The organism is Pradoshia sp. Z3_51, from assembly GCF_058215915.1.
In genome coordinates this window covers 576,715-634,385 of record NZ_JBZAJC010000002.1, presented here as the reverse complement: position 1 = coordinate 634,385, position 57,671 = coordinate 576,715, and the positions used below count along the sequence as shown (strand labels likewise).

Annotated in this window: 55 protein-coding genes, 3 pseudogenes and 1 riboswitch (2 of these 59 only partly in view); of the genes and pseudogenes, 14 read left to right on the top strand and 44 right to left on the bottom strand. The window is 35.7% G+C overall.

Features of this window, described 5'->3' with window-relative positions; translation table 11 throughout:
- The 7 genes from AC4BHA_RS06705 to AC4BHA_RS06675 form a co-directional block, all read right to left on the bottom strand.
- Positions 1–393: the 5' portion of a hypothetical protein gene (locus AC4BHA_RS06705; RefSeq protein WP_066099799.1), read on the bottom strand. It extends 135 nt beyond the left edge of the window; only the first 393 of its 528 coding nucleotides appear in the window; it begins with the start codon at positions 391–393; its stop codon lies beyond the left edge, outside the window.
- Positions 394–487: 94 nt separating this feature from the next.
- Positions 488–1,285, bottom strand: coding sequence for an ABC transporter ATP-binding protein (locus AC4BHA_RS06700; protein ID WP_490558333.1), 798 nt, complete (start codon positions 1,283–1,285; stop codon positions 488–490).
- Position 1,286: 1 nt separating this feature from the next.
- On the bottom strand, positions 1,287–2,318 hold the full coding sequence (locus AC4BHA_RS06695) for a FecCD family ABC transporter permease (protein WP_490558332.1): 1,032 nt from the start codon (positions 2,316–2,318) through the stop codon (positions 1,287–1,289).
- Position 2,319: 1 nt separating this feature from the next.
- A complete protein-coding gene (locus AC4BHA_RS06690) occupies positions 2,320–3,291 on the bottom strand; it encodes an ABC transporter substrate-binding protein (RefSeq protein WP_490558331.1) in 972 nt (323 codons plus the stop codon).
- 191 nt (positions 3,292–3,482) lie between these two features.
- Positions 3,483–3,662, bottom strand: a riboswitch (cobalamin riboswitch).
- Between the two features lie 144 nt (positions 3,663–3,806).
- A complete protein-coding gene (locus AC4BHA_RS06685) occupies positions 3,807–5,303 on the bottom strand; it encodes an amidase (protein WP_066099812.1) in 1,497 nt (498 codons plus the stop codon).
- Positions 5,304–5,397: 94 nt separating this feature from the next.
- On the bottom strand, positions 5,398–6,465 hold the full coding sequence (murG, locus tag AC4BHA_RS06680) for an undecaprenyldiphospho-muramoylpentapeptide beta-N-acetylglucosaminyltransferase (RefSeq protein ID WP_490558330.1): 1,068 nt from the start codon (positions 6,463–6,465) through the stop codon (positions 5,398–5,400).
- A 130-nt stretch (positions 6,466–6,595) separates the two neighbouring features.
- Positions 6,596–7,135, bottom strand: a complete 540-nt coding sequence (locus tag AC4BHA_RS06675) for a histidine phosphatase family protein (RefSeq protein ID WP_148629615.1) — start codon at positions 7,133–7,135, stop codon at positions 6,596–6,598.
- Between the two features lie 264 nt (positions 7,136–7,399).
- Here AC4BHA_RS06675 and AC4BHA_RS06670 point away from each other — a divergent pair, with 264 nt between their 5' ends.
- From AC4BHA_RS06670 to AC4BHA_RS06660, 3 genes are all read left to right on the top strand, one after another.
- A complete protein-coding gene (locus AC4BHA_RS06670; protein WP_066099827.1) occupies positions 7,400–7,666 on the top strand; it encodes an acylphosphatase in 267 nt (88 codons plus the stop codon).
- A gap of 145 nt (positions 7,667–7,811) precedes the next feature.
- Positions 7,812–8,588 (top strand): C40 family peptidase, encoded by a 777-nt coding sequence (locus tag AC4BHA_RS06665; RefSeq protein ID WP_066099829.1) that lies wholly within the window; start codon positions 7,812–7,814, stop codon positions 8,586–8,588.
- 170 nt (positions 8,589–8,758) lie between these two features.
- Positions 8,759–9,067, top strand: a complete 309-nt coding sequence (locus tag AC4BHA_RS06660; RefSeq protein WP_066099832.1) for a hypothetical protein — start codon at positions 8,759–8,761, stop codon at positions 9,065–9,067.
- Positions 9,068–9,095: 28 nt separating this feature from the next.
- Here the strand turns inward: AC4BHA_RS06660 and AC4BHA_RS06655 are convergent, their stop codons facing one another.
- The 3 genes from AC4BHA_RS06655 to AC4BHA_RS06645 form a co-directional block, all read right to left on the bottom strand.
- Positions 9,096–9,296 carry a ChaB family protein gene (locus AC4BHA_RS06655; RefSeq protein WP_066102205.1) on the bottom strand — a complete coding sequence of 67 codons (201 nt, stop codon included), beginning with the start codon at positions 9,294–9,296 and terminating at the stop codon, positions 9,096–9,098.
- 108 nt (positions 9,297–9,404) lie between these two features.
- Positions 9,405–10,124 carry a YebC/PmpR family DNA-binding transcriptional regulator gene (locus AC4BHA_RS06650; protein WP_490558329.1) on the bottom strand — a complete coding sequence of 240 codons (720 nt, stop codon included), beginning with the start codon at positions 10,122–10,124 and terminating at the stop codon, positions 9,405–9,407.
- A 669-nt stretch (positions 10,125–10,793) separates the two neighbouring features.
- Complete coding sequence (locus tag AC4BHA_RS06645; RefSeq protein WP_490558328.1) at positions 10,794–11,918, bottom strand: acyltransferase; 1,125 nt, start codon at positions 11,916–11,918, stop codon at positions 10,794–10,796.
- A gap of 229 nt (positions 11,919–12,147) precedes the next feature.
- Between AC4BHA_RS06645 and AC4BHA_RS06640 the strand changes: the two are divergent.
- A pseudogene (locus AC4BHA_RS06640) lies at positions 12,148–12,405 on the top strand (IS3 family transposase); the annotation flags it as partial.
- Between the two features lie 191 nt (positions 12,406–12,596).
- Here AC4BHA_RS06640 and AC4BHA_RS06635 read toward each other — a convergent pair.
- Positions 12,597–13,067, bottom strand: coding sequence for a hypothetical protein (locus tag AC4BHA_RS06635; protein ID WP_490558327.1), 471 nt, complete (start codon positions 13,065–13,067; stop codon positions 12,597–12,599).
- Between the two features lie 330 nt (positions 13,068–13,397).
- Positions 13,398–13,932: pseudogene (locus tag AC4BHA_RS06630) on the bottom strand (aminoglycoside phosphotransferase family protein); the annotation flags it as partial.
- Between the two features lie 564 nt (positions 13,933–14,496).
- On the opposite strand from AC4BHA_RS06630, the gene AC4BHA_RS06625 reads away from it, so the two are divergent.
- From AC4BHA_RS06625 to AC4BHA_RS06610, 4 genes are all read left to right on the top strand, one after another.
- Positions 14,497–14,931, top strand: coding sequence for a hypothetical protein (locus AC4BHA_RS06625; RefSeq protein WP_490558326.1), 435 nt, complete (start codon positions 14,497–14,499; stop codon positions 14,929–14,931).
- Between the two features lie 430 nt (positions 14,932–15,361).
- The gene (locus AC4BHA_RS06620; protein WP_139891144.1) at positions 15,362–15,586 is read left to right on the top strand and encodes a hypothetical protein; all 225 of its coding nucleotides are present in this window, start codon (positions 15,362–15,364) and stop codon (positions 15,584–15,586) included.
- Between the two features lie 360 nt (positions 15,587–15,946).
- Positions 15,947–16,984 carry a MerR family transcriptional regulator gene (locus AC4BHA_RS06615; protein ID WP_066099853.1) on the top strand — a complete coding sequence of 346 codons (1,038 nt, stop codon included), beginning with the start codon at positions 15,947–15,949 and terminating at the stop codon, positions 16,982–16,984.
- 21 nt (positions 16,985–17,005) lie between these two features.
- On the top strand, positions 17,006–17,482 hold the full coding sequence (locus tag AC4BHA_RS06610; RefSeq protein ID WP_066099855.1) for a MerR family transcriptional regulator: 477 nt from the start codon (positions 17,006–17,008) through the stop codon (positions 17,480–17,482).
- 108 nt (positions 17,483–17,590) lie between these two features.
- Here AC4BHA_RS06610 and AC4BHA_RS06605 read toward each other — a convergent pair whose 3' ends face one another.
- Positions 17,591–18,133 (bottom strand): GNAT family N-acetyltransferase, encoded by a 543-nt coding sequence (locus AC4BHA_RS06605; protein WP_066099858.1) that lies wholly within the window; start codon positions 18,131–18,133, stop codon positions 17,591–17,593.
- Between the two features lie 26 nt (positions 18,134–18,159).
- Complete coding sequence (locus AC4BHA_RS06600; RefSeq protein WP_490558325.1) at positions 18,160–18,642, bottom strand: GNAT family N-acetyltransferase; 483 nt, start codon at positions 18,640–18,642, stop codon at positions 18,160–18,162.
- Positions 18,643–18,848: 206 nt separating this feature from the next.
- Here AC4BHA_RS06600 and zupT point away from each other — a divergent pair, with 206 nt between their 5' ends.
- Positions 18,849–19,658: a zinc transporter ZupT gene (gene zupT, locus AC4BHA_RS06595; protein ID WP_066099864.1), complete on the top strand. Its 810-nt coding sequence runs from the start codon at positions 18,849–18,851 to the stop codon at positions 19,656–19,658.
- A gap of 64 nt (positions 19,659–19,722) precedes the next feature.
- Here the strand turns inward: zupT and AC4BHA_RS06590 are convergent, their stop codons facing one another.
- On the bottom strand, positions 19,723–20,544 hold the full coding sequence (locus AC4BHA_RS06590; protein WP_066099869.1) for an STAS domain-containing protein: 822 nt from the start codon (positions 20,542–20,544) through the stop codon (positions 19,723–19,725).
- A gap of 771 nt (positions 20,545–21,315) precedes the next feature.
- On the opposite strand from AC4BHA_RS06590, the gene AC4BHA_RS06585 reads away from it, so the two are divergent.
- Positions 21,316–21,579, top strand: a complete 264-nt coding sequence (locus tag AC4BHA_RS06585; RefSeq protein WP_490558324.1) for a hypothetical protein — start codon at positions 21,316–21,318, stop codon at positions 21,577–21,579.
- A 58-nt stretch (positions 21,580–21,637) separates the two neighbouring features.
- On the opposite strand, the gene AC4BHA_RS06580 is transcribed toward AC4BHA_RS06585, so the two are convergent.
- Entirely contained in the window at positions 21,638–22,147 is a 510-nt protein-coding gene (locus tag AC4BHA_RS06580; RefSeq protein ID WP_066102213.1) for an LURP-one-related family protein, read from the bottom strand.
- Positions 22,148–22,388: 241 nt separating this feature from the next.
- Between AC4BHA_RS06580 and AC4BHA_RS06575 the strand changes: the two genes are divergently transcribed.
- On the top strand, positions 22,389–22,679 hold the full coding sequence (locus AC4BHA_RS06575) for a hypothetical protein (protein ID WP_066099877.1): 291 nt from the start codon (positions 22,389–22,391) through the stop codon (positions 22,677–22,679).
- A 191-nt stretch (positions 22,680–22,870) separates the two neighbouring features.
- Here AC4BHA_RS06575 and AC4BHA_RS06570 read toward each other — a convergent pair whose 3' ends face one another.
- From AC4BHA_RS06570 to fosB, 4 genes are all read right to left on the bottom strand, one after another.
- Complete coding sequence (locus AC4BHA_RS06570; protein ID WP_490558323.1) at positions 22,871–23,833, bottom strand: S8 family peptidase; 963 nt, start codon at positions 23,831–23,833, stop codon at positions 22,871–22,873.
- Positions 23,834–24,212: 379 nt separating this feature from the next.
- A complete protein-coding gene (locus AC4BHA_RS06565) occupies positions 24,213–24,923 on the bottom strand; it encodes a 6-phosphogluconolactonase (protein WP_490558322.1) in 711 nt (236 codons plus the stop codon).
- Positions 24,924–25,298: 375 nt separating this feature from the next.
- On the bottom strand, positions 25,299–26,258 hold the full coding sequence (locus tag AC4BHA_RS06560; RefSeq protein ID WP_490558321.1) for a DMT family transporter: 960 nt from the start codon (positions 26,256–26,258) through the stop codon (positions 25,299–25,301).
- A 334-nt stretch (positions 26,259–26,592) separates the two neighbouring features.
- Complete coding sequence (gene fosB / locus AC4BHA_RS06555; protein WP_140461336.1) at positions 26,593–27,012, bottom strand: metallothiol transferase FosB; 420 nt, start codon at positions 27,010–27,012, stop codon at positions 26,593–26,595.
- Positions 27,013–27,190: 178 nt separating this feature from the next.
- Between fosB and AC4BHA_RS06550 the strand changes: the two genes are divergently transcribed.
- Positions 27,191–28,564, top strand: coding sequence for an MATE family efflux transporter (locus AC4BHA_RS06550; RefSeq protein WP_490558320.1), 1,374 nt, complete (start codon positions 27,191–27,193; stop codon positions 28,562–28,564).
- Between the two features lie 65 nt (positions 28,565–28,629).
- Here AC4BHA_RS06550 and AC4BHA_RS06545 read toward each other — a convergent pair whose 3' ends face one another.
- From AC4BHA_RS06545 to coaA, 9 genes and pseudogenes are all read right to left on the bottom strand, one after another.
- Positions 28,630–30,702 carry a catalase gene (locus AC4BHA_RS06545; RefSeq protein ID WP_490558374.1) on the bottom strand — a complete coding sequence of 691 codons (2,073 nt, stop codon included), beginning with the start codon at positions 30,700–30,702 and terminating at the stop codon, positions 28,630–28,632.
- A 320-nt stretch (positions 30,703–31,022) separates the two neighbouring features.
- Positions 31,023–31,172, bottom strand: coding sequence for a YvrJ family protein (locus AC4BHA_RS06540; RefSeq protein ID WP_066099896.1), 150 nt, complete (start codon positions 31,170–31,172; stop codon positions 31,023–31,025).
- 74 nt (positions 31,173–31,246) lie between these two features.
- Positions 31,247–31,465: a DUF2922 domain-containing protein gene (locus AC4BHA_RS06535; protein WP_490558319.1), complete on the bottom strand. Its 219-nt coding sequence runs from the start codon at positions 31,463–31,465 to the stop codon at positions 31,247–31,249.
- A 42-nt stretch (positions 31,466–31,507) separates the two neighbouring features.
- The gene (locus AC4BHA_RS06530; RefSeq protein ID WP_066099901.1) at positions 31,508–31,720 is read right to left on the bottom strand and encodes a DUF1659 domain-containing protein; all 213 of its coding nucleotides are present in this window, start codon (positions 31,718–31,720) and stop codon (positions 31,508–31,510) included.
- Positions 31,721–32,175: 455 nt separating this feature from the next.
- Positions 32,176–33,951: an ABC transporter ATP-binding protein gene (locus tag AC4BHA_RS06525; protein WP_490558373.1), complete on the bottom strand. Its 1,776-nt coding sequence runs from the start codon at positions 33,949–33,951 to the stop codon at positions 32,176–32,178.
- A gap of 32 nt (positions 33,952–33,983) precedes the next feature.
- Positions 33,984–35,723, bottom strand: a complete 1,740-nt coding sequence (locus AC4BHA_RS06520) for an ABC transporter ATP-binding protein (protein WP_140461333.1) — start codon at positions 35,721–35,723, stop codon at positions 33,984–33,986.
- Positions 35,724–36,093: 370 nt separating this feature from the next.
- A complete protein-coding gene (gene pssA, locus AC4BHA_RS06515) occupies positions 36,094–36,843 on the bottom strand; it encodes a CDP-diacylglycerol--serine O-phosphatidyltransferase (RefSeq protein WP_490558318.1) in 750 nt (249 codons plus the stop codon).
- A gap of 207 nt (positions 36,844–37,050) precedes the next feature.
- Positions 37,051–37,611 (bottom strand): annotated as a pseudogene (locus AC4BHA_RS06510) (maltose acetyltransferase domain-containing protein).
- 29 nt (positions 37,612–37,640) lie between these two features.
- Positions 37,641–38,576 (bottom strand): type I pantothenate kinase, encoded by a 936-nt coding sequence (coaA, locus tag AC4BHA_RS06505; protein ID WP_066099908.1) that lies wholly within the window; start codon positions 38,574–38,576, stop codon positions 37,641–37,643.
- A 162-nt stretch (positions 38,577–38,738) separates the two neighbouring features.
- Here coaA and AC4BHA_RS06500 point away from each other — a divergent pair, with 162 nt between their 5' ends.
- Positions 38,739–39,683, top strand: coding sequence for an ATP-grasp domain-containing protein (locus AC4BHA_RS06500; protein WP_490558317.1), 945 nt, complete (start codon positions 38,739–38,741; stop codon positions 39,681–39,683).
- Between the two features lie 226 nt (positions 39,684–39,909).
- On the opposite strand, the gene AC4BHA_RS06495 is transcribed toward AC4BHA_RS06500, so the two are convergent.
- The 3 genes from AC4BHA_RS06495 to AC4BHA_RS06485 form a co-directional block, all read right to left on the bottom strand.
- The gene (locus tag AC4BHA_RS06495; RefSeq protein WP_490558316.1) at positions 39,910–40,689 is read right to left on the bottom strand and encodes a hypothetical protein; all 780 of its coding nucleotides are present in this window, start codon (positions 40,687–40,689) and stop codon (positions 39,910–39,912) included.
- 174 nt (positions 40,690–40,863) lie between these two features.
- Positions 40,864–42,216, bottom strand: a complete 1,353-nt coding sequence (locus AC4BHA_RS06490; protein ID WP_490558315.1) for an SEL1-like repeat protein — start codon at positions 42,214–42,216, stop codon at positions 40,864–40,866.
- A gap of 37 nt (positions 42,217–42,253) precedes the next feature.
- Positions 42,254–44,005: an Hsp70 family protein gene (locus tag AC4BHA_RS06485; RefSeq protein ID WP_490558314.1), complete on the bottom strand. Its 1,752-nt coding sequence runs from the start codon at positions 44,003–44,005 to the stop codon at positions 42,254–42,256.
- Positions 44,006–44,393: 388 nt separating this feature from the next.
- Here AC4BHA_RS06485 and AC4BHA_RS06480 point away from each other — a divergent pair, with 388 nt between their 5' ends.
- On the top strand, positions 44,394–44,651 hold the full coding sequence (locus AC4BHA_RS06480; RefSeq protein WP_139891156.1) for a hypothetical protein: 258 nt from the start codon (positions 44,394–44,396) through the stop codon (positions 44,649–44,651).
- A gap of 113 nt (positions 44,652–44,764) precedes the next feature.
- Here the strand turns inward: AC4BHA_RS06480 and AC4BHA_RS06475 are convergent, their stop codons facing one another.
- The 12 genes from AC4BHA_RS06475 to AC4BHA_RS06420 all read right to left on the bottom strand — a co-directional run.
- On the bottom strand, positions 44,765–46,045 hold the full coding sequence (locus tag AC4BHA_RS06475; RefSeq protein WP_066099922.1) for an ADP-ribosylglycohydrolase family protein: 1,281 nt from the start codon (positions 46,043–46,045) through the stop codon (positions 44,765–44,767).
- A gap of 530 nt (positions 46,046–46,575) precedes the next feature.
- Positions 46,576–47,430: a malate synthase gene (locus tag AC4BHA_RS06470; protein WP_066099925.1), complete on the bottom strand. Its 855-nt coding sequence runs from the start codon at positions 47,428–47,430 to the stop codon at positions 46,576–46,578.
- Positions 47,431–48,184: 754 nt separating this feature from the next.
- A complete protein-coding gene (locus AC4BHA_RS06465) occupies positions 48,185–49,375 on the bottom strand; it encodes an NRAMP family divalent metal transporter (RefSeq protein ID WP_066099928.1) in 1,191 nt (396 codons plus the stop codon).
- A 77-nt stretch (positions 49,376–49,452) separates the two neighbouring features.
- Entirely contained in the window at positions 49,453–50,232 is a 780-nt protein-coding gene (locus AC4BHA_RS06460) for a LamB/YcsF family protein (RefSeq protein ID WP_066099931.1), read from the bottom strand.
- On the bottom strand, positions 50,225–51,202 hold the full coding sequence (locus tag AC4BHA_RS06455) for a 5-oxoprolinase subunit C family protein (protein WP_066099934.1): 978 nt from the start codon (positions 51,200–51,202) through the stop codon (positions 50,225–50,227). Before AC4BHA_RS06455 ends, AC4BHA_RS06460 begins: the two co-directional genes overlap by 8 nt.
- Positions 51,196–51,912: a 5-oxoprolinase subunit PxpB gene (gene pxpB, locus AC4BHA_RS06450; protein WP_140461327.1), complete on the bottom strand. Its 717-nt coding sequence runs from the start codon at positions 51,910–51,912 to the stop codon at positions 51,196–51,198. Before pxpB ends, AC4BHA_RS06455 begins: the two co-directional genes overlap by 7 nt.
- Positions 51,913–52,327: 415 nt before the next feature.
- Positions 52,328–52,972 carry a hypothetical protein gene (locus AC4BHA_RS06445; RefSeq protein WP_140461326.1) on the bottom strand — a complete coding sequence of 215 codons (645 nt, stop codon included), beginning with the start codon at positions 52,970–52,972 and terminating at the stop codon, positions 52,328–52,330.
- 415 nt (positions 52,973–53,387) lie between these two features.
- A complete protein-coding gene (locus tag AC4BHA_RS06440; protein ID WP_140461325.1) occupies positions 53,388–53,687 on the bottom strand; it encodes a DUF2087 domain-containing protein in 300 nt (99 codons plus the stop codon).
- Positions 53,688–53,706: 19 nt separating this feature from the next.
- Positions 53,707–54,156, bottom strand: a complete 450-nt coding sequence (locus AC4BHA_RS06435) for a nucleoside/nucleotide kinase family protein (protein ID WP_490558313.1) — start codon at positions 54,154–54,156, stop codon at positions 53,707–53,709.
- 454 nt (positions 54,157–54,610) lie between these two features.
- The gene (locus AC4BHA_RS06430; protein WP_066099951.1) at positions 54,611–55,171 is read right to left on the bottom strand and encodes a thioredoxin family protein; all 561 of its coding nucleotides are present in this window, start codon (positions 55,169–55,171) and stop codon (positions 54,611–54,613) included.
- A gap of 99 nt (positions 55,172–55,270) precedes the next feature.
- Entirely contained in the window at positions 55,271–56,662 is a 1,392-nt protein-coding gene (locus AC4BHA_RS06425; protein WP_139891162.1) for an FAD-binding oxidoreductase, read from the bottom strand.
- Between the two features lie 361 nt (positions 56,663–57,023).
- Positions 57,024–57,671 carry the 3' portion of an ABC transporter permease gene (locus AC4BHA_RS06420; RefSeq protein ID WP_066099955.1) on the bottom strand. It continues 207 nt past the right edge of the window, so 648 of the gene's 855 nt are visible here — the last part of the coding sequence; its start codon lies off the right edge, out of view; the stop codon is at positions 57,024–57,026.

Genomic DNA, 57,671 nt, shown 5'->3' with positions numbered 1-57,671 from the left:
TTCTCGCTCTTCACTAACTTTATGCAGGGCACGATAGGATTTCTTGGCCTCACTGCGTACGACATGAAGTGCGCATGCAGCGTTGCTTCCTTGCGGTAATACGAATTGTTTTACCTTTTCCCCTGTTTTCTCAACATAAAAATCATATCTATCACTCAACCACTGTAAATCTGCTTCAGTTATCGCCAATTTTCCGCGCACAGAACCGTTCACATGATAGCATAGCGCTTGAACCTTACGAAGGTCATCAATGACTGCTTGCTCTTTCTCAGTCAATAACGGGAAAACAGCTCCAAGCCTTGTGGTTAAACTATCAGTGCGAATCTCATAATCAACTAAACAGCTTTTTTCTCTCATGAATGGATAACTGGAGTAACGCCAGTCTTTTTTCAAGGTTCATTCCCCCTTATTTAAAACTTAGGTTTTAGTATGAAATAATGGTAACTCCGCGACGCCTTCACATAGAAGGCCATCGCACATGAATTCTTCATGCCTCCCCTTTTATATCTATGGCATAAGGAATCATCTGCCTTTTTCCAAAATAGGAATCATTGTATGTATACGTATGAGTTTTAAAAATACGCATCAAGTTAAGATCCGTAATGACTTGTTCGGGTTCCCCTGCTGCAACGAGTTCTCCATTTCCCATAAGTATGAGTCGATCACAATAGCGAGTGGCTAAATTAATATCATGGATGGCCGCGAAGACAGCCTTTCCCTCTTTTACAAGCTCCCGGATGACCTCGGCAATTTGGACCTGATGATAAATATCCAGATCTGAAGTTGGCTCATCCAACAAAATAACCTCAGAATTCTGAGTGATGGCTTTAGCTAAGAAAACAAGCTGACGTTCTCCTCCTGATAGGGATGTGATATAACGGTCTCTCAAATGATGAATTCCTGTTTGTTTCATCGCTTTCTCTGCCAGTTGAGTATCATCTTTTTGTGAGAATTGCCATTTCTTCCGATGCGGATGCCTTCCCATAAGTACTACCTGACTCACTGTAAATTCATAGTCAAGGACCGTGCTTTGTGGCATATAGGTGATGGCTTTGGCCACTTCAAGAGTAGTCATCTCAGAGAGAGTTTGATTCTTGAATTCTATTGAACCTGCAGTTGGCTTTAACAATCCAGCCATTAAACGAAGCAAAGTAGATTTTCCGGTACCATTCGGACCAATCAAGCAAGTGAACTGGTTAGTTTCCAAAGAGATATCCATTGCTTTTAAAATCACCTGCTTCCCACGACTAAAGCTGAGTTTCTCCACATTCAAAACAGCTGCCATCTCATAGTTCCCCCTTCTTTTTATTCTTTAAAATTAAATAAAGGAAAAACGGAGCGCCGAAAAAAGCAGTGATAATACCGATTTGAATCTCAGCAGGCCTGATGGCCAAACGGGAGATTAAATCAGCTATAATTAAGAAGCTCGCTCCCCCAAGGGCACTGGCCAACAGCAAATTCCAATGGGAGGGCCCAATGATCATACGGATCATATGAGGGACAATCAAACCAACAAATCCGATGGCTCCTGTTAATGAAACACTCATTCCAGTCACTAATGAAGCAGTAATTAACAACAGATTACGGGTTCGCTGAACAGAAATCCCCATATTTTGTGCCTGTTCTTCACCCAGCAGAAAGATATCCAAGTCGTTTGCATAGTACAAAAAGAGACAAATCGAAAATAAAACAGGGACAATCAATAGTTGCACATGACTCCAATCACGCCCGTTTAAGTTTCCCATCATCCATTGGACAATCTGCTGCATTACTCCTGCATTCGAAAAAGAGATCAGCAGGGAAGTACTGGCTGACAAAAATGAACTAATCGCAATACCCGTCAGTAGCAACGTCAACACTGAAGTTTTTCCATTGTTCGTCGCAATCAAATAGATTGTAAACAGTGTCAAGGCAGCCAGGATAAACCCCATTAACGGGACGAAAAGAGAATGGACAGCTGACAAACCAAAATAGATGGCCAGCACTCCTCCGAACGCTCCGCCTGAAGATACACCAATAATTCCCGGATCAGCCATCGGGTTGCGAAAAACACTTTGCATCACAACTCCCGATATAGCCAGACCTGCCCCAACTAATCCAGCTACAACAACCCGCCCCAGGCGAATCTGAACGAGGATTGTTTCATACATCGGGTTATAGTCAAACTCTATAAACGGAAGCAATGAGAGTAATACTTTCACAGTTTCCGTAAATGGAACGATGACCCCGCCATACATCGTTGCTAAAAGCAACGATGCGAGCAAGGAACAAATCAGGATTATGAAAATAAGTACCTGTTTAGACTGTTTAAAAGCCATATTATTCTCCATAAACAACTTTATAAATATCTTCTGCTCCCTCAATCACAAAATGGGATGCCGTTGTTAAATTTGCACTGTCTATTACATGCACTTCATTATTCTTAAAGGCCTTCACATTTTTAAGAGCCGGATCCTTTTTCCATTCCTCGACGAATGTTGCTTTTGAGCCATCATACTGCCAATCACTTGTAATAATCACATCTGGATTTAACTCAACTAATTTTTCCTTTGAAAGATTCGGATAATCAGGATACTCTTCACCGGTAATGCCCGCTTCTGTAATGGCATTTATCCCGCCTGCTAAGGTGATGATTTCTCCTATTGTAGTATTCTCAGTAACTGAAGAATTTTGCTGTGTCCAGTAAACCACTCGTTTTTTATCTGTTTGTGCTTTTGCTTTCGTTTGTAAATCTGACATCCTCTTTTTGACATCAGCTATGATTTCTTCTGCTTTATCTTCTTCGCCAACAATGGTACCAACCTCCATTAGACCCTCCAATACACCTGATATAGAGGAATCATCTTTAAGTTGGTAGGTGGTGATGTCTGCAGCATCAATTTGTTTAAGAACCTCAGGATCTACATAGGAAGGAATCAGCACTAAATCAGGCTGAAGTGACAGCACCAATTCAGATGTAACTGATTCAATTTTTGTATCAATTCCATCTGTTAGATCTGCTACATTCGAAATCCCTGAGTCTGTCGACATTTTCGTAACCGCTGCAATCCGTTCCTCTTCTGCCAATGGCAATAAATATTCATCAATGGCCAACGTTGTTGAAACAATCCTTGAAGGTTTTTCTTTTATTGTTACCTTTTCTCCACGACCATCTGTCAGTGTTTTCGGATACTCGCTAGTTTCCTGGTTTGTTTCATTTTTCTGGTTGTTTACTGTCTCATCATTTCCGCATGCAAACAATGCAAAAACGGATAAGAACACCAAAAGTGATAAGCTTGCAATCTTTTTCATCTCACTATTCTCCCTTTTCCAAAATTTATTATATTTAGCGAATTCACGCTGAAATATTAAACATAAAAAAGCCTGTCTTCCCGGTTAAGGAAAACAGGCTTGATTCATGCACAGACAAAAAAACGCTGTCAAAATCAGCGCAAAGACACAATCATCTCTACGTTCGCCATCCCTTTTCCCACCGAAAAGTAAGCAATACACATTCATAAGCAGGTTTCCTGACTCTGAGCTTCACTTTACTCTCACACCTTCCCTCATTTAAAGGTGGTCACGTGATTTCATCAGCTCTTACAGTAGCGGGGGCTGTTCCAGATTTACACTGGATTCCCTTTTACCTCACAATAGTGAGCACTTATGATTGTTTTAAATTTTCGTATTATTAATATATCATGTTGAAAATGTAAACGGAAGATATTTTCGATATATAGGAATTCTCATAAATATAAACAAGTGAAATGACTGTTTTAATTGACCAACTGAATTACACGCATCTTCTAGTCGATCTATCACTTTTATCACCATCCAATATATGGATTCCCTTTCTGTCCAACCCATATATCGGATTGCTCTAACAACGCTCCTATTTTAAGAAGCCAATCTTCCCTTCCCTTTGGAGCCATCAATTGCACTCCAAGGGGTAAGCCAGAATCTGTCATATGAACAGGCAAGCTAATCGCAGGCTGTCCGATGATGTTCGCCAACTGTGTAAAAGGCGTATACGTTAAACTTGGTTTAAACATTTCATAGACCATTGCTAACTGTTCAGAGGGTTTTAGTTCATTTACTTTCAATAACTGCAAGCTCTGTTCATCCGTATGCGTCAATTCGCCCACCTTTGGAGCTGAGAAAGCTGTTGCCGGCGTCAAATACAAATCATAATCCTCATTGAACCTGGCCATTTGTGCAGCTGCCGTATCCCATTCAGCTAAACTGCGTGTAAATTGAACAGCTGATACATTCTGCCCGGCAGTTCTGAGTACCCATGTGACTATCTCTATATCATTAACGGTAATCGGCCGTCCAATGGCTTCCTCAATGGACAGTATATCTGCTGCCATTTCTCCGCTATTCATAATATAGTAATTTTCCATAAGGCGGATTCCATCTACCCCATTATCACATTCTTCAACGGTGAACCCTGCCTGTTCCAGCCATTTGACTGTCTTATGTACCGCTTCTACAGCTTCTTCACTAACGGGTGTTCCCACCGGAGACTTTGTGGAAAAAGCAATTTTAAACCTTTCCTTCAATGGATTCGAAAGCTCCTTCAAATAGCTCCCATTATATAAAGGTACCTGAAAGGCAGTATCCGGCTGAATGATTTGCAAGGCATCCAGCATAGCTGCACTATCACGAACCGTTTTGGTTAAGGCAAAATCTACCGCAGCTCCATGCCATTGGCGGCCCACACCTGGACCAACGGGTGTCCTTCCCCTTGTTGGCTTCAAGCCTACTAATCCAGTGAATGATGCCGGTATACGAATAGAGCCGCCGCCATCACTGGCACCGCTAATTGGGACCATACCTGAAGTTATACTGGCTGATGCTCCGCCGCTTGATCCACCCGATGAATGCTGCAGGTTCCATGGATTACGTGTCGCTCCATATACAGCTGGCTCAGTAATATTTTTCAGACCAAACTCCGGAGAACTCGTCTGTCCAATAATGACAAATCCTGCCTCACGAATTTTTTTCACAAAATTAGAATCCCGTTTAGCAATCCGATTTACATGTAATTTTGAACCCGCTGTAATCGGTTCGCCTTTAATAGATTGTGATAAGTCTTTTAATAAGATAGGTACTCCTGCAAAAGGTCCGTATATAGATTCAGACTTTCCAGTTTCCATCATTGCCTTTTCGAATCTAGTTCGAACAACTGCATTTGTTTTAGGATTTAGTTCATTTATTTGTTCAAATGCGTCCTCTATTAATTCTATTGCGGATACTTGTTTTTCCTTTACAAGCTTCGCTAACCCAAGTCCATCATATTGGGTATAACATTTAAGATTCATTGCTCCGACACTCCTACTTTTTGGCTACAAATCCTGTTTAGTGTTCTGTTTTAATGCTTTTTTCGTATATAGAATAATACTTATCATTTCAACATTAAATTTTATAGGTATCAATCAATTCATACAAGCGTTCCAGTCCATCTTCTTCCTCAAAATTGTTCATTTTATCGATAATCATCTGTTTGTTTTTAAATATAGTTTCTACCTTATCAGCTAACGTGTTTAACGAAAGCTCATCCTCTTCAATAACATAGGCAAAACCCTGCTTTTTAAATGATTCAGCATTCATGATTTGATCGCCTCTGCTGGCTTTCCTTGATAACGGGATTAAGACCATTGGAATTTTTAAACTTAAAAATTCAAAAATAGAATTTGAACCGGCCCTTGAAACAGCCACAGCTGTCATAGCCAATATATCTGCCAAGCCTTGGTTAATATATTCAAACTGAGCATATCCATCACGATGTAGGGTGGAATCTACCTTTCCTTTTCCGCATAAATGAATGACATTAAAGGTTTTGAGCAATCGATCCAAGTCCTTACGCACAGCCTTATTCACTGCTTCAGAACCCTGACTGCCTCCCATGATCAATAATCCAGGTTTCCTTGTATTAAATTGGCATATTTTCATTCCAATCGATGGGTCACCCTGACGCAGTTCATCTCTTACGATGGGCCCTAAGAAAAAAGACTTTTCTGCAGGAATATGATTTTTAGCCTCCGGAAAGGTATAACAAATTTTTTGAACAAAAGGCAATGATAGCTTATTGGCCAACCCTGGTGTAATGTCTGACTCATGCGAAATGATCGGTACTTTTCTACTCGCCGCAGCAAGAATGACAGGAACGGAAACAAAGCCACCTTTTGATAAGATTATGGACGGCTGTAATCGCTTAATAATCTTTCTTGATTGCATAAAGCCTTTCAAAATATTAAAAGGGTCTTTTACATTTTTTATATCCATATATCTGCGAAGTTTACCTGTGGATATTGGAAAATAAGTGACACGATCAAACTCCTTTATCAAAGAGACTTCAATTCCCTCTTTAGATCCTATATAGTAAATCTCCCAATCCCTTTCAATCAAATAGGGAATGAGCGCCAAATTGACAGCAACATGCCCAGTTGATCCCCCACCTGTTAAAATGATTCTTTTTTTCATTTTATAAACCTCCGACAAATTTAAACGAGTCATGGAAAGTAACCATTAATATGTATGCTAAGACATGAAATCTAAATTTTATTCTCTCCTATTCACCTTGCTAATCAAAAACGGAGATGTCATCAGTGACTTACTTCCACACCCTTGTGATATTGCTTTGATCCTCATCTATCTTTAAACAATACACATCGGGATTAGTCAGACCCAACCAAGTTTCGTAACCAAAGGATTCATCCAGATGATTTAGGATTAAAGTCAGTAAGTTACCATGTGTTACGATTAATATATTGAGATTCTCGCTATCCAATGCCTCCTTTATTACAGTAAAACCTCTTTTAGCAGCCTCATTGCTGGATTCTCCTCCGGCTAATTTAACATCGCGTTCCAAAAACGATTGGTATAATCTATTTTTCCAATCAGGTAAATCATGTCCAGATAAGATCCGTTCCTTTAAACGATCATCATATTCGAGCTGTATATTCTTTTCTTCAGCAATTGCTTCAGAAGACTCAATTGCCCTTTTATATGGACTGCAGACTATACGCTCTATTGAAATAGAGTTAAAAAAATCAGCTAGTTCCCTCGCCTGTATTTTCCCTTTTTCTGTTAAATTACATTCAGAACCCTGTCCGGTAGCCTCACAATGTCGAACTAAATATATGTATTTCAACACGACACTCTCCTACTCCCTATAAATTTTATTTACTATATTCTACCATATAAGGAATTCCATTAGAGCTTTGGTTAGTACGTCATCCTATTGTTGATAGTTAAATAAAAAATAAGTACCATTAAAATATAGAAATATGAATTCTTAAAACAAGTAGTGCTGAAGCACCTAGTCTTGTACACTCATGTAAATTCTAAATATTTGAGATGCTTGGGATTAAAGATATTGGGATTCTATCTATATATCAGAATAGGAGGATAAATAATGAAGCAATATCACATAATTGTCTCTGGGATTGTTCAAGGTGTAGGATTTCGCTATTTTACTCTGCTTACAGCAAAAGATTATGATATACACGGGTGGGTGCGTAATTTAGTAAATGGTGATGTAGAAATTGTTGCACAAGGAACAGAAGAAGCATTGGATCATTTTCTTGGCAAAATTAGAATAGGCCCAAAATATAGTCGAATAAACCATGTAGAGGTTAACACACAGGTTGCTACTGAATATAAAAATTTTACAATTAAGTAAACTTATCCAAAACACAGAAAACTCACTTTTATTACAATAAACTTTCTGTTTTGTTACATTTAGGAAACATACCTAGTAATTTTTTGTCGAATCTACTACACTAGGCTAGTACTTTAAAATTTTACTAAGTTTAGTGGGGGTCAACATGAAGAATAAAGTTTTATCTATTACTGCTACCGCTGTCCTGGCGTCTTCTATTTTTGCTGGTGCTGCTTCTGCTGCTACCGTCACAGTTTCTAAAGGTGATTCTTTATGGAAATTAGCAGTTAAATATAATACTACTGTGTCTGCAATCAAAAAGGAAAACAACCTAACGTCTGATACTATTTACATAGGTCAAACACTTAATATTGGTGAAAATACGACTGCAAGCACTTCTACAAAGAAATATACAGTAAAATCCGGTGATTCTTTATGGAAAATTGCAAATACCTATAATACAACTGTTGCAAACTTAAAATCTTGGAATAATTTAAAAAGCGACACCATTTATGTTGGACAAGTATTGGTTGTAAGCAAATCAACTACTTCAACTGGTACCACTTCAGGCAGTACGGTTACAAAATCAGAAGCTGAGCGCATGGTTGCTACGGCAAAAAGTTTAATTGGCACTCCTTATAAATGGGGTGGAACAACACCATCAGGATTCGATTGCAGCGGGTTCATTTACTATATCGTTAAACAAGAACGCCCAAGCTTTACACGTACTAACACAGCAACTTACTTCTCTACTATGAAGAAAGTAAACACACCTTCTGTAGGTGACTTTGTATTCTTTGAAACATATACTTCCGGTGCTTCTCATATGGGAATCTATGTTGGAAACAATAAATTCATCCACGCTGGCTCCAGCGGTGTTGTACAGGCTGATATGACATCATCCTATTGGAAACCAAAATACTTAGGCGCAAGAAGCCTATAATATATTTAATCGGTGAGCACATCTGGCTTGCCGATTTTTTATTTTTTCTCAAGAATTATGGTCTCATTATTTGAGGATTTATCTAAATTTATACAATTAGGAATTAGCCGTATAGCTGAATATCATTCGGACATCATATTCTTAAATCGGTTATGTAAGGAGATTGTCAGATGGCTAAAGTATTTGGAAATGACCCATTACATATACTATTTGCATCCATTCAAGGAGAAACTGAACGAGATTACTGGGAGCAACTAAATGATGGCTTATCCTATCATAAAGGAATATCATGCTTGGAAGATGGCAGCTATCTGATTATTGAACAAAGGCAATGGATTGAACAAGAAAGCATTGGCTACCCCATTTCAAAGGAAGATGCCCTAAAAGAAATTCTCTTATCAGATAATCTTCATTTATTAAATCACCCTAAATTTTATGATTTAAAAATTCTTTATGAAAAAACAAGGAATACTCCATAATCGAAAGGAGTATTCCTCTTAAATTAGCCTATTCTTTTTCTACCCATTCGCCATCATCGTTTTTCTTGTATTTATTTTTCACCGCACTCCAGGCTACTTTAAAAGCTGTTTCTTCTTCATCATATTCTTCTCTTGCCGAATTAAAGGCTTCTTTAAATATTTCCTGAGCATGATGCGGTAACGAGTCCTTTACGGAATCTGGGAGTTCACTAACAGATTTGTAGGGCATATGATAAACCTCCAGTAATAAATGTTTTAACATTTTATTACCTTGTATCCCCCTTCTTTAAACAAAAAGTCTCTCCAAAGGAATACCCCGGAGAGACATTAAATAAAATTATTCACCAAGATCAACATTATGATAAACTTGCTGAACATCCTCTAAATCTTCAATTGCATCAATCATTTTTTCAAATTGCGCCTGTGCATCTGGATCCAATGTTACATCATTTTGAGCAAGCATGGTAAGCTCTGCCACAGTGAATTCTGTAATTCCCACATTTTTCAATGCTTCTTGAACAGCATGGAATTGATGCGGTTCTGCATAGATGATAACCGCCTCATCTTCTTCCAGGATATCACGAACATCTATATCTGCTTCCATTAGCAATTCAAGCACTTCAACAGATGTTTTCCCTTCAATACCAAAAACTGCTGTAGCATCAAACATATAGGCAACAGATCCGCTGACACCCATATTCCCGCCATTCTTACCAAACGCTGCACGGACTTCTGAAGCTGTACGATTAACATTATTCGTTAATGCATCCACAATCACCATGGAACCATTTGGCCCAAAACCTTCATAACGAAGCTCATCATAGTTTTCTTCTGCTCCGCCTTTAGCTTTCTCAATCGCACGATCAATAATTGCTTTTGGTACACTGTATGTTTTTGCACGTTCAAGTACCATTTTTAATGCTTGGTTAGATTCGGGGCTTGGTTCACCCTGTTTTGCAGCTACGTATATTTCACGTCCAAATTTGGCATAAATACGACTGGTATTAGCATCCTTAGAAGCCTTTTTCTCTTTAATGTTATTCCATTTACGTCCCATTATGAACACTCTCTTTCCACTATATATCTACTTAAAAATAGTAATACGAATAAGCTCTTACTTCAATACTTTTTGTTACAATCCCTTGGTTTCTCCAAGATTCTATGTATAAATGAAGCAACTTTACTATTATACCTCATATATTATACATTTAATGGTTAAGATAATGAAGGAATAGAGATTTTAAATTTAATATCAGGGAGCGATTCACTCAGTAAAGAAACCCTTTAATTAATCTTATTAATGCTACTCAATTTCTAACACAAAGGTATAAGATATCGTTCCATCATTCCATTCAGCTAATACTTCATCCACGACAATTACTGAGCTGCTATCGAACCAATCAATGGCTCATCTAACTCAGCAGTAATTTCAATTTAATATTCTGATTTTTTGACATGGGCTCAAGAAAATCAGCAATAATCTTATCATCTCCGCTGTATATCAAGTTAAATCCCCATACAATAATTTGAGGTATCCATATTTTAAATAACATCTTACTTAATAATAAAATAAGCGTTACATCTGTTACACTCAGTATTTACAAGAGATTCAAGTGTTTCACTGTTTCATTTTTTATACATCCTTGTTTTTAAGTTTAAAATACATGTTATATTAAAGAATTAAAGTCTGGTGCATTCAAAAAATAAGAGGAGCTAAATAAGCTCCTCAAAAATTTATTACTCCAGATATTTTACTACCAATTTTTGCAATAACGTTATAGATAACATTAATAAAATAAGATAAAATAAGAGAGCAACAAAATACAACTGGTACTATAATGAAATAATATGGAGTTTTGTCACCTACATTTTCGATATTAGCATTAAGAATCGCATAAAAATGTTTGTCAAAAATCCATGAGACTATATAAATTCCAAAAGACAAATCAGCTATTACTTTAAAAATTTTTCTTACAACTAAATTAACTGATTTAGTATTTATTCTGATAAAAAATATAAACACCAAAACAGAGTTAATAACGTTCCCTACGCTTCCCCATGAACTCCATATACCCCATATAAAATTGGAATCATATGATCTCCAATATGAAAACAGACCAAATACTATCATACAAATAATTATTGCAAAGAAATTCTTTCTGAGTGATAACTTTATTGAGTCTTTATATTCTCTAATATAAGCACCAATAAAGTAATAAACTAATGGGTAAAGGCCAGACCACCAAAACGGTAATATTTTTTGATAATCATTAGAAATACTAGGCTTATCAATCCAATTCATTGTAAAAAAATCATATATATTTGTCATTGTTGGTATAGTAACCAATATCAATAATGTAATAATTAAGTATAATTTATGTTTTTTTTCTGAAAGATTATTATATATCAAATTTAAGAAAGGTATTAGCATAAAAAGTCCTATATACATTTCTACATACCAAGAATATTGCTTAAAAGACAAAATGTTAAAAATACCTTGATTTATACTAATTTCACTTTTCAAAAAAATACCTTGATATATTAATATACATATTGTAGCTAGTACATAAATAGAAAGTGTTTTTATAATACCAAAATAATAACTTTTAGATAATTTCTTATAACACATTAGATAGCCTGTTAAAATTATAAATAATGGTACACATATCATAAAAGAGCTTCTCATTATTGTAGCAATTAACATATCTCTTCCCTGAATATTTTCTGAATAAAAACCATTATTCAAGAAAAAATGAACTGAGAGTACAGCAAAAACAGCAATAGTTCTAATAATGTCAACATTTAGATTTCTATTGTATAATTTTTGTTTTTCATTATCTAATTTAATCAAAAACTTCCACATCTCCTGTATTAAACTATATTAAAATAATATATATTTTAGTATAAGAATCAACACCTGTAAAGGCGCATATTCCTATATATTAATAAGCGCTTTAGGATTATTACATCAATTTATATTGTTTAATTTAGAGAGAGAACGATAGAGGGTGGTTTAAAGTACCTATATCCTCCAGAGAAATGTTAGGAAATATACATGAGGTTAAAGTACCACTTAAGTTCGACAAACAAAAGTAAAAGTCATCTATGAATTAAGGTATAAATACCCGGTAAAAGCACTAGTGGCAGTTTCACACACCCCACGTGGTACATATTACAATTTAGTAAGGAAGATGGAGCGTCCATACCCAGATTTCGATTTAAAGACTGAAATTCAAGCGATTTATGAGGAACATGAAGGGCTTGGACGTTATTGCTACCGCCGTATACGGGATGAGTTAGCGAACCGTGGGCAAAAAGTGAATTATAAGAAGGTTCAATGCTCGAATTACTTTATTGGAAAGAAATTTGAATGTGTAGAGCATTTTAAAATCGAATTAGAAAAATCATAACCTATTACAACACGAAACGAATGAAGGCGAATTTAAAATTAAATCCGGTGTAATACCTAACATTTTTACCCAAGTTGCCTAATGAAAACCATGTCTAACTTCTTGGGATCACCTTAATGCTAGTCAATTTCTAACACAAATGTATAAGATATCGTTCCATCATTCCATTCAGCTAATACTTCATATATATAACGGCCTTTACTTGCAGGAATATAAAACTGTTTATTTTTATGTTCGATTTCTTGTCCTCTGCCCTTTTCATTCCATAAATAAATTTTAATATCTGGGTTATCGTCAATTTGGATAGTGGCTTTTTGATTAGATTTAACCTTAATTGATTCTATGCTGTCCGCCATCCGATAAGGAGAGGCGTGATCTGTTTCCACCATTTCTTCTTCTTCTCCGTTAATCCTTTTCCATTTATAATTTCCTTTTTCCAGCTGATACTCTATCCCATTAATTATTACTTCTCCCTTCATATGTGGAGGAAATTCATTAGCATTAGCTTCATTTTCTTTACCTGTATTATTTGAACAACCTGTAATCAGAAGTAAAACGAAAATTAACATCCCCATAAAAAAGTTTCTCATCGACTGGTTCCTCCATTCTCTTACCCTCTAAGATGAGTTTTTTATATTTTTAAACGGTCTACTTTTATATAAGTACAAAACCATAATTATATTATGTAAATTAAAATCCATCTAACGCATATGGTTAGCTTAATAAATCTCTTCCTATAGCGGACATTGCTGATGAACAATTTCCAGTAGATGTTTAGATTTTCCCTTGGAAACATGCTCTGCTAATCTTGCTCCAGCAATAATTGGGATCCACTGCAAAACCTCCTTTTCTGATAACCCGCTTCTCACGCAATACAGATGCAAATACATTTCGGCCAACTCCATTGAAACTTCTGAATACAAAAGATACGTCCGACATACATCAGCACGAATATCTCCTACGCTGCTATCTACCCAATCAATAATCGTTACTTTATTGTCTGAATCGATTAAATAAATGGAAATCACCATGGCAAAGTCGCTTATCATATGACATTTCATTCATTTTTTGTATCAAAATATCCTTATGTTTTCTTTTTAAAACTGCTGCCTGTTCAATTTGGCGTATTAATTTATCTGTCATGAGTTCAAGAGAATCAGCAATAACCGAATGTATTTCCTGTTGTATATCAATCGACATACTCATGTAATATTCAGCTTTACTCATGTTTTCAGATACGATACTGCCAAATGTTCTGCCCTTAATGTACTCCATTATGATTGCTTGTTTTCCATCTATTACTGTCACATCCACTATTTCTGGAACAGAAAGTCCCAAAGAAAAAACTAGCTTTTGCTTATTAGCTTCATACCTTGCTTCCGTCGCTGGTAAATACTCTTTAAATACTTTGATAATCTTATTATCCCAAAGATATATATTTGCTGTATTCCCCATCGCGAATGGAGCGGCTAATTCCATTGAATATCTCCCCTTGATTCATACTCATGTAGCTTCCACTGTAGACATTACTCTAAAAAATAATATATATATTGCCTGATTACTTCTTTATATTTCAACAAATACTGTGTAATTCCTCTTTCTATAGTACGTTTAATGCCGCTTATCAACAAAAGAGCCTCATTTAAGGATGAATTTATACAAAAATAAAGATTGCAATTAACTTCTTATAATTGCATCCTATCTATATTTCCTGAGGTTCATCAATCAAATAGAGCTATTCCCCTCCAGTCATATTATTAGATAATGCGGAATGTTATGGTGGTTAACTGATAAATTTAAACATTTCCTGTGTTTTATTTATACATTCATTCTGGCAATAGGGACATTCGGAAGTTTCTTTGGCCTAATCCGTAAGTATTCGAATTCTCTTTGCCTTAGCGCAGTCATCAAGAAAATGTAACTTATTACCAAAAGGCATAAAACTATTTCTTTCTTCCCTGATGTTCATTAAAATGTAATTACAAAAATAGGTATCTTACGTGAGAAAGGAAAAAAAACATGAAGAAATTTTTTTTCATAATACTTGCACTTGTAATGTGCACGGGGTTAGTTGCATGTGGCAGTTCATCTAGTAGTAAACAGGAGGGATATACACCTGCTAAACCACTAGATCTTTCAGGTACATGGGTTCAAATTAATAGCAATTCTGATGAAGCTTGGCAGGAAGCCACTATTGCAGATGGCACAATTGAAATCAACTGGATCAGTGATAAAGGGGAAACAAAATCATTGTACTGGTCTGGCACATATGAAGCGCCAACTAAATCCACTAATGAATATGAATGGACATCTAAAAATGATAAAGAAAAAACTGACAGTGCCTTGTTAGCATCTGGTACTGACACTAAAGATTTCACTTATAAAGATGGTGTGATTTCCTATGAAGCATCAGCTATGGGAACAACTACTACTATCAAATTGGAAAGACAGTAAATCATCTTAGCATAAATTGAAAGCCCATGAAAAAAACAGGTCAGAGGCCAAATGCCCTCTGGCCTTTTCTCATGAACATCTTTTTTGATTTCATTAATTTGAATACCTTTTCAAAGGAAGTATCCCCTCTAAATTAGCAACGCCAACTTTCGCTACTATATAAGATTCTTTGGGTTTTACTTTCGCAAACTAAATACATCACTGCACCGATTGCTAATAACAAAATCTAAATGATTCATTTTTCACCTTTTTACTTCCGTAAATTTTATGCTCAACAAACAATTAATTCCTGGAAATCAGCCCTGCGTAATTAAGGATCTCTTAACAAAAAAATAATTAAGCATTATTTGTTCACAAAATATACACAATCTGTTACGATAATTGTAACAATTTAAATTTTTTTACTATTCCTACAAAGGGTGGGGTTCAAATGAAATTAAAAACATACGGGTTATTTATACTTTCCATTATTTTTGCTGTTATAGGACATTTTAAAGTTTCCGGAAGCATACAGCCAAATGGTATTGAGGTATACTCCAACACAACCGTTCTTGAGAGTATTTCCAACGGAGTTTTGTTAGGCGGGTTTGTCTTCTTTATCGGAATGGCAATGCTAGGATATTCTGTTTATAACTTTGTAAAAGAACATTCTTAATGTTTGGCCCTCAGGTACTTGCTGAGGGTTTTTTTATTTGCTTTTTTTGTCCTACACCTTTTTACTGTTAAGCTACAAACTTCACTTTTTTCTACCGCAAAATATTTCAACCTATCCTGTTTCCCCCTTTATCGTGCATATAATTGCCATGCCTCGTCCGTATTATGAATCCTTCCCAGCATTCTCTGTTTTTAGATAGGTAAACCTCCCGAAATGAACATAAAAACAAGGACTCTGAAGAAATACAACTTGTTTTGATAGCTTTTGTCATGCAGCAGGAAAAGTATATTGCCTGTGAAGAATACATGTATTAGAAAGATACAAATATACCTAAACGACAAAGGGAAAGGATTGTTAATTATGAAAGATAATCAAATCTTACGAGCATATTCCATTAAAGAAGTTTCACGGAGAATAAATGTACCTGCAGGAACAATCCGCCAATGGGAAAAGGACTTAAATGGCGTATTAATTATTCCGCGTTCTAAACAGGGAGCCCGTTTTTATACTGAAGTTGAAATTTCAATTTTAAAAAGAATAAAGGAAATGCGTGATAAAAATCTTAGTAAGGAAATTATTAAGGACATGCTACAAAAACATTTAACTCAAGAAAAACAGCCTGTTTCAGAACCCCCTTCTGAAGATTCCGGAACCTCTTTGGCTGTTGTAGAAAAACCAGCTGAACCAAGGATGGAGGATTTCTTGGTAGCCATGGATGATTATAAGAATAATTTAATGAAAGAAATGTCAGCAGAGTTACGAAATAATCGGAACCTTATGATTGAAGAGGTAAAAAAAGAAATTTCACAAGGTTCAATTGATACGATTAAAGGCCTATCGAAAACGATTCAACGATCCAATATAAAAACAAACGGAGAGTTACGAAAACTTTCTCTAAATGTTTCAAAAGCATCAGAGCGTACATCCGAAACATTCGGAGCACTAACGACCACCATTGCGAGGTCTTCAGAGGGAGCCTTTGAATCGTTTTCCAAACGGATATCCGAAGCGGCCGCAGATGGTTATCGTGACTTACTTGCAGACCTCTCTGCGTCCGTAACTGAAACACAACAAGAAATTAAAAGTGTAACAGAGGCCATGTATCAGGATCGCGAGCAGTATTTCGAAACGATGAATAATGAATTAGACCAGTATCGAAATGACATCCGTCAACGAGAGGAAGCTTTTAAACAAATGGTCATGAGCTTCCGAGATGCGGCACCTACAAAAGAAATAGAAAAACCAAAAACAGTGAAATTTAAAGACGTTAAAAAGAATAAAACAAAGGAAAAAGGAAAAGTCAAAACAGAAAAAAATAAGCAAGATAAACAGACTTTAAAGGAAAAGGATATGGTTCCAGCAGAAAAGAAATGGTGGAGTTTTCGACGCAAGAAGTAAAATCTAAAGGTGGTATTAAAAATGAATACAAACGAAGTAGCTAAAATCTTAGGAGTTTCATCGAGTACAGTTAAACGTTGGGTTAAACACCTATCTATTGAACCTGCCAGAAATTCTAAAGGGCACTTTATCTTTACAAAGGAAGAATTCAGCCAATTGGAACACTATCATAATCAAGATCAAATTCAATCCGTTCAAATGCTCTCTCATCCAAATAACGAAGAGGTAGAGAAACTAAAACTAAAAGTTAATGAACTTGAATTAAAACTGTATAAAAAAGCGGATGGTGTTGCGTCCATCCAGCTACTCCAACATCGAAATGAACTTGAGGATTTACTGTCAATCGTAAATGAACTAACAACTCGAATGGATCATCTTGAGACCCAATTAAGCGGAACAAAAAAACCTCCCGCTATTTCTAAGCCGATTGCACTTGATACAATAAAATCCAGGCGAAAAAGGAAACGGAAAATAACACAAATCATGTTTGGGTTATAAGGATATTAACTTAGAAGTATAACGGGACTTTTTCAATAAGTTCCGTTATTTGCTTTATTAATGTCTGTATACGTCCAACCGCCGAAAAATAATACAGCGGAGTATTTATCAGTGTTTCCATTCCGGTTTCGTAATTGAAAATACATAGGCATCATGTGATTGATTTCTCTGATATAAATATCCTCGAAGTGTCCCTTCTAATGTAAAACCCATTTTCAGCAACAAATGATTAGATGAAGTATTAGCCGGATACGTAATAGCCCCTATCCGGAATAAATCAAGTTGATGAAAGGAATAGTTTACTACTGATATAATAGCTTCTGTTGCATATCCTAACCGCCAAAAATCCGGATGAATCTCATACCCAATCTCGGCACGTTTGCTTTTTAAACTAAGATTATTTAAGCCAACTGTACCAATTAACTGACCAGATTCCTTTAAAGTAATACCCCACCTTATGGATTGCCCAAGTGCCAGCCCTCTATCCAGAGTTGCAAAAATTAAAGCAGCATCTTCCTTTTTGGTCAAAGGCTCCATCCCATAATACTCCATTACTTCTTGTTTAGACATGATCGTAAAATACTGGTTTAGATGAGAGGTATTTAATCTTACTAATTGTAAACGCTTAGTTTCTAATTCTACAAAATCCATTTAAACTCCTCCATTTCTTATCCCCTTTAAATCTTCAAATGCAAAACCATTTGTTCTCCTCTTTTCCCCATCCTCCTCTCCCCCATATCCTTAAAGCCGCAGTTTATGTATAAGGATTGAGCAGGGATATTTTTCATATTCACTAGCAGAACAACTTCATCAATTTCCTCAAAATGATTTTTGATAAAGTTGGAGATCGAGTATAATGCTTGTTTGGCAAACCCTCTCTTTTGGTATTTATAATTAACTGAAAAACTCGTTAATAACAGTGCTCTATGGTTTGTCGAAACTTCAGCCACCCTTTTGCCACTGTATAAACAGAAAAAGCCGACTGCCTTTCCGTTATTAAGAATCAACACTGGAAACTTATCACAATCCTGATATACTTGTTCCAATACTTCAAGCGGATATGATGTAAATAGATATTGTTCAGGGGGTAGCATATAATCTCTTATACCTTCTATATATTCGTCGGAATAACTAGCTAATGTAATTTTAGAAGTATCCAAATTTCATCCTCCATATTTTTCAAAATAGAAGTAATAATTTATAATACCTAATTTATTTTAAAGATTCAATTTTTTTATGAACAATATACTTTTGACGAACATATTAATTAAAGTATAGAATTATAATCTATAGAGTTATATTTTGATTTTACTTGATTCAAAAAGGTACACTATGTTTAAGTTATAAGGTTAGAGAGGTTTTCATAATGGATCAAACTATTTTATTTGCCTTTGCATTAACACTCATGGCTGGTTTAGCAACAGGAATCGGGAGCTTGATTGCTCTGTTAACATCTCGTACCAATAAAGTGTTTTTATCCGTTTCACTGGGCTTTTCTGCCGGAGTCATGATTTATGTTTCAATGGTTGAAATTTTCGTTAAGGCAAAAGATTCTCTTGTCAGTGCTCTAGGTTATGAAAAGGGCTATACAATGACTGTGGTTGGTTTTTTTGGCGGTATCTTACTTATCGCCTTAATTGACCGTTTTATCCCAAAGCAAGGGAATCCTCATGAACCAAAAAAAGTGGAGGACATGAATAAGCCGCGAAGTGAAATTCATAGTGATGAGCTTATGAAAATGGGTGTGTTTACCGCTTTGGCAATTGGTATTCACAATTTCCCGGAAGGTATCGCTACATTTACATCAGCAATACAGGATCCTGGCTTAGGAATTGCTATTGCAGTCGCCATCGCTATTCACAATATTCCCGAGGGGATAGCGGTTGCCGTGCCTATCTATTTTGCGACCGGGGACAAACGAAAAGCCTTTAAACTTTCATTTCTCTCCGGATTGGCAGAGCCAGTCGGTGCTCTAGTAGCTTACTTACTGTTAATGCCATTCTTAACTGATATGTTGTTTGGAATTATCTTTTCGGCGGTTGCAGGGATTATGGTATTCATTTCGTTGGATGAATTATTACCTGCAGCTAAAAAGTATGATGAAGGTCACCATGCCATTTATGGGTTGATAGCAGGGATGGCGTTAATGGCAATTAGTTTATTATTATTTATTTAACCAGCTATTTCAAAAAAAGTAGGTCCTGAATTTTCAGGGCCTACTTTTCTTTTACTTAAAAGTTTTAAAGAAATCTTTTGATAGCTTGTTGAAGACTGCCCATTGTAGTAGCTTTGTTTTCAAAATTAATCCCCATATGGATAATTTGCTGTACAATATCGGGGCGAAGTCCTGTGATAATGGATTCACACCCCATCATTGAAGTACCCTCAATTAACTTCATTAGTTGATCAATAACATCAGGATCCATCTCAGCTATACCGGATAAATCAATAATTAAGGTTTGGATATGGTGTTCTCCAACTGCTTGTAACGCTTTCTTTTCTATAATTTTGGACCTATTATCATCCCATACACCGATTAGTGGTAAGATACAAATCGTCGGTGTGATCGGTATAATCGGGACGGATAAATTTTCAACCATTTTAGTCTGCTTTTCAATTAATATATCTTTATAATTCGAATAGCTGATAAAGAAAGTATTCAAGAAACTATCAATTTGATTGTTAATTTGTTTTTCCATAATAAAAAAATCTTCCATATTAAAAGATTCTTCTGATTGTTGAACAAATTGATTGATAAATGCCCACATCGTTCTTCTTATTGCCTGTACCCATTCCAATTTAAAATTCAAAGTAAGGGAATGAGTAGCCCAAGCTATGCCTTCTTGCTTAGCAAAATCAATAACTTCTTTCTTCTCCTGGTCAAGAACGTATATAACCAGTTTATGGGCGTTATTTATCAAATCAATATTGCCAATCAGTAAGATTTCTTCTATTTTCCGCCTGACATTTACTGCTTCAGATAATAACATATCGCTAAAGGACTGGCGATTTTCCACGATATATTCTTTGATCATGGCAGCTTTATCCAAGGTTGTATCCATTCTATCCCTCCTATTATAGTCGTCTGGCTACATAAATTTTATCAGACACTTCAATAATCGTAAAATATTAACTCTTCCTTTCTAAAGTATTTAATAGGTCATCTTATTAATTCGTATGACAGAAAAGCTACAAAGGATTTTACCCTTTATAAAGGCTTTTCGTATAGTTTGTTGTTAGTAGTCAAAGGTTGAGTGCGAAAACCCAAATTAGAGGAAAATAAAGTGAAAAAATCCAATAAATACAAAGAGAAATGTGATATAAATACTTGTAGTATTTTAATTAGATGGGGGATTCAATGTATAAAAGATATTGGGGATCTTTGACATTTTTGAGCTTGTATGTAGTTGTGTCTATACGTGTTTTCCACACCTAAACTCTTTCCTAATTTAAGCCAGCGAAACCAATTGAGGCAGTTATCAAATATTAAGTTGCAACAACTTAAATATGCTAACGGATCTTCAGTCTACTATAAAAAATATCGTTATTCCCTCTTTAAGCTTAATATATCAACCCCCATTTGGTATAACCATCACGAAAACAGCCTTTAAAAAAGAAAAGTCATGAAGGGTTAGTATTCTGGAACGAATCGTTGGTCACTTAGAAGAACATAAAAAAAACTAGAATGAACCCATATAATCTCGCTTACAGAGTTCATTTTAGTCTCATAGCATTTGTTTGATTAAAAATTGTTACTCTTAATTTCTACTACTTTTTTGTAAATTCAATCATATACTAATATGGATTATGAAAATTTTTAACGGAGGTTAAGGATGATAACGATAAAATCCTTATATGGAGTCACAGCTATGAATTTATTTATCCTTTTACCCTTATTAACAGAGTCCTTACTTCAGGATTGGACATTTTCTTTTTCCCAGCTCGCCTATTTTTTCTGCCCCATTATTACCATGATAACACTTATTAAGATTATCCAATTAGATATATTAAAAACCTATCATGGTGCCTTCAACTTTATTGTTCAATTACTTATTGGAGGCACTTCAATTATTATCGCGTTCAATCAGTCTGGCTAAGTCACCTCTATTTACTCTTTTAGTTCTATCAATTAAAGTTTTAAGAGTAATCTCTCGTTTATACGGTACTGTTCGCAGCCGAATGACTCCTTTTTTGAATAGCATTTACACCCATGACAACAGCTATCATTTCACCTATTTCGATTTCATTGGAAGTTTTAGATAATTCATAGGCAGGACTTGATAAGATGGAGTTGACTTTTCTAAATCGGCCAACTTGCTTTCCTTTTTCACTGAGGATTTCATATCTTTTGGAAAAGGTTTCTGAATCAATACGGAATACTCCCCGGTTATGAGCTGTGTACTCGTATTTTTTGGCAAAAAAGCTAAATCTTGCACGTACGAAGCCAAGTTCATCCCCCTCTTGATTTGTAACGATCCACCTGTTGCTGAAAAGCGGGAATTTGCCGCTAATCAAAATATTTCCCTTCAAATCTAATACATCGATTGTGGAAGTAAAGGCACTTTTTAAATCTAATTTACCAACAATGTGTTCATCCCTTGTATAAATATCTTTTTGGCCAGATGAAAAAAAACTATCTGTAAAGTATAAATTCTTATAATCCATATTGCCACTCCCTGACATTCTTAATTCCCTCTTCATTAACATTTCTACATCTAAAACCGTATTCCTGCCTTAAAATATATATTGCCACTGAAGTTTGTCTACCTTTATAATGAATACAAAATTATCCATTTTCACGATGTCCCCCTAAATGATTGGCATTCGTTAATGAAGCCCTTTATCCTGCCTGTCCACCAATCATTTTTCAAATATTAAAAGAATAACTAATAAAGGAGTGGAGACATTGGATTGGAATTTATTTGGCGCCCTAGCGATTGCTCTCTTTCTTATTCGCTGGGATCAGAACAACATTAAACTTATTAATTTATTTAAAGAACTGTTAATGATAGGCTTGTTTGTACTTATTTTATCTTTTAGCCTTAAAGTTGAGAATCTAGCATTTTCCGTTTTCAACTATGTTCCTGAACAATTTGAAATTTGGACTGGCGCTCTCCTCTTCATTTCCTTTATTGGCGCATTGACTCACAGAGGCTGGCGCATCTTCAACACAAACCATATCAATCGTCATCATTAAAAATGAATGCTAATCCATTTCCTACATAAACGAAAGGACTGCCATACTGAGCTAGCTATTCAGTGTGGCAGTCCTTTTTATGGTTACGCGGCCAATCTTACTATCACTGTTATAATGAAGCTTTTCAAATCTTCTCATTCGCATCATAAATCTTTTTAACGATTCAAGAATACTTTTGTACTGTCAACAATCTACATATTTATAGCATCATCTAAGGACAGTTTATTAACCAGCTCTGTTAAATAGTCAGGGGCTGTCAAATACAGCAAGCCATTTCCCTCTAATTTAGGTGAGTTCCCAAGCGGTATTGTTCTCTTTATTAATTGTGCATATATTTCCGGCTCACTTAAGTTACGATCAAAGCTGTTATTGGTCATAACCTTAATAAGAGCCATTGCTCCTGCCACATGAGGCGTAGCCATAGATGTTCCACTTAAAGTCGCATATTTTCCGTTCAAATAAGTGGATAGAATTTTCTCACCAGGTGCTACCAAATCGATTTCTTTATTGGAATTAGAAAATCGGGATGACCGGTGTTCGAGATCAATCGCGCCAACACTGATGACTTCGTTGTAAACTGCCGGATAGCAAAGCTCTTCCGTCTCTTCATTACCATCTCCATCATTGCCTGCGGCACAAATAACTGCAATATTATTCATTACTGCCTTCTTAATTGCTTCATGCAACTCAGGTACATCTTCTGTTCCCCCTAGAGACATAGAAATAATATCTGCTTTTTGCTCGATTGCATAAAGAACTCCGTTAATAATCCAGTCATATTCACCGGAGCCATCCTTATCCAATACTTTCAGAATAAGCAGCTTGGCAGCTGGAGCAACCCCAACTACCCCACTTTTATCTTGCGTGGCTGCAATTGTTCCCGCCACATGTGTACCATGCCCGTTATAATCCTGGAATTTATCAGGGTCACTATCATCGTCTGTAGTAAAATTCCGGCCGCCAATAATTTGCTTTGCCAAATCAGGATGGTTCACATCACAACCAGTATCCAACACCGCAATAGTTACACCCTCACCCATCGTAACATTCCAGATTTCAGGGGCTTCGATCATTTCAATTCCCTTTGGCACCTCATTGACCGAATCAAGCTGTTGATCAATATGATATGGTATAACTTGCACTTCTCTCTTCATCTTATCTCCTCCACTTGAGATTAATTTGAAGCCGGTACCAGTTGTTACCCATATTTTAACAATATATATATAAATATCATAGGTACATTTGCACTGATTTTTAATTAGCTTATTTACATAATTATTCATGATTCATGGTTACTACTTATCAATCGTTATATTTTGACAAGTTAACATTATAATTAACCTGAGTGTAACAATGGGCGTGATTCAAAAATGAAAGACAAAATCGTATTTTATCACTAATACAAAAAACGATTATCCGACCTCTTCACTGATTCAAAACCGATAAATAGTATAATGAATATTCAGAAAATGGTATGTAATAACGCTGACTGATTATTTTACTTAATATTGATTTTTATACCATGTACGTTTTTTAAACCCTTAATAAGCTTCCAGCTTCCTGATCTAATAAGAAAGTTGTATTTTGGTGTAAAACTTTCTTTTGTGTATGTAAATGTAAATTCTCCTTTAACGTTTTCCTGATTATTTGCGCTTTATGCAAACCATTCGCCAACACAATAACTTCCCGCGCTCCCATTATATGTTTATATCCTACCAAGTAAGCTGCAGGCAGATCCTGTGTATCAGACTGATTATAATAATCCTTATCTCCTATGCGGCGAACATGTGAATAACAAGAAAAAGAACTACTGGGACTAATAAAACCAATCTTGCAATCTCCGCCAATTCCCAATAGGACTAAATCTAATCCCCCGTTTTTAATAATATCATTGTCAATTCTCTTACATTCCTTATGAGGTACCTCAGATTTTCCGTTAAAAAAAACCAATTGTGAAGCTTTGACATTAACTTTAGAAAAAAATTCTTTATAGAGGAATTGATTGCAGCTGCCTTCATCATAAGTGCTTCTGCCCATCCATTCATACATAACTGCAAAACGGCACTCTGAAAAATCAACCAACCCCAATGAATATTGGTTCGCTAATATCTCCAATACTCGCCTTAGACTATTTTCGGCAGGGAGACCTATAAAAAGGTTTGGTTTTTCATTGATTTCTTGTATGATTATTTCAGCCGCGGATGTGGACATTTCTTCGTAATCTTTAAAAATTGTATAGTTCATTTTCTCACAATACTCCTTCCAATATTTAAGCATTTAATTCATTATCCTAAAGATGTATTTCTATTCAGTCATTCATTAACTAGTCCAATTTGTGAAATTTAAGAGAAAGTACAGAGGCGGAGTAAGTAATCATTTATGTACTAAACAGAGGAGGTTATAAACTGTATTGAAGTTAGAAGTTATAAGAAATTGTTGGTTTTATCAAACTACCTTTCCAATAATACAATGCTTCCATCCTCCTAGGCAAGAAAGATGTCTGAAATTTTTGTTAAATTAATCAGAATAAAGTCTTACTAGGAGATAAAAAAAGAAAAAATGTCAATTTCAGCAGAATTAACATTTTAGACGGATTACTATTTATATATTTCTACCTTTTTATATTTCTTTTGCAGTAATCGTATTCTCTTTCTTCTCAACAGAACTTAAGCTATGCAAGACTAATCCAAACATGACAATAAATATTCCAATCATAGCCGAGATGGACGGAAATAAAATAGATAAGATTATCATCTCTCCTGCTAAAGCAAACAAAATTTCCATGGATTGAGTGGCCTCCACCGCTGCCATCTTTTTCATATCACGGTTAACGAGATCGGTTGCTTTAAAAAATAGAACGGTGGCAATGACTCCTGAAGAAATAGCAACTATCAATGTTTGAATATTTTGCATAGGGCTTGGTGGTCCAACTGTAGACAGCGCCAGAATGGAGACGATAATCCAAAGAGGTAAGCTGGCTATGGTCATTCCTAGTACTCGTTGATATGCATCCAACCGACCTTTTGTAATTTCCATCATTTTACGGTTTCCTAATGGATAAGCAAATGCTGCTATCAGGATTGGGATAAAACCAAATAAGAATTCCTTTATTGTTAACTGATTCATATTTTCCATCTGTATCAATAAAATCCCCAGTAAAATAAAGCATGAGAAAAACAATTGCTTTTTAGGTATGATACCTTTTTTTGAATAAATCCCCTCTTTAAATTCAAAAAACAATGGTGTCAATAAAGTACCTGCCACTATTGTAATTTGCCAGGTTCCTGCTGTAAGCCACCCTGGAGAATATGCTGCAGCAAAACATAAAGGCAGATAGAACATCCCAAAACCAATAAAGCTCCAAAAAAACCATGCCTTTAAGTTTTCTCGCATAATAACAAACAATTGCCATAAATTCTTTCGGAAATAAACAATTGCCATTAAAAATGGAATCATATAAATATAGCGCAATGACGCACTCCAAAGCCAGCTACCTCCTGAGAGTTCCATTGACCTGTTTAGTATAAATGTCACCGCAAAGAAAAAAGATGCCAATATACCTAACAATATGGATTGCACTCACATCAACTCCCTATACTAAATTCTTCTCAAAATGGCTATGCCTTTCTCTTAAACCATCTATTATAAAAGGTTTTACAAATGTAAAAGATGCGTAGGTAAAATAAAATGTACATTTGGAATTATTAACAACCTTCTAATAACAAGAAAATCATTCTTTTCCTCAAACGTTTATCTATGAAACGTGTAATATTCGTAACGGCAAAAAAGTTAGAATTAAGGAACAAGTTTCAATCATTTTATCTTTTTTTAAATGCTGCGTGAATACATTATCATTGGCATCCAAGCTTAATAAATATAGAATAATGATTACTTTAAGCTGCTTTCACATCAACTAAAAAAACTTCATATGGGTTTTCGCTTCTTTATAATAGGAAAGACGATCATCAAGATTCCCAGTATGGAACTCAAATTTATGTCCATCAGGATCAGTAAAATAAACGGATCGCTGATCTTTTAGATCTCTTATTCTTCCTGGAAGAATATTCACGTTTAACTTTTTTAAGTGATTTATACACTCATCGAAATCTGCTTCTTCTACGGAGAAAGCTATGTGGGTATATGAATATTCTATGTCCCTCCGAGGTATCATTTTTTCTTCATTCAATGCTAACCATAAACCATTAAAATTAAAATATGCAGTTGTTCTCCCTTTTACAAGTAATTTCGCTTCGAACACTTGTTCATAAAATAAAATGGATTGATCCAGATTGGATACGGAAAATAACAAATGATTAATCCCTTTTATATTCATCCTTTATTCACCCTTTGTTTTTGGTTCATTATACTTGAAAACGAACCAAATCCCCCAGATAAAAGATACTTCCAAAAGATAAAACTCATGTTTTCATAATCTCTTCTATACATATAATGGTAAAGTATTATAGAATGATTTATTAGGTGTTTAATTTAAACTAAAGGAGTCAGACGGATTGTTAAATACAGAAAATTTAAAAAATCAATCGCTTTTTTCTATATCATGGCCTTTATTTATAGAGCTTAGCTTACATATAGCAATGGGGTTACTGGCTACATTGATGCTTGGACATTATTCTGACCTAGCTGCAGCAGGAGTAGGTGTCGCCAACCAATTAATAAGTATTTTTATCTTAGTTTTTAATGTCTCTTCTATTGGTGCGATGATCTTAATTGGACAAAGGATCGGGGCACAGCGTCTTGATAAAGCAAGACAATTATCAAGATCTGCATTTAGCATTAATGTATGGTTTGGTGTCCTCATATCTCTTATTGTAGTTATTTTCGGGCAGAGTTTATTGAATTTATTTGACATTAGCGGAGAGGTTTATGACTATGCTCTTCTATTCATAAGGATTGTTGGATTTTCTTTATTTCTTGAGTCAATTTCACTTGTTCTAAGCGCTATTCTCAGGAGCCATGGAAGAACAAAGGAACCTATGTATGTTTCACTCTTTATGAATATTATCAGTACACTAGGCTATGTCATTAGTATTTACGGAGTATTCAATCTTCCGATAACCGGTGTGACTGGTGTTTCATGGACGATGGTTATTGCTCGAAGTTTTGCAGTGGTCGCTTTAATAATGATCGTTGCCAAAGAGCTTGCATTGCGCTTCCGATTAAGTGATTTATTTCATATTAACACTGAAGACATGAAAAATCTTTTTCAAATAGGTATTCCCTCTGCCGGTGAAAATTTATCCTATCATTTTTCACAGCTGTTGGTAACTGCTTTCGTTGCCACCCTCGGTGATGCTTCATTAGTTGCACGTGTTTATTTAACGAATATTACAATGCTCTGTTATTTATTCAGCGTTGCGATTGGCGAGGGAACACAACTGTTGGTTGCAAGATATATAGGGGGCGGTCACTTTGATCAGGCCTTAAAAAGAGGAATGAAAACCGTAAAAATAGCTGTATTTGCCTCTACAGCTGTGTCACTGACATTTGCACTAATGGGAAATTCATTGATTGAGTTATTTACATCTAATGCGGCCATTTTAGCGATTGCTTTGCCTGTTCTCTGGGGAATTGCCTTTGTTGAACCTGGCAGAGCTGTCAACATTGTTTTAATGAGCTCATTAAAATCAGCAGGGGATGTTCGTTTCCCAGTCATTATCGGCATTTTATCTATGTGGACATTTACTGTAGGTTTCGGGTATTTGTTTGGCATTACATTCGGGCTTGGTTTACTCGGAATATGGATTGCTCAGGGAATTGACGAATGGTTCCGTGCAATCTTTGCAGTCAAACGCTGGCACAGCCGTCCATGGGAGAAAAAATTCGCTCATCAGACAAAAAAACAAGATCCTATTCATATTTCCTAACTGACAAAAAGCCTCTAAATCCGTTGTTGTGGATTAGAGGCTTTTTAATCAATATTTGAACTTTCTTATTGAATACGATCCCAGTGGCGATGCTTAGCAACCGCTTCAATAAACTGCTCAACTGACTTATTTATTGGTTCATCAGAAGCCGAGGTAATAATACCGGCAGCTCCATTAGATGTCCGGATAAATGGAGCAACCAAATCTGCAGCTTCTTTTGGGGCACCTATTGCTTTAAAGTGATTGAATGCATCCATTATAAACTCATTCACCTTGTTGATCGTTTTTAGAGCATCTACACTATGTTGACCCGAAGCAAGATAGACAGCATCATATAAAACTGAATCTGTTGTCAAAAACGTCTGGTCTACCTTTAACACAGCTCCATTAGCGCTAGTTATTTCTCCTTGGTTCTCAGAAACAATTTCAGCAATTAAACCAGCCTCCTCAAAGGCTACCAGCGCCTGTTTTAAATCAATTCCATCAAATCCATTATGGACAAGGACAGCAACCTTTCTTGTCGCGGCACCCATGGTTGTATTCAATTGACTGAGTGCAGGTGATGAATCAATTACTTTTGATTCTTTAACTTCAGTATTTGATGGTACTTCAAGACCTAAACCATTCGCAATTTGTTCAGCCAAATAATGATCCACATTCGCATACATATTAACAACTTGTTGTTGGATATCCTTACTTAGACATTTACCAAGCTCAAAGCGGAATGCATCGATGATATGTTGTTTTTCTACTGAAGACATGCTGTTCCAAAATAATTTAGCTTGGCTGTAGTGATCCTTAAAACTTTCACTTCTCTTCCGAACTTTAGATCCATCTACCTTTTCCTGATAATGCTCGAAACCGCCTTCTTCAGGAGAGGCCGGTGATGGAGAATTATTGGCTAACCCATTTTTATTGTAGCTAACCTGTCCTTTATCGATACGCATTTGATGATATCCGTCACGTTGGTGATTGTGTACGGGTGAAATCGGGCGGTTAATCGGAATTTGTTGGAAGTTCGGTCCCCCAAGCCTTAACAGCTGTGTATCCGTATAAGAGAATAGACGCCCCTGTAATAATGGATCATTGGTAAAATCAATTCCCGGTACAATATGACCAATATGGAATGCCGCCTGTTCCGTTTCCGCAAATACATTATCCACATTTTTATTAAGCGTCATTTTACCTATTTTCTGTACAGGTATGAGTTCTTCTGGCCACACTTTAGTAGGATCCAGTATATCGAAATCAAACTTAAATTCATCTTCTTCCTTAACTACCTGAATACCAAACTCATACTCTGGATAATTTCCCATTTCAATCGCTTCATATAAATCACGACGATGAAAATCAGGATCTTTACCTGCGATTTTTTGCGCTTCATCCCAGACAAGAGAATGGACCCCAAGTATTGGTTTCCAATGGAATTTAACAAAATGGGCTTCTCCTTGTTCATTTACAAGTCTAAATGTATGGACACCAAACCCTTCCATCATCCGATAGCTTCTAGGTATACCCCTATCAGAGTTCGTCCATAGAACCATATGTGCAGATTCAGTATTATTTACAACAAAATCATAAAAAGTATCGTGGGCTGTTGCTGCTTGAGGCATCTCATTGTGTGGCTCAGGCTTAAAGGAATGAACTAAATCTGGAAACTTAATCGCATCCTGAATGAAAAATACAGGAATATTATTTCCTACGAGATCAAAATTACCTTCATCCGTATAAAATTTGGTTGCAAATCCACGGGCATCCCTTACAGAATCAGCAGATCCCCTGGAGCCTGCCACAGTGGAAAATCGTACAAAGACTGGTGTTTTTTTAGATGGATCCTGCAAAAAACTTGCTTTGGTCAGCTTCGTCATTGGTTCATACACCTGAAAATAACCATGTGCACCAAAACCACGAGCGTGGACAATTCGTTCCGGAATTCTCTCATGGTCAAAATGCGTCATTTTTTCCCGAAAATGAAAATCCTCCATGAGAGTCGGTCCACGGTCACCCGCTTTTAAAGAATGTTCATCTTCAGAAACTCGTACACCATGATTGGTTGTTAATTTTTTTTCACTATTATCCACTCTAAAATCATCTAATTGCTTGTCTTTTTTGTTTTGAATATGGTTATCAGCCATCATCTCTACCTCATCTCTTTGTCTAATGGTTTCATATATACATAAACATATATAAAAATACACATTTTTCAAAAAATACCACTGATTCATTATTTTTAAACCTTAAAAAGTTAAAAGGAATTAATATAGAAATGTTAATTAGGTAGAAAATAAAACATATAGGATAAAACTAGAAAGCCGAAGCCAGAGAGCTGTATTGGTGTTGAAAGCGGTTGTTATTTCATACGTATCACTTGCACTTACTACACTGGCACTTAGTATTCGCAATGAGTGATAGCCCAATAAAAAAAGCTTGCCATTCTTACTGATGGCAAGCCTTATAATTATTTTTTGATCAGTTCACTAAGCATTAAAGGCAATGATTGTATGGAATTATTCAGCATCTCCAGCTTCCCTTCAATACGGTATAAAAGATAAACGGTTACCACAATAGGGAAACCCACATCTTTAATTAACGGAATTAAATCGTTCACGGATTGCCACCTCCTCGCTCAATCCTTAAAAAATGGCTAATCCAGCTTATTTGGATTAGCCATCTGTTCATCAATTACACAAATGAATATTCGGTTTTTGCTGTTTCAACTAACTGTGCTTCTTCTTTACTAACGTAAAAACCTGATTTTGTTAAGAATACTTTCGATTTAATAATGATATCCATTGCCTGTCTAACCGCTTCTTGGTCAACTGGCATTTTTGGGTTATCAATTGATAGTTTAGCAGTTTTACCTTCTTCTGTTAGAAAATATAATTCTAGAACATTTTCCATCTGTAGCCCCTCCTTTCTATCCGATATTCCCTTCTACCGATACTAGATTTGCCAAGTATCCAAGCGCCTTACTCCTGCTACTTCATGGACTTGAAGAGAGATAATCGCATTTGCACATCGTTTTAATGCTTCACCATCCGCCCCATTATTAATATTGGATAGTGTTCTTTTCTGGGTGATTGGTTCCCCTTGTGCATCGACCCCAACAACAAATTCAATTTGCAGCTTTGTTAACTCTAAGAATTGATTTTCCATGTTCTCACCTCCTTTTCACCTCTTATATATAAATAAAGAAACTAAAAAGGAGCATCTATAAAAATATTATTTCTCTATTCTTAGCTAGTTTGGTATTTCTCGGCAACCGATGTATTTATCTCGATATCGTGCTGTTTATGATATTAGGCAATCATTCTTCCTATTATAAATTTCTTTTTTGAATGCAATTTGTACTTTTTTGGAAGTAAAGTACAGTTTTATTCTTGGCAGAAATATCCCTGTACTGATGAATGTAATTGTAAGACCGAAAGCAAGATAGTATACATGCTCGGTGCAGGGCTCTAGCGTCAGTTGAACTAATCCGCTAGTCTCCCACTATTCGTTATTGCTTCTCATTCGTTTGAAGTGAGGATCTTGACTCCAGTTTGAACGAAAAAAGAGCAACGGATGTAAATCCATCGCTCTTCTTTTGAAAAGCATATTATATAGTGAAATCAAGTCGTGAATTGGCTTTCATATAGTCTGTGATAATACCCTTTATTTTGAATAAGCTCGTTATGAGTTCCATGTTCCACAATCAACCCATCATCGATGACATATATACAGTCAGCATTCTCGATTGTTTTTAAGCGGTGTGCAATTACAAAGGTTGTACGACCCTTAGTCAAATTCTTCATTCCGTTTTGAATGGCTATTTCTGTGCGTGTATCAATACTTGAAGTGGCTTCATCCAATATTAAAATATCTGAATCTGCTAAAACCGCTCGTGCAATCGAGATTAATTGCCTTTGACCCTGGCTTAAGTTGATACCACCCGATGTGATGACTGTATTATATTGATTTGGCAAATGTTTAATAAACTGGTGTGCAGCAGCAATCTTAGCAGCTCGAATGACCTCCTCATCAGAGGCATCCAGTTTACCATAACGGATATTCTCCATGATTGTTCCAGAAAACAAATATGTTTCCTGTAGAACGATTCCTATCCTTTTTCTTAAATCTTCGACTAAATAATCCTCTATTAATCTGTCATCAATCCATATTTCACCGCTTAATCGATCATAGAATCTTGATAGCAGATTAATAATAGTCGTTTTTCCTGAACCAGTTTTGCCTACCAATGCTATGGTTTGTCCGCTTTTAGCTTCTAAGGAAATACCTTTTATAATTTCCTTCTCTTTCTCATAGCCAAATCGAACACCTTTAAATCGGACATTCCCTTTTATAGAAGTCGCTGGTATAGCTCCCCTTTTATTCTTTAAATCAGGTACTTCATCCATTATCTCAAACACACGCTCAGCTCCTGCTATAGCGGATTGAATCGTATTCATCAAATTGGATAACTGATTGATCGGTCTGAAAAATAATCTTGAATACGTAACAAAAGCAGCGATTACACCTATTGTTGTCAGCCCATGCACCGACATGATGGCCCCAGTGCCAATAATCAAGCTAAGGCCGAGATTATTGATAAAGTTATTGACAGGGCCGAGAAAACCACCATATGTATCAGCCTGTATAGCCGATTCACGCAAGTCCTCATTGATCTTTTTAAACTCCTTGATAGTCTCCTGCTCTCGTCCAAAAAGAGTGATGACCTCTTTGCCGCTTATTGCTTCTTCTACATACCCATTCAGGTTACCTAAATTTTGCTGCCTCTTGGCATAATTACGGCTGCTCACTTGGATAATCTTTTTGGATGTAAAAATCATAAGGGGTATCACAAGAAATGAGACAATAGCCAACACCCAATTTAATGCAAACATGGCGATTGAGACACCAATGATTGTCAGTAAGGAAGAAAAAATCTGGACTACACTTTGGCTTAATGCATTATTTAAATTATCAATATCGTTGGTTACCCGGCTCATTAAATCGCCGGATGAGCGTTTATCAAAAAATCGGAGGCTTAATGTATGCAGGGTTGAAAATAATTCTTCTCTAATTGTCCGAATCGTTTTTAATGAAATATGTATCATCAAGTTTTGCTGGAGCCAGGTAAGAATCGCACCTGCTATATAAATAACGGCTAATAGCAAAGTCATTCGAATAGAACCATCTACATCTTTAACAAGTACATATTCATCAATTGTGATACCAATATAATAAGGACCAAGCAAACTGAACACAGTCGAAAATAGTACGCATATGATTGACGCATACAGTGTTAATTTTCGCCTTTTAAGATAGGTCCATATTCTTAGGACCGTTTCCTTTTGATGTTTTGCCTTGCTTTTAGGCCCAAATAAATGTCTGTGACCTGGTCTCATATTCACTTGTTTTTGAGTTTGCGTCTGCTGGCTCATAGATGGCTCACCCCCTGCTCACTCTGTATAGAGCATAATTCACGATAGAGTTCATTTTTTTGGTAAAGATCACTATGGCTGCCAATTCCAGTTACTTTACCATCCTCAAGAACCAAAATTTGATCCGCATGTTTTAATGATGAAAGCTTTGAAGAAATAATAATTTTAGTTGAATCCGGATATTTATTTATCAATACTTTTCTGATACGGCTTTCCGATATCGCATCCACCGCTGAAGTAGAATCATCCAATATAATTACGGATGGCTTCCGTATAAAAGCCCGAGCAATGGATATTCTTTGTCTTTGGCCACCTGATAGGTTAGTTGCCCCCTGAGTGAGTTCATATGCATAATCCGGGTCTAATTGTTCTACAAATTGAAGGGCTTCAGCATTTTGAAGAGCTTCTGTCATGTCGTCCTTTGTTGCATTTTCATTACCCTGAGTTAAATTCTGACTAATAGTTCCAGAAAATAACAACGCTTTCTGCGGTACAAATCCGACGGACTTTCGTAATTCTTGTATATCCATATCTTTGATATCTATTCCATTCAACAGGATTTGCCCTTCATCCACGTCATAAAGTCTAGGTAGTAATTTGACCAGCGTTGTCTTTCCGCTACCTGTTGCTCCAATGATTCCAAGTGTTTGTCCACTCGGTACACTAAAAGAAACATTAGAAAGAACTCTCTCCCCATTTTTGCTATAACTAAAACTCACATTTTTGAATTCCAAAGTACCTTTATCCGGTACAGGAACAAGCGGTTGGTCAGATTGTTTAATGTCTTGCTCTGTATTCAATACATCAACAATCCGCCCTGCAGATGGAAAAGCTCTAGTGATTTGCATGAGAACATTACTGCTTGTCATAAGGGAGTTCAAAATGATTGTTAAATAATTTATAAATGCTACAATTACTCCCACATTCAAGCTTCCGTTATCAACCTTAATCGCACCCATCCAAATAGCCGCAACTATTCCCATGTTAACGATAAACAATAGTATGGGCATTAACCCCATAATGACTTGGTCAGCACGGATATTGACCGCTGTTAATTCCTTATTAACAATCTGAAATTGTTTCATTTCATGGTTCTGTGTACCGAATGCTTTAATTACCCTGATTCCAGCAAGGTTTTCCTGTAATTTCGTATTGACACGATCAATTGCCTTCTGCACCATTTGAAAAAGATGACCGGCCTTCCATGTAAATAAAACGATTAATATTGTTAATACAGGTACAACTGCCAGAAGAATTGGAAAAAGTTCTCTGGCAGTAAAAAACACAATAATAATACTGCCAATAAACATAATTGGGCCACGAACAAATATACGTAAGGTCATCATGACAGCCTGCTGCACGGCTGATATATCATTCGTCATAATAGTAATCAGTTTTCCAGCACCGAATTTATCTGTATTTTCTCCAGAAAAGTAATCAATTTTTTCGAAAACATCTCTGCGAAGGTCAGTTGAAAAATGGATCGCTGAGCGCGTACTGAATATCGTACTTCCCATACCACCAAGCAGCCCTATAATTGCAGAGAACAGCATAAATATACTCATTGTTACTACATAACGACTATCACTCGAAGCAATCCCTTTATCAATAATATTTTGCATGATTGTCGGCTGAATCAGGTCCATAGTTACTTCCACAATCATACATAAGGGGCCAAGCAATACAATTAACTTGTATGACTTTAGATATTTGATTAATGCTAAAAATGAATTCATAAAAACCCTCACCTTCACTTATGCTGTCAAACAATCAATTTCATTTACTTAGGATAATAGCTAGAAATAGTTGCAGGATAGCTTATCTCGGATGTCTTAATTTTCAGACTCCATATCTAAATCTGAATCCTACCCTTTCTTTCCGACTGTTACATAGGATTCTTCCCCAGCTATCCATTTCTCAAAAATTAACCATAAATAAACACCCCAAAAGTCAGATTCGAAATCCAACATTTGGGGTGTGAAAAAGCTCAGAGGATCATAAAACGTTTGAATATGAGTCTTCTTATTTTTAAAACCTGAATGCCTTTTAACTTTCTATGTCATAGAAACCAAAAAGAATATAAGGTGCAGTAGACTCAATAGATCATTATTTCTTTTTCATTCCTTTATTAATTTTCTTTTTTCTGACCCGAATCGTTCTCATTTTTTTCAGACGAAACTTAGGTGTCTTACCTTTTATGTATCTGGCAATGATAAAGATAATATAAATAGCAATGGCAACATAGAAAAATTCAGGAACACTTTTAAACCCTGACTTTGCAATAAGATAAAACATATACAATAGGAATAAAGTTATAATGACCGTATAATAATTTAATTTTACCTTTTTGAAGCTTGGGATTTTAATGGTACTGACCATCAAGATTGCCAAACTAAAGAATATAATGACAAATACGCTGACATGAATCCAGTTTTCAAATAGTACTAAAAAGGCAACAAGTCCCCCTGCAAATGTAATTGGGATTCCTTTAAAATGCTTTAATGATTCCTCAGTAGGCGTAATATTAAATCTTGCAAGTCGATAACATCCAAAAAGCGGGAACAAACCGGCAATCAAAAGACCATATTGTTCAAAATCGTATAAATATGTATAAGATGCTAAAAAGGCAGGCGCGACCCCAAATGATACAACATCAGCCAATGAATCAAGCTGTTTTCCCATATCATCGGCTACCCTTAAAATTCTTGCCATTCTTCCATCCAGCGCATCAAGCATCAATGCAATAAAAATGAGTATAGTCGCATTTCGCACATCCCCGCTGATAATGTAAGAAATGGACAGATAACCACAATAAAGATTTCCTAAAGTCAATAAATTTGGTATATGTTTCTTCATTCTTCACATCCTCAATTTTGTTCGTACTTCATTTGAAGTTATAAGTGCTATTATATCTTAAACTATTAATTAAATTTTATCAAAAGTACCCATATAATGTAATCAAAATAATCTCATTTTAACAATAAGTTCATTTATCAATGGAATAATAGCACCAAGGAATATTATTCTTCCTACACAACTCATTATGTAAATGGGAATAGAATCTTATTCTTTATCAATTCGTTTTATAATACGGGCCGGATTACCGCCAACAACCACATTATCTGGAATACCTTTCGTTACAACAGTTCCTGAGGCAACCCCTACATTGTTTCCAATTGTCACCCCTGGATTAATAACCGCTCGGCCGCCAATCCAGACATTGTCACCAATTGTGACCGGCTTTCCATATTCATTTCCTGATTTTCATTCATCAGGGTTGAGCGGGTGTGTGGCTGTATAAATATGAACACCAGGGCAAGCATGCAATTTTGACATATTCGAACTTCGCATGTATCTAAAATAACACAATCAAAATTAGCATAAAAGTTTTCACCAACATGAATATTGTACCCATAATCACACCTAAAAGTCGGTTCAATATAGCAATTTTTTTCGGTTGAACCGAGTAACTTTTTTAATAAAGCTGTTCGTTCTGCATAATCAGTTTCCATTGTCTGATTATATAGTCTCGTAAGCTTCCTGGCACGGAGACGTTCATTGGCGAGCTCTTCATCTTGGCCTATATAATTCTCCATTAATCATTTTCTGTTTCTCAGTTGCCATACTTCACCCGCTCCCCATAGTACATCCTTTTAAATCTTTCTCAGCTTCACTGAGGAAATAGAATGATCTGAATCCTTCTTAAGAATAATGTTCGCTCTCGTTTTAGTTGGAGCTATATTTAAATCCAAGTTGATTTTGTTAATGGTGTTCCATATATTTGTTGCAATTTCGTCTGCTTCTTCATCCGTCAAATCGGCATAGCGGTGGAAATAAGACTCCGGATTGGCGAAAGCGGTTTTACGAAGCGTTTTAAAACGTTCAACATACCAATTATAAATATTATTTTCAGTGGCATCGACATAGATGGAGATGTCGAAGAAGTCTGATACATAAACACTTGGGAAATGATCATCCTGTTTAGGAGTCTGCAGAACATTAATCCCTTCCACTATTACGATATCCGGTTGTTGAATGACAGTATATTGGTTAGGCATTATATCATAATACAGATGCGAATATATAGGTGCCTTCACCTTTGGATGTCCAGCTTTAATCCTAGATAAAACCTTGATTAATTCCTTCGTATTATAACTCTCAGGAAAACCTTTTTTGTCCATTATTCCTCTTTCCTCAAGAACAGCATTAGGATAGAGGAATCCATCCGTTGTGATAATTTCTACCTGTGGAGTATTTGGCCATCGGGATAAAAGAGCCTGAATAATACGGGCTGTTGTACTTTTCCCTACAGCCACACTTCCTGCTACACCAATAACATATGGCACTTTTCTTGTGGTATTCCCAAAGAATGTGTCCGTGACCGTGTGCAGCATTTGTGATGAGTTCACATATAAATTTAATAAACGGGTTAACGGCAGATAAATAGTCGTAATTTCCTCAACAGAAAGCTTTTCATTAACACCTTGAAGTTCTTCTATTTCCGATTGAGTCAATGTCATTGGCGTATTAAATCGCAAGTTAGCCCAGTCTTTTTTTGAAAAATATCTGTATGGCGAAAAATTTGGCATGGTATCTCCCTTTTAATCTCTTTCTCAATCAACAGTATAAACTTTGCCAAACGGTTTTTCCACTGCAATAATTATTTTTCCTAAATTTCAACATTTGACCCAATTCCAAGTTAAATGGTATGATTTTCATAAATTGACGAAAACTAGAGGGAGATTTTCCTAATGACACATATACATATCATTCATGAAAATGATGACTGGACCAATCATTTAATTAATAGAATGGAAGAATTAAACCTTCCATACAAAAACTGGCATTTAGCTGAGGGCTTAGTCGATTTGACGGATACACCGCCAGATGGTATTTTTTACAACCGTATGAGTGCGTCATCCCACACACGCGGACACCGTTATGCACCTGAACTTGCTAGCGGAGTAATCAACTGGCTCGAACGTCATAATCGAAAATTATTTAACGGTTCAAAGGCTTTAGGAATGGAAATCAGCAAAATCAATCAATATACAGCTCTTCAAGCTTCAGGTATCAAAACTCCTGCCACGATTGCAGCTGTCGGTCGGAGTAATATCATTTCTGCCGCTAAAAAACTTGGAATGACACCCTTTATTACTAAACACAACAGAGCTGGAAAAGGTCTTGGTGTGCAGCTATTTCAATCTGTAGAAGCCCTAGAGGAATACGTAAACAGCCCTCTTTTTGAAGAGCCAGTAGATGGGATCACACTCATACAGCAATATATCCTCTCTCCTGATTCTTCAATAACCCGTTGTGAATTTATTGGAGGAAAATTTCTTTATGCTGTTCGTGTTGATACATCAAAAGGTTTTGAATTATGTCCTGCCGATGCCTGCCAAATAGAGGATTTATTTTGCCCAGTTGGAGAACAAGAGGATATATCTCCGCAATTTAAAATTATTAAGGATTTCAATGATCCTATTATTGCGAAATACGAAGAATTTCTTACCTCAGCAAGTATTGACATTGCCGGAATTGAGTTTATCCGTGATCAGGATGGAATGATTTACACATATGATATCAATACAAATACAAACTATAATTCCGACGCCGAAGCTGAGGCAGGCCTATATGGAATGCTTGAGCTCGCAAAATTTTTGGGAGCCGAATTAGATAAAGCAAATAGGTCTTAATCTAGCCTGTAGTTTTAATATTCTTTACCTATAATCTTAAAGAACGAAAGACCTCCAATTGTTTTTACAATTGGAGGTCTGTTAATTATATAATGAAATTTATTTTCATATAGAGCTAACTATACCATTACCAATTAGATGGTATTAAAGTTAATTTAACGTATTATTTATTGAATCATTTCTTGTATTAATTAGCAAAACGACTAACCCAAGGTCAAAAAATAATTTATGGGTTCTTTGTCTCTATAAAAAGAGAGGTAAACGCGACTTGCAGCAATGTAGTAGCTATTGGCAAGTCCCGGTTATTTTCAGCCACTAATGCACAAGTTAATGAACCGTACAACAATAACACCGCAAATACATATACGGTTAACTTTCCATTAAATAACCGATTAATTATTTTTGTAGTATTAATTATTGATACGATTATCAACAAAAAAATACTTATTCCAATATACTTTAATACACTAAACTCTGTTAATACGTTTTCTGCAGACCACTGGATAGCATAATAGATACCTGATGCGAATAAATAAGTTTTTACTCCGTCAAAAATGATTGTTTTAACATTGACCTTAATTGCGTCATTTGGACTATGAACTTCCTTAATAATATATAGAGGAAACAACACTATTAAATATATTCCCACAGAAACCCAGTTTACTCCATAATTTAATAGGAGGGATAAAAATTCCGGGATTTCTCCAACGTCTGCTTCAGTTAACCAAGGTTTAATTAACCCCTCTGTGTAAAACAACAAGAAACAAACACATCCAAACAATAATATCGCTATGGTTAATATCCGCTTTTTATTTAAATATATATATTGTACAATCTTTGCCTGAAGTGTCCTTATATTATCAAACTTGATTAGTTGATTTAACCATGATGGATTTATATAGAAATACAAGCTTGTAAAGATCATCCATGCAAATAATATCCCAAAATAGATTAATACATTAGCTATATTAAAATCAGTTGGAAGAACTTCTTGTAAATAATACAAAGATACTAAACACAATAAAATATAAGAACCTGAAGTTATCCCAATCATTATAATTGGTCTATAAGTAATCTCTCTCTCTATTTTTCTTATTCTTCCTTTAGCCGTTTCATCACTTACTTTGTTGTAATGAACCAGTGCTTTTTTATAATTCTTAGTAGTGCCTTTCCCTTTATATTAACAGTCACCTAAATCTAAATGAGCTTGATTGTAAAAATTATTCGAAGCATGCAAATTATTGACAAATTCCTTTAAATGACTAAAACCAACTTGTTCATTTTTTACGCAACCCTCTCCACTGAAACACATCTGACTTATCCGATACAACGAATTTTTATTATTTCCTTTTTTAGAATTGTTTTTATTTATCGCCTCTTCATGTAATTTTATTGCCCTATTCAGATCCCTAGGAAGGCTATCTGTACCTGTATAATATAATTCAGCTAATTCATACAGTGCATAACTGTGATCAATAATATTAGATTCTTTAAAATGCTCAAAAGCTTTATCAAACTCTTTATTTTTTAATGCCTCACGACCACAATGATACTCATAATCTTTTATAGAAAGAACTTTTTGCAATGTTTGTTGAGTATCTTCCTCTCCAAAATCCTTATGCCCGACATTGGCGATATAATAATCCGTAACAGGAGAAATACCTTTAATGCCAAAATACTTGTGGTTTTTTAATAAAAACAAGATGAATTTTTTTTCATCGATACCTTCTTCTTTTACTTTCTCCAATAAAATATCTTTGAAATAAATGGTAGTAATATCCTTATCTTTTATATTCAGTAATAATTGGATAAACATTGAATATTTTAGAAAATGTTTATATTCCTCATAGTGATCTTTGAAATCATTTGTTAAGAACACTTCTTTTTCAAACTTTTTCAGGATATCCTTCTTATTAATATATTTTTTATAACTACTATCATTTGGGTGCTCATCATATATTTTTTGTAAATCATCTTGTTTTTGCTTGATTTTATTTTTGACTGTTTCATAGTTTGCTTTTTCATCAAATCCAAAAGCAGTAAATAAATTCACTTCTCCTAACTGTTTCAATTCATTTTCATAAATGGCTAGCTTATTAAGTAGATTCATTGATATGGCTTCATCTGGTCTTTCTTTAGCTTTAAATATCTCTTTGACTATTTTTTCAATTTCCGATTCATCTAGATATTGATGGTATTGTTTCTTTAAAGCTTCAAGATCCATATCCTCTTCATTAGATTCGATTAATCTAGTTTTTAGTTCCGATTGCTTCTCCTCTTTAATTTTCAAGTAATACCGTTGTCGTTCTGTCGGATTTTTTAAAATATCAAATTCATGTGCTTTCAATCTCTTTAAATTTTCAGACGCTTCATCGCTTTTCTTACCTAAATGTTTTAGCTTTAATTGCTTCCATCTGTTTTCCGTTTCTAAAAAAGCTTTATTTATTTGCTCTTCATACTCAGAAGTAGGATTTAATATCAGCGACTCATCCACTTTAAGTTTAAACAAATCAAAATAATTATCATTCGTCATATCAATCACCACATTCCAAGGTTGTATGATTTTCTTCTTAATTGAATGATTGGTGTTTATTACGTTCTATAGCTCGTTTTGTTTCCTCAGTGGATAAAGAGTTCGAAACATCAAAAGTACCATTATACATACTATTTGTTTCTTTATGAAAGGCACTAACTTCCAATAAACCAGCACTATTCATGCGAAGTGTGATCTCAATAGGTGTTCCCTTCGGCATGCTATTTGGAAACTCAAGTATTCCTGATCCAATTTTATTACCTTCTTCAAGTTCAGCCTTTGCACTCATAGTAAATGATTCATATACGTCAATATCCACTCCAACTTGCCCTTCATCCATCGTATAAAACATCAGGGTTTGTTTTTGTGGAAGTTCATCATTTCTTTTTATAAAATTAAAGATTACTAGTTTATCTCTGGAAGAGCTTTCATAGGCTGCTGTTCCGTATGTTCTTGGAGAAACATTTGTAAAAATCATGCCACGCGATTCTTGCTTTTGAACCATATGTCTTGGCAGTACATCTTCATACTGTTTGATTATGCTTTCATTTCCCTCCTGAATCGCTTCTTTCACAAAATCATAATCTTGCTCGCCAACTGATTTTTTTACCAATTGCCAGTCTTCTTCACTGAATTCCACATAATCATTGCTTGCACAAATGGCCGCTCCCTTTGCAACAGCCTCATCCAAGTCTGCTTCTTTTGCTTTAATACCATATTTACTCTGAATTAATTTTGATACTTGAGGCATTTTGGAAGAACCCCCGACTAATAATATGTCGGTAAGTTCTTCATGAAGATATTTATTTATTTCTTCATTCGTTATAGCTTCAATATCTTTTCCATATTTTTTCGCTGCAGCAATTTTCAAACATTTATCTGTATAACTAATACTTCTTTCTAATAGATCCTTCGTTTTTTCATCAAATTCGTTGCGTGTCATCGTAAAGTTTATTCGTCCTGAATCACCAATAATCATAATTGGTGCTGATTCTCTGTTGCTCAGAGTTATTTTAGTTTGTTCCGCCTTTAAAAATAACTCCTGTAAGATATCCAGGTTTTCTCTAGGGTCTTCACCCTTTTCTTCTATATATTTTTCAGCAAAATATTGAACAAGTGCATCATCCCAATCTTTCCCGCCTAATGTATGACTACCATCTGTACAAATAACTCGCGGAATACCATCGTGGACTTCAATAATCGTAACGTCAAATGTACCTCCGCCTAAATCATAAACCATAACGGTTTGTTCTTTACCCTTATTAACATGAGCATAATTTAATGCTGCAGCTGTAGGCTCTGGGATAATATTTATTACATTTAAACCTGCAATCTTGCCTGCAGCCTTAGTTGCCTCTCTTTCAGCCATACCAAAATAGGCAGGACAGGTAATCACCACATCCTTAATATCTGGATTTCCATCACTTAATTTCCCTATTTTCCTTAGCTCAGCATTAGCATCCTTGACTATTTTCGTAAGAATCTTTGCCGAAATCTCTTGTGGAGACATACTTATTCCATGAATTGTTCTCATAATTGGCGCCTTTGTTTCATCGTCTATTTTCCCCATATCACGCTTAATAAAGGCTACCGTATTATCCGGTTCAGATACCAAGCTTTGTTTTGCTACTTCTCCTACTACAATATTTTCCTGTGATTCAAAATAAACAACAGATGGTGTTGTAGCATTGCCTTCTGCATTTTTTAATACAATTGGATTTTGGTTTTCATCGATATACGCCACACATGAAAAAGTTGTTCCCAAGTCAATTCCTAGTCCTTTGACCATTTGCCCTCTCTCCTTCACATTAGCTTGTTTTCGATTTTATAAGTCTATTTCTCTTAATAAGAGCATTTATTCTATATTAATATAATTTCTCTAAATTCTTATAATTAAACGTTAATTCAAGTTATTTAACGATTTTTTATACCTGATTGGTTGGTCAGATTAAAGTTTGTAATTATATAAAAGAGAAAAAGTGAATTAACAGCTACGGTATCAAATATCGTATATTAATTTTTATAACGAATAAAAACACAAAGGCTTTACTGCCATTGTGCTCTTAGAATAATGGTTCAAACTTATGTATATGTTGTAATCAAGCACTTGAATTTGTTTATCCATCAAGCAACACTTATAATAAACCTGATTCTATACAAATAAAGGAGTTTCTATCGTGATTGAATTTTACAGCTGGCCCTTATTAAAAAATTATTTAATAACAGAATACGATTTTCAGGAGCACGGACTTGAAGAAGCATTCAGCACATTCGAAAGAAAGGTAATTTTAAAGCATGGATTAACAACTAGTGCTCAGCCTGCCACTTTTCCTTTTAATTGGTTAACAGAAGATGGAGTGGATGTGACACTTAACTTTGCCTTTATCTTTGATGAAGAAGAAGAAGAAAAAAAGTATGCGATTGTTATGTATTGATACATATACGTGAGGATTACGCCCAGATGATTATTTAAAATACTCTGGATATAATCCTTTATTAATTACACAATATTGGTACTTAACATTCTTCTTTCCGGATACTCACCAGTTTAACAAATTCCATTAATACCAGTAGAATTATTCTCATCAATCGTTTTCAACCTTTTTAGCCACTTCACCATGCATCCATTCTCAAAAAAGCTTAGCAGAGCCCCCTCACTGAATCGCTCCGCTCGAGTGGCACCCATAATGAGTGCAAGGATACATTGGGCATCGAGAGAATCCTCATCCGCATTACGCATTGCTTCCTGATTCCATTTAAGACCATTCCTCTCCAAAATATCACTGTAACTGGTCAAATTGTATTCCGGATGGGATTCGGAAAAGTGATAGAATTCCTTAACAAATAAATTTATAAGCTTTTTATACATGACATATGGCATTTGGATGGATTGCCCTAGTGTTTCATTATACTCTCGATCTATAAACCATTCACCAAAGGAATCCGTATCACAAATTTTAGGTATATATTTTGTTAGTACTGTGAACTTACCAGAGTGATGTTCGTTCTTATAAAGACACCAGTCATCGTAAATAGACTGCAGTTCATCATCCAAATAGGTTAATACCTTTTCCTTCAGGGTTTCAGGTACTCCGTAATACGCTTCCGCTATAGCGCCGGTAATGGCTGCCAGAGTATCACTATCTCCACCAATCGAAATGGCATTACGAATTGCATCTTCAAAGGACGTTGATTCTAAAAAAGCAACAATCGCTTGCGGAACGGTCTCTTGGCATATCTCATTAAACACGTATGTGTCTCGGATTTGATCAATTGAGAAATCTAAATGATAGTAATAACCATTAATCCTATTTTTAATTTCACTTTTGGTAAATCCACGTCTCGCCATAAATATGGCTAGAGCGGTAGCCTCAGCACCCTTTATTCCCTCTTCATGATTATGGGTTGTTCTGGTAACAATCTTAGATAAATCCTTTGCTTCATTCTCGGTTCTGGCTAAAAAACCTACAGGACTTATTCGCATCGCTGCCCCGTTTCCAAAACTGTTATAAGGTTCGGGATTATCACTGAAGACCCATTTCGCAAACATCCCACCAAACCCACAATTCGGATATTTACGCCCCAATTCTTGCATAAATGTAATCGACATACTCTCAAGCAGTGTCTCGTACTCACCGTCATAATCCCTTGCAGTGATAGAAGAGTGAATAGACCCTTCTGTCTCCATAAAAGCTTTAGCAATCGCAAGAGTCATAATGCTGTCGTCCGTTACTCGGCACTCTTCGGTAAACAACTCAAATTCCTTGCTACGATGATTATTAAATTCAAAACGAGATCCAACAACATCACCTATAATCGCACCAATCATAAATAATCCCTCTCTCTCATTACTCAACTCACTATTTCAAGGCTTAAAAAACGAAAGGAAATTTAGTCAGACAACTGTAACAACCTTTAAGTCATTAGCATTACCTTGGTAATAAAAAATCAAATTTCTAATGTTCCAGCTTCTCTTACTGAGGTTTCATTGTTCACGAAAACAAATATAGTTTGCAAAAGAGCTATTCAAATTTTTAAATATATCTACACTTCAGTAACCACTCACAGTATAAAATTAATTATATATACGTCTCCACCAATATTTTAATATAACATCAAGTGGTTCATATACCTATAAATCAAAAATCAGATTTTTAATTTTACTTTTTCACACGGCATATAAAAAACCCTAATCTCCGCTCAGAGATTAGGGTACTTTCATTCGAATTAAAACTGTTTCAATCTGTGTCATTCACTCAACCTAGAGTATACTATATGTGTGTACACATGATCCTGTTGGTTTTAATGACATATGCTCGCTATTTTTTATTCGTCTTCAACTAATCTTTAGACTAGCGTCTAAGTACGCATTATAGCGCCATTAGGCTTTGGTATATCTTGTTCCATGATCTGATTCATTTTACAAAAATGATTAAAGAATTGCTGTGCAAGTTCTCGTTCATTCGGGTCACTTTTCAACGAAATGATAGCAAGTAAAATTTGAGCCATCCATAAATTATCGAAATAACGGTATTTACCTGTATTCCATGTCATTTTTTCTGGATTTTTCTCATTTACATAATATTCCCAGAAAGCCAACTGATCTGATTCCTCTTCTGTAAGTTGGATTCTGTATTTTGAATGAGCAGGAATAATTCCATCTTCACACATCTTTCCGACAAAATTTTCATGCACCATATAGACACCTAAGATACGTCTGTCTTTTTCAGACATATTGGAATCGACTGCAGTTAACAGGACAGCGCTATTTTGATGTAAACGGACTGGCTTGTTCGGATTTCCTTTGTTTTTACCGCTTTTTATTACACCCGAAAAAACCTTCCACTCTGAAAGAGAACTATTCTGTTCTTCTGTGTCACACCAAAAAACCATTTGTGATTCAGGATGTAGCTTATGATGCTTCATAAGTTTTTCGTGTTCTACGCGAAGTTCCTGTTTTTTTCGTTGTAGTTTTTTTTCTTCTTCCTTTTTCCATTCTTCCTCTTTTAGTTCGTCTTCCTTTTTTTGTATAATTTCTTCGAGTGACTTAGCATCACTTTTATCATGTAGTTTTAGATGCTCTCCAAAAACATCAGGGTAAACAAACATTTTATTTTCCGATTCAAAATTTATTTCAATTTTAGACTCATTATGCCCAACTATACTACCCGTTCCAAAACGTTTGTGTGTAACTTTCTTATTGATTAGATTCATTATTAAAGTCCTCCTTGTATATAAAAACTCGTTTACTAATAAAGTGAAACTTTGCTTGGTGAAGGTTTTCTTTCATCCCCTCCCGAGCATTCGTTGAACCAATCGGGTTCTTACCGACGCTTATCTCCGCCTTAACCGTGATTGCTTCTGCTTACGTTTGAAGGCGGAGTCTTAGCACCAGTTTGAACGGGATAAATAGTTTATTGAAAATTTTATTCAACTAACTTACTTTAAAGCTTAAAAAACATCTGAATTTTCCTTCGTTTTATAAAAGTATATAAAAAAAAACGTATGCAAATTCTATCTGTAAAGAAAAGTCCAGCGGAATTTGAAATACGATAAAAAACAACTGTAAAACTATTATACCATTTTTTTGATATTTTTACAAATTAATTATTGACAAAACATTTTGTGTTGATGTAAAATGAAATTTTATTCCACGCACTTACGTATAATAACCATAAATTTAAGGTGTATAAAAAGGCGCAAAACTCTAAGGAAATCCGCTTAAATCACCGCTGATTACCGGTGATAAACAGGGGTGAATATAATATACAATAAGTTGATTCCTTTCCTGGAAAATTAACCGATGAATGAATCCGTGCCACGAACCATATATGCGGAACATTACATAAAAAGACCCTGATTTTCACAAAGATTATATGAACGAAATTAGGGTTTTGATTAAAATCTAGATGTTATAACTTCTCAATGGATTAAATGATATTGAGACTCATTAATCAAAGATTATTTACTAAAACAATTGTGACAAACCATTAATGAGTGAATAACCTCCCATTATCGCCATACCAATAACGATAACTACACCAAAAACAGTAAGCCATAAAGGCTGTTTATAGTCTCCTACTATTTTCTTCTTATAGGCTGCTATTAGCATAACACCAAGAGCCACAGGAAGAATCAAACCATTTAATGCCCCCACCAGCACGAGAATCTGTACAGGCTGGCCAATTGTCGCGAACACTGCCGTTGAAATAACGATAAAAGCAATGACAAACCATTTTTGATAACGATCAACAAAACTACTAAAGGTTTTGATAAAGGAAACCGATGTATATGCTGCACCTATAACTGAAGTAATGGCAGCAGCCCACATTATGACCCCAAACATTTTATATCCTACATTCCCTGCAGCTTGCTTAAAGACAGAGGCTGCCGGATTACCGGCATCCAAAACAAAGCCCTGTGAAACCACTCCCAATACTGCTAAAAACAAAAATATTCGCATGATGGATGCAATGCCAATGGCACTAACCGCACTCTTAGTAACTTGAGGTAAATTTTGTTTTCCAGTCAACCCGGCATCAATTAATCTGTGCCCACCCGCAAAAGTTATATAACCACCGACTGTTCCTCCAACCAATGTGACAATCGCCAGCAGATTAATCTCATCAGGCCACACTGTATGTACAAGAGCTTTGGCATAGGGAGGATTAGCTGTGAACATTACATAAACAGTAAGAAAAATCATAATAAAGCCCATAATTTGTACAAACCGATCCATTACTTTACCAGCCTCACGAACTAAGAATATTCCTACCGCAACTAATCCACTTAAAAGCGCACCCCATTTTGCATCGACCCCAGTGATTACATTGATACCGAGTCCTGCCCCCGCAATATTCCCAATATTAAATGCTAATCCCCCTAATACAATTAAAGTAGCTAAAAAATAACCTAATCCCGGTAGTAATTCATTCGCTATATCCTGCGCCCTCTTTTCTGATACAGCTATAATTCTCCAAATATTCACCTGTGCCCCAATATCTATAATAATGGATATCAAAATAACAAAGCCCATACTCGCCAATAGCTGTTCAGTAAATACAGACGTTTGTGTTAAAAATCCTGGGCCGATCGCTGATGTGGCCATTAAAAAGGCAGCCCCTACTAAAATACTCAAATGCGATTCTTTCTTTTTCATACGACTCCCCCATCCAGCTTTGGCTCATTAGTTAGAATAACAACCAGCTGTATTCAAATGTCTTCCAAAGAGATTTTTTATATCAATTCATTTATGAAACGATCTATTTTTTGAATTTCGATATCTTCTCTTTTTAATGTTTCTGAGATTTGCTTTGCAAATTCCAACGCGTTTTCTCCATCTCCATGAATACAGACTGTATCTGCTTTTATCGTTATCACCTCATCCTGAACGGAAGTAACCCTCTGCTCTTTCACCATACGAACAACTTGATGAATGGCTTTTGTTGGATCTTTAATCAATGCATTGGCTTCCGTTCTGGAGGTTAATGTTCCATCCGCCTGATAAGTGCGGTCTGAAAAAACCTCACTGGCAGCACGTAAACCAATACGTTTGGCCGCCTTCACCAATTCTCCACCGGATAATCCAAATAAAATCAATTCAGGATCGACATCATATACCGCTTCCGAAATGGCTTCGGACAGAGCAACATCCTTTGCCGCCATATTAAATAAAGCTCCGTGCGGTTTTACGTGCTGTAGCTTGCCTCCCTCTGCCTTTGTAAACGCATATAATGCACCGATTTGATAGATTACCAGATCATAGGCTTCCTCAGGACTAACCCTCATTTCCCTGCGCCCAAAACCTATTAAATCCTGAAAACCCGGATGTGCTCCTATTCCAACTCCCTTCGAAAGCGCTAACCGTACTGTTTTCTTCATTGTCGATGGATCGCCTGCATGAAAACCACAGGCTATATTAGCTGAAGATACATAATTTAGTATCTCTTCATCTCGCCCCAATCGATACTGCCCAAAGCTTTCTCCCATATCGCAATTAATGTCAATCTTATACATATTGTTTCCCCTTATTAAATTTCATCCCAATTCCCCTTTTTAAAATTTTCAGTTGTTTTTCTTGATTAATATAAAGCTGCTGCGCCTCATCCAATGTGACGAATTCAAATTGCAAAGAATCACCTGGTTTTGCCTGGGCAACAACTGGCAAATCAACCGAAATAACTTCTGCTATTTTTGGATAGCCGCCGATCGTCTGACTATCAGCCATCAATATAATTGGTTTCCCATTTGCAGGAACCTGTATCGTCCCAAAAGTGACGGCTTCTGAAATAATCTCTTTCTGCTTAAAAAGTTCAAGCGAGACTCCATCAAGACGATAACCCATTCTATCTGATTGAGGAGAAATTTTATAAGATTGCTTAGAAAAGGCATCTATACTCCTTTTTGTAAATTCTTCAAAATGCCTGCCCTTTAAAACCCTTACCTTTTTACGGCCTTCTGGCTCTATATGCAACAAGTCCGAAGCAAACCACTTCGTGCTAATTACATCCCTCTCAAGTTTTAAAGGACCAGCCCCTAAGTGATCGCCCTTTTGCAAAGGTCTCCCTTTGAATCCCCCTATTTGTGCACGTAAATAAGTGGAATAGCTCCCCATCACTTTTGGAATCTTTATGCCCCCGCGTATTGCTAAATAGGCACGGCATCCTGTCTTAGGCTGGCCGAATGTCAGAACATCCCCTTTTTGAATGTGAATAGGACTTGCCATTTGCATTGGCCTGCCATTTAAAGAAGGGGATAAGTTTCCTCCGCACAAAGAAACTATCGTATTCTCTAAAAATCGTATAGTTGGACCATAGAGGGTCATTTCAATCGTCGGTTCATTTTCATGATTCTGGACCAACAGATTTGCCATTCTATGAGATAACGGATCCATTGCTCCGCCTGTGATAATCCCATATTTTTTAAATCCATACCTTCCTAAATCCTGAATGGAGGTTAACAAACCCGATTTTTCAATTATTAACATTGCCGTTCCCCCTCCAGACTGACATACTCTTCAGGGCTAATTGGTTTAAATTGAACCCGGTCCCCAGCTTGCAATAAAGTGGGTGACGAATCAGTTGGATTAAATAATTTCAGAGGAGTTCTCCCAATCAACTGCCAACCTCCTGGTGTTTCAATTGGATAAATTCCTGTTTGTTCACCAGCAATTCCTACCGTTCCCGGGGGTATATTTTGTCTTGGCGATTTTCTTCTTGGTGCTGAAATTTCCTTAGACATTCCTCCAATATAGGGGAATCCAGGTGCAAAACCAAGCATGTATATAAGATAATCACCACTTGAATGAATCTCAATAACTTCCTGTTCAGTTAAATAATTATATTTAGCCACATATACTAGATCCGGACCGTATTCTCCGCCATAGCAAATTGGAATTTCCACTCTTCTTTGTTCGTTTTTAATTGATGGTTGAAGACGGTCTAGCAATCTTTTTAATTCACTAGTGATTACTTCATATGGTAGCCGACTTTCCTGAAATGCTCGATAAACATATTCAGGAGAATAAAATAAGGTAAGTGTTGTATACGCGGGAACCACCTCAATCAGCCACTCAGGTTGCTCACTTTCCAATATGTTGCTTATCTTTCGGACAGAGTTATAGGTCTCTTCATCTATCTCTTTGCCAAATTCAATTAAAATTGCTCGGTCTCCAAGTGGATGTAACGAATAATTCAACTACCATCCCTCACCTTCCATCCCATTCAAGAGAAATATGTAATGTTTTGTAGGAATAATAAAAATCTCCAGATATTCCATTATTATACTTTAAGTGTTTGAATTATTAAAATATTTAAATTATCACCATTTATAATTTACTCCATTCGTTATCGTTGTAATTATCCTTACTTCAATTCAATTCTTCTGTTGATAAACTAAACCAAGATAATATCGAACAAGATAGTATGGCAATGATCATTCTTAACAGCAAGAAAGCGAAGTCCTAAATGAAAAAGTAAAAAAGACAGAGAAATAATCTCCCTGTCTTCAATCTTAATATTCATACGTTAATGGCATCATAAACCTTTATTTGATTAGCCCGACCAAAACTAACCTCATAAAAGCTCAACATAAGCTTTTGATTTTAAAGGATTTACACATTACTTGAAGAGTAATTCAATTTAAAGATGGAAAGTTCCTTCTCAATCTCGCTATCTATTAACACTTCATTTACTGTATCCTCTTTTGGATTAAGTTCTTTATAGGACTCTTTATCGATAATTTCCCTTTTAATCCGTTCAATATGCTTCTTGCAGTTCCCTCTGTCTAACTTTTCAGAAATCACCAATTCCTGTAATGCTATTTTCTGTTTGATAATAAAAGCTTCTCGATTGCTTTTATCATTATCTAAAACACAAAGGGCTTTATTTAGCCTATATTGATATTCTTGGATTCTTTGATTATGCATATCTATTATTTCATTCAGACATTGTAATTTCTGCTGTTCCTTAACTTTTTCTCGAATCATTTCCCTGGCAGCTGTATCTTTCTTATGATCCACATACTGTGTGACTAACTTATTTATACTTTCAATTCGAATAAGCTTGTTCGATTGTTTCATATCCAAGTAATGACCGATTTCTATATGCTTTGCTAATGCTAACTTTAAAATTTGAATGTTCTCCTCTAAAATTTTTATAGCATCATCTAATATTTGGCGGTAATCGTTCAATTCTTCAATAAATAACTCTTTATCTGTTTTGAAAAATCGGGTTATCTTTTTTAATAAGTTTTTCATGCTACCTCACCCTTAGTTGTATAATTTATATAATTAGTTATCCGATACCCTTTTTCGTCGGTCAAAAGAAATGATTGCCGTATAATAATCATATTATGTAAATAAACTTTTATTTCATGCAGTATACTTGTATTATAATTACAAAACCTACTAATCAAATTAGTTTCATTATTACACTCATAGTATAAATATACACTTATTTCAGTTTATCAATCCACTATTTGTTTTCAACTAAACTGCTCTTTAACAGCATAAAAGAAGACCGTCAATTTGACAGCCGTGGACTTTCGCTATAGTTTGATAGAATACCGGTCTCCAAAGGGTGAGACTAAATAGTCCATCATTCAACATAATTTAAATATCCTATTATCCCCTAACATTTTTGCTTGGCTTGCTCAATATAAATTTTATCCATTTAATCTTCTTTTATCCAATATTCCGAACAATCCTTGCTGCGATTCATAAATCCATACACGATAAGCTCTCTTCTAATTGTTGCAAAATCACCGTAAATTGTTTTCAATACTTCGTTAATTTCTATTTCTGAATATACTCTCCCCAGTTCAAAACGTTCACTTATATTTTGTAAAATGATCAGCTTTCTTTTCTCCTTACTCGGAAAAGTATCTAATTGACCACTCAAACCTTCTTTAAAATAGGCTGACAAGACCTTTTGCTTTTCCTCTTCTGTTGTTACATAGCGTATATTCACCATGTTTACCCCCTAAAATCAACTATGTTTCTATTTTTTTAGTAATAATATTTACAGTCTCATATTCAGGTAATGTTCCATCTACAATGAGGTCAGAAATCGGTTTGATCGTATTCAACATATGAAGATATCCCCTTCTTCCCCAACCAATGTAGTAATTTAAATCCATCAAAATCTCCTCAACGGCACCATTTCTAAAATCTCGAGTTAATCTTCGTGCCATGGCAATATCCAGTGGAGTATCAATAAATACTGCAAAATCAATAATTTCCTTCATTTGACTATGTAAATTAGCGAATGGAAAATCTACTATTATGTAATCCAGCGGTTCATTAACTAACTTTTTTATATCTGTAAGAAGCGGTGATAAATCCCAATCATCTGGATTACCTCTATTATCAATCCAATTAATCATGTCATTGGGACCATTAAAATCATAATCATCAAAGGATAGAGTTCCAATATTTTGCAAATTATTTTTCAGGTAAGAGGTGATGGTCGTTTTTCCTCCACCTGAAACAGCAGCAATTGAAATAACAAACGGACACTTTCTTTTTTATATTTCTCCAATTCAAAAATCCTTTCATATAACCAGCATTCTATTCCTTTGAGTACTTGACTAACTTTGCAGTTCCACCGTCTTTTATTGACTTTGCAATCCTTTCACATTTTTTAATGGCCCATATATAAAAGCAGGTTTCTTCTTGTTGGGAAGCCTGCTCCTTCTGTCCTTTCCAAAAATATTTTCTCTACACATTCAATTATCTAGATTTTAAGTTCCTAATTACCGAAGCCTGAAGTTAAATGATTGTCAAAATTTTACGGCTGGATTCCATTCTATTGAATCATTGAAGCCCGTCCTTGTATGTCGCCTAAGCTTTTCTCGGTGATATATCCTCTTCTAATACTTTTAGATGAATCACTCGCTACTTAATTTCTTTTAACTTACTAATAATGCTATCTGCAATAACATGCCAAGTATCATAATCCACCGTAAATTTATTTACAAATTCTTTGAACATCTCAAGTTGTTTTTCTTTAAAATCAGGGGCATCTGCGCTTGGTAACTGTGATTTCAATTCCTCAAAGCTTTGTTGAATTTTAGCAGCGCGTGGTCCCCAGACGGTTAATTCATTTCCATCCTCATCTATGAAAATAAAAATCGGGATCGATCGAGCCGTTCCATTGGTTAAATACTGATCCATTAACTCTAAATTGCTGTCACGCAGGATAAAACGAACGTCGATATTTGTTGCCTCTGCAATACGCAGTAAAATCGGGATATTTACCATTGCATCCCCGCACCAATCTTCTGTCAACACAATAACCTTAATCCCAGTGGGCGGTATAGTTAAAAGCGCCTCTTTACTCTCCCCTGATAGATGGAACGATTCATATACCTTTAGGAGATTTTCTTTATTTGTTTTCATACCATCGATATACTGTTCCGTTGTTAAACCTTTTTCAAACCATTGTTGTAATTCCACCCCTAAAACCCTCCTGTTATCATTATAAAAACTCATCCACCAATACATGTCTCTATCTTAAGAGAGCTATCAAGGTTAAAACAAATTCTACCAATCTATTTATTTCTCTTTCTTTATTTTAAAAATTTTATTTGGGTTTAGAAGATTATCTGGATCTAGTACCCGTTTAATCTTTTCCATCACCAGCAGTGCTTCTCCGTGTTCTTTCTCTTGGTATTTCTGTTTCCCAATGCCGACACCATGTTCTCCTGTACAAGTTCCTCCTCGTTCAAGTGCATACATGACAATCATTTCATTATATTGATCAGCTCTTTTCAGTTCATCAAAATCATTCATATCAATCATTAACAGAACATGAAAATTGCCATCACCGACGTGCCCAACAACACCGCCTGTAAGCATTAACAAATCAAGTGTTTCTCTTGCATGAGCAATAGCACCTGCTAACTCGGAAAGGGGCAAACAAACATCGGTTATCATGAGTTTTTTTCCTGGGTGTCCATGAATATAGGAGTAAGCTAGATTATGGCGAGCTTCCCATAGCTGATTTCGAGCAGCATTATCGGTCTCGAATTCAATACGTTCACAATTGTGAGCCTCCACAATCTCTTTCATAAATTCAACATCTTGCTTTAAGCCCGCCTCATTCCCCTCAAATTCTAAAAATAAGGTTGGCTGTTCCAGATAGGCCGTCTTATTATGAAGGTTTACTTGTTTCATAGAAGGTTCATCTACGAGCTCAACTCTTGCAATTGGAATTCCCGCTTGTAAAATATTCAAGACTGCTTCAACAGCATCACTAACTGTTTTAAAGGATGCTCGCGCTGCCATAATATTTTCAGGAATACCGTACACTCTTAATGTCAATTCAGTAAAACATCCAAGTGTCCCTTCCGAACCAACAAATACACCATTTAAATGATAGCCAGAAGAAGATTTTTCTGCTAAATTTCCTGTATGAATCACTGTGCCATCTGCGAGAACAACCTCTAAATCCCGAACTTGGTCACGCATAATTCCATATTTAACAGATGTTGTTCCACTGGCATTTGTAGCTGCCATCCCACCAAGTGTTGCATCTGCTCCCGGATCTACGGAGAAAAACAATCCGTATTTTTTCAGCTCTTTATTCAACTGAGAACGCGTCACCCCTGGTTGAACTTTCACAAGAAAGTCCTTCTCCCTAACCTCTACTATTTTATCCATAAGAGAAAAGTCAATCATGATTCCATGGTCATAAGGAATAACATGCCCTTCCAAGCTTGTTCCCCTTCCAAATGGCACAATCGGCACTTTATATTGATCCGCTATAGTAATTATCTCCCTCACTTCTTCTGTGTTTGTCGGAAACACTACTATATCAGGCAGACTAGCACGATGATACGATTCATCTATGCTGTGTTGTTCTAAAATAGTATGATTGGTCGTTACTCGGCTTTCTTGAATAACACTTCGCAGAGCAATTAACAATTCTTCAGTGGTTTTGATCAATTTATTCGCCCCTTATTATCATTTTTCCGCGGTATTTGTTAATGGTATTTTTGCTGTTTGAATTATAAAAATATACCTTTATAGTAATTCCTCTTACTTTCAATTCTCTCCAACCTCTACCATTATATCAAATATTAGGAAAATATTTGCAATTCACATTCCCTAATATTGATTCTAATTAAAGCTTTAGGGAATAAGAAAGGATCATACAGCTTCGATATAATAATCGAATAAGAGTCATTATTAAAAAATACTGGTTGAGGATGCGGTGAAGGGCAATTTAGCTGGATTAACATGAAATTGATTCAGGAAAAAGATAACTATATTAGTGCATGAAAATAGCAGGAAACTATGTCCCCTGCTAAGATTTCTTTCGTGATACATTCCATACGGCAAGAGCGAAAAATAAAATGGTGACTCCTACCAGGACAAGAATATGCGTGCTGCCTTGGGCAGTAAAGTCACCATATGTCAGCACAACACCCAGTTCTTCTTTAAAACCATCGACTGCAGCACTTGGTGCACCGTCGAATGATATTTTTAAGGGCTCTTCCATAAATACCTGACGAAATAAGACGCCTGCATGGGTGACCGGAAAGATCTTCACAATCATTTGTACAGCATCAGGAAGATTGCCAATTGGTATGTAAATGCCGGTAAGAAACCCGATTAATGTCCCGATAATCGTACTGCCAGTTGCAAATGCATTAACACTTGAAAAGAAGCTAACTAAGAAAAACACCATTGCGCTTGAGGCTAGAACCGATAGGAACATCAACACAATGATTTTTAACATACCTATGAGTGGCAAAAGCTCCCCACCGTTTGCGACAATATATATCTCCGCTAAGACAAAAGTGACCATACACATGATGAGGCCGACCATAAATGAACTGATTACATAACCACCAGCGATTTGATACCTTTTTAATGGCGAAGCATAGAAATCTTTTGCATTGCCATTTGCCCGATCCTCTACCATTGTGCCAAAAGCGCCCATTGTCGTCGT

Coding starts and splice junctions, on each gene's coding strand:
- AC4BHA_RS06650 (WP_490558329.1), bottom strand. CDS start 10,124: ATGGGACGTAAATGGAATAACATTAAAGAGAAAAAGGCTTCTAAGGAT.
- pssA (WP_490558318.1), bottom strand. CDS start 36,843: ATGAAGAAACATATACCAAATTTATTGACTTTAGGAAATCTTTATTGT.
- AC4BHA_RS06585 (WP_490558324.1), top strand. CDS start 21,316: ATGATAACGATAAAATCCTTATATGGAGTCACAGCTATGAATTTATTT.
- AC4BHA_RS06485 (WP_490558314.1), bottom strand. CDS start 44,005: ATGGTCAAAGGACTAGGAATTGACTTGGGAACAACTTTTTCATGTGTG.
- fosB (WP_140461336.1), bottom strand. CDS start 27,012: ATGAATATAAAAGGGATTAATCATTTGTTATTTTCCGTATCCAATCTG.
- AC4BHA_RS06690 (WP_490558331.1), bottom strand. CDS start 3,291: ATGAAAAAGATTGCAAGCTTATCACTTTTGGTGTTCTTATCCGTTTTT.
- zupT (WP_066099864.1), top strand. CDS start 18,849: ATGGATCAAACTATTTTATTTGCCTTTGCATTAACACTCATGGCTGGT.
- AC4BHA_RS06670 (WP_066099827.1), top strand. CDS start 7,400: ATGAAGCAATATCACATAATTGTCTCTGGGATTGTTCAAGGTGTAGGA.
- AC4BHA_RS06570 (WP_490558323.1), bottom strand. CDS start 23,833: ATGAAGAGAGAAGTGCAAGTTATACCATATCATATTGATCAACAGCTT.
- AC4BHA_RS06525 (WP_490558373.1), bottom strand. CDS start 33,951: ATGAGACCAGGTCACAGACATTTATTTGGGCCTAAAAGCAAGGCAAAA.
- AC4BHA_RS06610 (WP_066099855.1), top strand. CDS start 17,006: ATGAATACAAACGAAGTAGCTAAAATCTTAGGAGTTTCATCGAGTACA.
- AC4BHA_RS06460 (WP_066099931.1), bottom strand. CDS start 50,232: ATGTATAAGATTGACATTAATTGCGATATGGGAGAAAGCTTTGGGCAG.
- AC4BHA_RS06475 (WP_066099922.1), bottom strand. CDS start 46,045: ATGATTGGTGCGATTATAGGTGATGTTGTTGGATCTCGTTTTGAATTT.
- AC4BHA_RS06465 (WP_066099928.1), bottom strand. CDS start 49,375: ATGAAAAAGAAAGAATCGCATTTGAGTATTTTAGTAGGGGCTGCCTTT.
- AC4BHA_RS06580 (WP_066102213.1), bottom strand. CDS start 22,147: ATGGATTATAAGAATTTATACTTTACAGATAGTTTTTTTTCATCTGGC.
- AC4BHA_RS06500 (WP_490558317.1), top strand. CDS start 38,739: ATGACACATATACATATCATTCATGAAAATGATGACTGGACCAATCAT.
- AC4BHA_RS06700 (WP_490558333.1), bottom strand. CDS start 1,285: ATGGCAGCTGTTTTGAATGTGGAGAAACTCAGCTTTAGTCGTGGGAAG.
- AC4BHA_RS06545 (WP_490558374.1), bottom strand. CDS start 30,702: ATGATGGCTGATAACCATATTCAAAACAAAAAAGACAAGCAATTAGAT.
- AC4BHA_RS06440 (WP_140461325.1), bottom strand. CDS start 53,687: ATGGTGAATATACGCTATGTAACAACAGAAGAGGAAAAGCAAAAGGTC.
- AC4BHA_RS06565 (WP_490558322.1), bottom strand. CDS start 24,923: ATGAACTATACAATTTTTAAAGATTACGAAGAAATGTCCACATCCGCG.
- AC4BHA_RS06445 (WP_140461326.1), bottom strand. CDS start 52,972: ATGAAAAACTTATTAAAAAAGATAACCCGATTTTTCAAAACAGATAAA.
- AC4BHA_RS06635 (WP_490558327.1), bottom strand. CDS start 13,067: ATGAGAAACTTTTTTATGGGGATGTTAATTTTCGTTTTACTTCTGATT.
- AC4BHA_RS06455 (WP_066099934.1), bottom strand. CDS start 51,202: ATGTTAATAATTGAAAAATCGGGTTTGTTAACCTCCATTCAGGATTTA.
- coaA (WP_066099908.1), bottom strand. CDS start 38,576: ATGCCAAATTTTTCGCCATACAGATATTTTTCAAAAAAAGACTGGGCT.
- AC4BHA_RS06695 (WP_490558332.1), bottom strand. CDS start 2,318: ATGGCTTTTAAACAGTCTAAACAGGTACTTATTTTCATAATCCTGATT.
- AC4BHA_RS06530 (WP_066099901.1), bottom strand. CDS start 31,720: ATGGAAAATCAATTCTTAGAGTTAACAAAGCTGCAAATTGAATTTGTT.
- AC4BHA_RS06520 (WP_140461333.1), bottom strand. CDS start 35,723: ATGAATTCATTTTTAGCATTAATCAAATATCTAAAGTCATACAAGTTA.
- AC4BHA_RS06625 (WP_490558326.1), top strand. CDS start 14,497: ATGAAGAAATTTTTTTTCATAATACTTGCACTTGTAATGTGCACGGGG.
- AC4BHA_RS06685 (WP_066099812.1), bottom strand. CDS start 5,303: ATGAATCTTAAATGTTATACCCAATATGATGGACTTGGGTTAGCGAAG.
- AC4BHA_RS06665 (WP_066099829.1), top strand. CDS start 7,812: ATGAAGAATAAAGTTTTATCTATTACTGCTACCGCTGTCCTGGCGTCT.
- AC4BHA_RS06660 (WP_066099832.1), top strand. CDS start 8,759: ATGGCTAAAGTATTTGGAAATGACCCATTACATATACTATTTGCATCC.
- AC4BHA_RS06605 (WP_066099858.1), bottom strand. CDS start 18,133: ATGGATTTTGTAGAATTAGAAACTAAGCGTTTACAATTAGTAAGATTA.
- AC4BHA_RS06655 (WP_066102205.1), bottom strand. CDS start 9,296: ATGCCCTACAAATCTGTTAGTGAACTCCCAGATTCCGTAAAGGACTCG.
- AC4BHA_RS06590 (WP_066099869.1), bottom strand. CDS start 20,544: ATGGATACAACCTTGGATAAAGCTGCCATGATCAAAGAATATATCGTG.
- murG (WP_490558330.1), bottom strand. CDS start 6,465: ATGAAAAAAAGAATCATTTTAACAGGTGGGGGATCAACTGGGCATGTT.
- AC4BHA_RS06470 (WP_066099925.1), bottom strand. CDS start 47,430: ATGAATCTAATCAATAAGAAAGTTACACACAAACGTTTTGGAACGGGT.
- AC4BHA_RS06620 (WP_139891144.1), top strand. CDS start 15,362: ATGAAATTAAAAACATACGGGTTATTTATACTTTCCATTATTTTTGCT.
- AC4BHA_RS06535 (WP_490558319.1), bottom strand. CDS start 31,465: ATGGAAAATGTTCTAGAATTATATTTTCTAACAGAAGAAGGTAAAACT.
- AC4BHA_RS06490 (WP_490558315.1), bottom strand. CDS start 42,216: ATGACGAATGATAATTATTTTGATTTGTTTAAACTTAAAGTGGATGAG.
- AC4BHA_RS06615 (WP_066099853.1), top strand. CDS start 15,947: ATGAAAGATAATCAAATCTTACGAGCATATTCCATTAAAGAAGTTTCA.